The organism is Acinetobacter sp. 161(2023), from assembly GCF_037027805.1.
GTDB lineage: Bacteria > Pseudomonadota > Gammaproteobacteria > Pseudomonadales > Moraxellaceae > Acinetobacter.
The window spans coordinates 115,343-173,013 of record NZ_JAZEYD010000007.1; the positions used below are offsets into that span (position 1 = coordinate 115,343).

48 protein-coding genes and 1 pseudogene (2 of these 49 running past the window's edge) are annotated in these 57,671 nt (G+C 39.7%); 26 read left to right on the forward strand and 23 right to left on the reverse strand.

What is annotated here, in order from left to right; all coding sequences use genetic code 11:
* Both clpB and WA249_RS08560 read right to left on the reverse strand, forming a co-directional pair.
* Window positions 1–938 carry the beginning of an ATP-dependent chaperone ClpB gene (gene clpB, locus WA249_RS08555; protein WP_336167866.1) on the reverse strand. It extends 1,642 nt beyond the left edge of the window, so the window shows 938 of its 2,580 coding nt (coding positions 1–938); it begins with the start codon at window positions 936–938; its stop codon lies off the left edge, out of view.
* Window positions 939–1,273: 335 nt separating this feature from the next.
* Complete coding sequence (locus WA249_RS08560) at window positions 1,274–5,230, reverse strand: Dyp-type peroxidase (RefSeq protein ID WP_336167868.1); 3,957 nt, start codon at window positions 5,228–5,230, stop codon at window positions 1,274–1,276.
* A gap of 344 nt (window positions 5,231–5,574) precedes the next feature.
* Between WA249_RS08560 and WA249_RS08565 the strand changes: the two genes are divergently transcribed.
* Entirely contained in the window at window positions 5,575–6,384 is an 810-nt protein-coding gene (locus WA249_RS08565) for a peptidoglycan DD-metalloendopeptidase family protein (protein WP_336167870.1), read from the forward strand.
* Here the strand turns inward: WA249_RS08565 and WA249_RS08570 are convergent.
* The 3 genes and pseudogenes from WA249_RS08570 to WA249_RS08580 form a co-directional block, all read right to left on the reverse strand.
* Window positions 6,381–6,806, reverse strand: coding sequence for a GNAT family N-acetyltransferase (locus WA249_RS08570; RefSeq protein WP_336167872.1), 426 nt, complete (start codon window positions 6,804–6,806; stop codon window positions 6,381–6,383). The two genes, WA249_RS08565 and WA249_RS08570, sit on opposite strands and share 4 nt — an antisense overlap.
* A 95-nt stretch (window positions 6,807–6,901) precedes the next feature.
* Window positions 6,902–7,324, reverse strand: coding sequence for an OsmC family protein (locus tag WA249_RS08575; protein WP_005041936.1), 423 nt, complete (start codon window positions 7,322–7,324; stop codon window positions 6,902–6,904).
* A 135-nt stretch (window positions 7,325–7,459) separates the two neighbouring features.
* A pseudogene (locus WA249_RS08580) lies at window positions 7,460–7,528 on the reverse strand (hypothetical protein); the annotation flags it as partial.
* A gap of 235 nt (window positions 7,529–7,763) precedes the next feature.
* On the opposite strand from WA249_RS08580, the gene crp reads away from it, so the two are divergent.
* A complete protein-coding gene (gene crp / locus WA249_RS08585; RefSeq protein WP_336167875.1) occupies window positions 7,764–8,471 on the forward strand; it encodes a cAMP-activated global transcriptional regulator CRP in 708 nt (235 codons plus the stop codon).
* A gap of 159 nt (window positions 8,472–8,630) precedes the next feature.
* Entirely contained in the window at window positions 8,631–9,680 is a 1,050-nt protein-coding gene (locus WA249_RS08590) for an NADP(H)-dependent aldo-keto reductase (protein WP_336167877.1), read from the forward strand.
* A 54-nt stretch (window positions 9,681–9,734) separates the two neighbouring features.
* Here WA249_RS08590 and WA249_RS08595 read toward each other — a convergent pair whose 3' ends face one another.
* The 5 genes from WA249_RS08595 to gap form a co-directional block, all read right to left on the reverse strand.
* Window positions 9,735–10,514 carry a M48 family metallopeptidase gene (locus tag WA249_RS08595; RefSeq protein WP_336167879.1) on the reverse strand — a complete coding sequence of 260 codons (780 nt, stop codon included), beginning with the start codon at window positions 10,512–10,514 and terminating at the stop codon, window positions 9,735–9,737.
* A 117-nt stretch (window positions 10,515–10,631) separates the two neighbouring features.
* On the reverse strand, window positions 10,632–10,949 hold the full coding sequence (locus WA249_RS08600; protein ID WP_133746483.1) for a hypothetical protein: 318 nt from the start codon (window positions 10,947–10,949) through the stop codon (window positions 10,632–10,634).
* 121 nt (window positions 10,950–11,070) lie between these two features.
* Window positions 11,071–12,390 carry an adenylosuccinate synthase gene (locus WA249_RS08605; protein WP_336167883.1) on the reverse strand — a complete coding sequence of 440 codons (1,320 nt, stop codon included), beginning with the start codon at window positions 12,388–12,390 and terminating at the stop codon, window positions 11,071–11,073.
* Between the two features lie 62 nt (window positions 12,391–12,452).
* On the reverse strand, window positions 12,453–13,619 hold the full coding sequence (locus WA249_RS08610) for an ATP phosphoribosyltransferase regulatory subunit (RefSeq protein WP_336167885.1): 1,167 nt from the start codon (window positions 13,617–13,619) through the stop codon (window positions 12,453–12,455).
* A 316-nt stretch (window positions 13,620–13,935) separates the two neighbouring features.
* Window positions 13,936–14,955 carry a type I glyceraldehyde-3-phosphate dehydrogenase gene (gap, locus tag WA249_RS08615; RefSeq protein WP_336167887.1) on the reverse strand — a complete coding sequence of 340 codons (1,020 nt, stop codon included), beginning with the start codon at window positions 14,953–14,955 and terminating at the stop codon, window positions 13,936–13,938.
* A 273-nt stretch (window positions 14,956–15,228) separates the two neighbouring features.
* Between gap and alaS the strand changes: the two genes are divergently transcribed.
* The 3 genes from alaS to csrA all read left to right on the forward strand — a co-directional run bounded on the left by alaS (window position 15,229) and on the right by csrA (window position 19,711).
* Window positions 15,229–17,865, forward strand: coding sequence for an alanine--tRNA ligase (alaS, locus tag WA249_RS08620; RefSeq protein WP_336168058.1), 2,637 nt, complete (start codon window positions 15,229–15,231; stop codon window positions 17,863–17,865).
* A 65-nt stretch (window positions 17,866–17,930) separates the two neighbouring features.
* On the forward strand, window positions 17,931–19,211 hold the full coding sequence (locus WA249_RS08625) for an aspartate kinase (RefSeq protein WP_003652700.1): 1,281 nt from the start codon (window positions 17,931–17,933) through the stop codon (window positions 19,209–19,211).
* Between the two features lie 245 nt (window positions 19,212–19,456).
* A complete protein-coding gene (csrA, locus tag WA249_RS08630; RefSeq protein ID WP_336167889.1) occupies window positions 19,457–19,711 on the forward strand; it encodes a carbon storage regulator CsrA in 255 nt (84 codons plus the stop codon).
* A gap of 67 nt (window positions 19,712–19,778) precedes the next feature.
* On the opposite strand, the gene rnhB is transcribed toward csrA, so the two are convergent.
* The gene (gene rnhB / locus WA249_RS08635; protein WP_336167891.1) at window positions 19,779–20,345 is read right to left on the reverse strand and encodes a ribonuclease HII; all 567 of its coding nucleotides are present in this window, start codon (window positions 20,343–20,345) and stop codon (window positions 19,779–19,781) included.
* A 70-nt stretch (window positions 20,346–20,415) separates the two neighbouring features.
* The gene (locus WA249_RS08640; RefSeq protein ID WP_199964900.1) at window positions 20,416–20,805 is read right to left on the reverse strand and encodes a hypothetical protein; all 390 of its coding nucleotides are present in this window, start codon (window positions 20,803–20,805) and stop codon (window positions 20,416–20,418) included.
* 236 nt (window positions 20,806–21,041) lie between these two features.
* Here WA249_RS08640 and WA249_RS08645 point away from each other — a divergent pair, with 236 nt between their 5' ends.
* The gene (locus tag WA249_RS08645; protein ID WP_336167894.1) at window positions 21,042–21,599 is read left to right on the forward strand and encodes a cytochrome b; all 558 of its coding nucleotides are present in this window, start codon (window positions 21,042–21,044) and stop codon (window positions 21,597–21,599) included.
* Between the two features lie 43 nt (window positions 21,600–21,642).
* Here the strand turns inward: WA249_RS08645 and WA249_RS08650 are convergent, their stop codons facing one another.
* The 3 genes from WA249_RS08650 to WA249_RS08660 form a co-directional block, all read right to left on the reverse strand.
* Window positions 21,643–22,641, reverse strand: coding sequence for an adenosine deaminase (locus WA249_RS08650; RefSeq protein ID WP_336167896.1), 999 nt, complete (start codon window positions 22,639–22,641; stop codon window positions 21,643–21,645).
* 110 nt (window positions 22,642–22,751) lie between these two features.
* A complete protein-coding gene (locus tag WA249_RS08655) occupies window positions 22,752–24,071 on the reverse strand; it encodes an NCS2 family permease (protein ID WP_336167898.1) in 1,320 nt (439 codons plus the stop codon).
* 320 nt (window positions 24,072–24,391) lie between these two features.
* Window positions 24,392–24,619, reverse strand: a complete 228-nt coding sequence (locus WA249_RS08660; protein WP_336167900.1) for a hypothetical protein — start codon at window positions 24,617–24,619, stop codon at window positions 24,392–24,394.
* 572 nt (window positions 24,620–25,191) lie between these two features.
* On the opposite strand from WA249_RS08660, the gene WA249_RS08665 reads away from it, so the two are divergent.
* On the forward strand, window positions 25,192–25,914 hold the full coding sequence (locus tag WA249_RS08665; protein ID WP_336167902.1) for a pirin family protein: 723 nt from the start codon (window positions 25,192–25,194) through the stop codon (window positions 25,912–25,914).
* A 70-nt stretch (window positions 25,915–25,984) separates the two neighbouring features.
* On the opposite strand, the gene WA249_RS08670 is transcribed toward WA249_RS08665, so the two are convergent.
* On the reverse strand, window positions 25,985–26,605 hold the full coding sequence (locus WA249_RS08670) for a TetR/AcrR family transcriptional regulator (RefSeq protein ID WP_336167904.1): 621 nt from the start codon (window positions 26,603–26,605) through the stop codon (window positions 25,985–25,987).
* 522 nt (window positions 26,606–27,127) lie between these two features.
* On the opposite strand from WA249_RS08670, the gene WA249_RS08675 reads away from it, so the two are divergent.
* The 4 genes from WA249_RS08675 (at window position 27,128) to WA249_RS08690 (ending at window position 31,521) form a co-directional block, all read left to right on the forward strand.
* Entirely contained in the window at window positions 27,128–28,087 is a 960-nt protein-coding gene (locus tag WA249_RS08675) for a metal-dependent hydrolase (protein ID WP_336167905.1), read from the forward strand.
* A gap of 65 nt (window positions 28,088–28,152) precedes the next feature.
* Window positions 28,153–28,986 carry an SDR family NAD(P)-dependent oxidoreductase gene (locus tag WA249_RS08680; RefSeq protein WP_336167907.1) on the forward strand — a complete coding sequence of 278 codons (834 nt, stop codon included), beginning with the start codon at window positions 28,153–28,155 and terminating at the stop codon, window positions 28,984–28,986.
* Window positions 28,987–29,008: 22 nt separating this feature from the next.
* Complete coding sequence (locus tag WA249_RS08685) at window positions 29,009–30,532, forward strand: flavin-containing monooxygenase (protein ID WP_336167909.1); 1,524 nt, start codon at window positions 29,009–29,011, stop codon at window positions 30,530–30,532.
* Window positions 30,533–30,645: 113 nt separating this feature from the next.
* On the forward strand, window positions 30,646–31,521 hold the full coding sequence (locus tag WA249_RS08690) for a class I SAM-dependent methyltransferase (RefSeq protein ID WP_336167911.1): 876 nt from the start codon (window positions 30,646–30,648) through the stop codon (window positions 31,519–31,521).
* Window positions 31,522–31,532: 11 nt separating this feature from the next.
* On the opposite strand, the gene WA249_RS08695 is transcribed toward WA249_RS08690, so the two are convergent.
* Window positions 31,533–32,546: an AraC family transcriptional regulator gene (locus WA249_RS08695; protein WP_336167913.1), complete on the reverse strand. Its 1,014-nt coding sequence runs from the start codon at window positions 32,544–32,546 to the stop codon at window positions 31,533–31,535.
* 135 nt (window positions 32,547–32,681) lie between these two features.
* Here WA249_RS08695 and WA249_RS08700 point away from each other — a divergent pair, with 135 nt between their 5' ends.
* From WA249_RS08700 to WA249_RS08715, 4 genes are all read left to right on the forward strand, one after another.
* Window positions 32,682–34,169: a flavin-containing monooxygenase gene (locus tag WA249_RS08700; RefSeq protein WP_336167915.1), complete on the forward strand. Its 1,488-nt coding sequence runs from the start codon at window positions 32,682–32,684 to the stop codon at window positions 34,167–34,169.
* A 44-nt stretch (window positions 34,170–34,213) separates the two neighbouring features.
* Window positions 34,214–35,068: an SDR family NAD(P)-dependent oxidoreductase gene (locus WA249_RS08705; protein WP_336167917.1), complete on the forward strand. Its 855-nt coding sequence runs from the start codon at window positions 34,214–34,216 to the stop codon at window positions 35,066–35,068.
* A gap of 75 nt (window positions 35,069–35,143) precedes the next feature.
* Window positions 35,144–36,037, forward strand: a complete 894-nt coding sequence (locus WA249_RS08710) for an alpha/beta hydrolase (protein WP_336167919.1) — start codon at window positions 35,144–35,146, stop codon at window positions 36,035–36,037.
* Window positions 36,038–36,064: 27 nt separating this feature from the next.
* Window positions 36,065–37,735 carry a GMC family oxidoreductase gene (locus WA249_RS08715; protein ID WP_336167921.1) on the forward strand — a complete coding sequence of 557 codons (1,671 nt, stop codon included), beginning with the start codon at window positions 36,065–36,067 and terminating at the stop codon, window positions 37,733–37,735.
* A 65-nt stretch (window positions 37,736–37,800) separates the two neighbouring features.
* Here the strand turns inward: WA249_RS08715 and WA249_RS08720 are convergent, their stop codons facing one another.
* From WA249_RS08720 to WA249_RS08730, 3 genes are all read right to left on the reverse strand, one after another.
* Window positions 37,801–39,999 (reverse strand): OsmC domain/YcaO domain-containing protein, encoded by a 2,199-nt coding sequence (locus tag WA249_RS08720; RefSeq protein ID WP_336167923.1) that lies wholly within the window; start codon window positions 39,997–39,999, stop codon window positions 37,801–37,803.
* 252 nt (window positions 40,000–40,251) lie between these two features.
* Window positions 40,252–41,532, reverse strand: coding sequence for an OprD family outer membrane porin (locus WA249_RS08725; RefSeq protein WP_336167925.1), 1,281 nt, complete (start codon window positions 41,530–41,532; stop codon window positions 40,252–40,254).
* A 31-nt stretch (window positions 41,533–41,563) separates the two neighbouring features.
* Complete coding sequence (locus tag WA249_RS08730; protein ID WP_336167927.1) at window positions 41,564–42,910, reverse strand: MFS transporter; 1,347 nt, start codon at window positions 42,908–42,910, stop codon at window positions 41,564–41,566.
* 516 nt (window positions 42,911–43,426) lie between these two features.
* Between WA249_RS08730 and WA249_RS08735 the strand changes: the two genes are divergently transcribed.
* The gene (locus tag WA249_RS08735; protein ID WP_336167929.1) at window positions 43,427–44,503 is read left to right on the forward strand and encodes an aromatic ring-hydroxylating dioxygenase subunit alpha; all 1,077 of its coding nucleotides are present in this window, start codon (window positions 43,427–43,429) and stop codon (window positions 44,501–44,503) included.
* Window positions 44,504–44,515: 12 nt separating this feature from the next.
* A complete protein-coding gene (locus WA249_RS08740; protein WP_336167931.1) occupies window positions 44,516–45,460 on the forward strand; it encodes a PDR/VanB family oxidoreductase in 945 nt (314 codons plus the stop codon).
* A 43-nt stretch (window positions 45,461–45,503) separates the two neighbouring features.
* Here WA249_RS08740 and WA249_RS08745 read toward each other — a convergent pair whose 3' ends face one another.
* The 3 genes from WA249_RS08745 to mhpT all read right to left on the reverse strand — a co-directional run bounded on the left by WA249_RS08745 (window position 45,504) and on the right by mhpT (window position 48,076).
* Window positions 45,504–46,196 (reverse strand): GntR family transcriptional regulator, encoded by a 693-nt coding sequence (locus WA249_RS08745; RefSeq protein ID WP_336167933.1) that lies wholly within the window; start codon window positions 46,194–46,196, stop codon window positions 45,504–45,506.
* Window positions 46,197–46,317: 121 nt separating this feature from the next.
* Complete coding sequence (locus tag WA249_RS08750; RefSeq protein WP_336167935.1) at window positions 46,318–46,773, reverse strand: MarR family winged helix-turn-helix transcriptional regulator; 456 nt, start codon at window positions 46,771–46,773, stop codon at window positions 46,318–46,320.
* Window positions 46,774–46,843: 70 nt separating this feature from the next.
* Window positions 46,844–48,076: a 3-(3-hydroxy-phenyl)propionate transporter MhpT gene (mhpT, locus tag WA249_RS08755; RefSeq protein WP_336167937.1), complete on the reverse strand. Its 1,233-nt coding sequence runs from the start codon at window positions 48,074–48,076 to the stop codon at window positions 46,844–46,846.
* A 249-nt stretch (window positions 48,077–48,325) separates the two neighbouring features.
* Here mhpT and WA249_RS08760 point away from each other — a divergent pair, with 249 nt between their 5' ends.
* The 8 genes from WA249_RS08760 to WA249_RS08795 form a co-directional block, all read left to right on the forward strand.
* Window positions 48,326–49,165, forward strand: a complete 840-nt coding sequence (locus WA249_RS08760; RefSeq protein ID WP_336167939.1) for a p-hydroxycinnamoyl CoA hydratase/lyase — start codon at window positions 48,326–48,328, stop codon at window positions 49,163–49,165.
* A 37-nt stretch (window positions 49,166–49,202) separates the two neighbouring features.
* Window positions 49,203–50,654: an aldehyde dehydrogenase gene (locus WA249_RS08765; RefSeq protein WP_336167941.1), complete on the forward strand. Its 1,452-nt coding sequence runs from the start codon at window positions 49,203–49,205 to the stop codon at window positions 50,652–50,654.
* A gap of 82 nt (window positions 50,655–50,736) precedes the next feature.
* Entirely contained in the window at window positions 50,737–52,623 is a 1,887-nt protein-coding gene (locus WA249_RS08770; protein WP_336167943.1) for a feruloyl-CoA synthase, read from the forward strand.
* A gap of 75 nt (window positions 52,624–52,698) precedes the next feature.
* Window positions 52,699–53,838: an acyl-CoA dehydrogenase family protein gene (locus WA249_RS08775; RefSeq protein WP_336167945.1), complete on the forward strand. Its 1,140-nt coding sequence runs from the start codon at window positions 52,699–52,701 to the stop codon at window positions 53,836–53,838.
* Between the two features lie 81 nt (window positions 53,839–53,919).
* Entirely contained in the window at window positions 53,920–55,170 is a 1,251-nt protein-coding gene (locus WA249_RS08780) for an OprD family porin (RefSeq protein ID WP_336167947.1), read from the forward strand.
* 78 nt (window positions 55,171–55,248) lie between these two features.
* Window positions 55,249–55,638, forward strand: a complete 390-nt coding sequence (locus WA249_RS08785) for a PaaI family thioesterase (protein WP_336167949.1) — start codon at window positions 55,249–55,251, stop codon at window positions 55,636–55,638.
* Between the two features lie 32 nt (window positions 55,639–55,670).
* Window positions 55,671–57,422 carry a tannase/feruloyl esterase family alpha/beta hydrolase gene (locus tag WA249_RS08790; RefSeq protein WP_336167951.1) on the forward strand — a complete coding sequence of 584 codons (1,752 nt, stop codon included), beginning with the start codon at window positions 55,671–55,673 and terminating at the stop codon, window positions 57,420–57,422.
* Window positions 57,423–57,567: 145 nt separating this feature from the next.
* Window positions 57,568–57,671 carry the beginning of a DMT family transporter gene (locus WA249_RS08795; RefSeq protein ID WP_336167952.1) on the forward strand. It continues 793 nt past the right edge of the window, so the window shows 104 of its 897 coding nt (coding positions 1–104); it begins with the start codon at window positions 57,568–57,570; the stop codon falls past the right edge of the window.

Genomic DNA, 57,671 nt, shown 5'->3' on the forward strand with positions numbered 1-57,671 from the left:
AAAGTTGTTGCACCCACACAGCGCAACTCACCGCGCGCCAATGCAGGTTTTAACATATTACCCGCATCCATTGCGCCATCGCCTTTACCTGCGCCTACAAGCGTATGTAGCTCGTCAATAAACAGGATGATTTCGCCTTCGTGTTTTGCCAAATCTTTTAAAACAGCTTTTAAACGTTCTTCAAACTCACCACGATATTTAGCACCAGCCAGTAATGAGCCTAAATCTAATGATAAAACTCGTTTGCTTTTTAAGCCTTCTGGTACTTCACCATTGACAATACGCTGAGCCAAACCTTCAACAATAGCGGTTTTACCAACACCCGGTTCACCAATGAGTACAGGGTTGTTTTTTGTACGACGCGATAAAACCTGAATGGTACGGCGGATTTCGTCATCACGTCCAATCACCGGATCAAGTTTTCCCGCTAAAGCACGTTCAGTTAAATCAATCGTATATTTATTAAGTGAGTCACGTTGATCTTCGTGATTATTACTCATGACTTTGTCACTACCTCGAATATGTTCAATTACTTTACGTAAGCTGTCTGAAGTTACACCTACGGCACTTAAAATATTTTTAGTTTCGCCTGTTTCTGCTAAGCCTAATAGCACCCAGTCAGTTGACAAAAATTCATCACCCGCTTTTTGCGCATATCGATCTGCGAGATTAAGCGCTTTAACGGCCTCAGGGTTTAAATTGACATCTCCAGTCGGATTCGCAATGGTCGGAGCATCTTTTATAGCTTGCTCAAGCTTTTGTTTAAGTTCAGGTAACCGTGCACCTGCTTGTTGCAACAAACTAATATTTGATGGCTCTTCTAATAGGGTAGACAAAATATGAATACCTGCGATCGCGGTATGGTCTTTACCCATCGCTAAAGATTGAGCATCTGAAAGGGCTTGCTGCAAGCGGTTTGTAAATTTTTCAAAACGCATTCTTGTTATTCCTCACAACAAATTTGTACTTGTCTAATAGATGGGAACATTTTTTCGGATTTCAAATAAATTTATATATATTTTTCATAATGTTATTAAAATAACAATGAGTAAAACTCCATTATAATATGGGTTTATGAATGATCTATTTCAAGTATATTTTGTATAATTTTTAAGAGAGAACGAAAAAATGATATTTTCATCTGAATTTTTATAACAAGTAGCAATTTTAAAGCTGCAATATGTTTAATAGTTATCACTGTTAAATTTTAAAATATTTAAGGCAGCCCTTCGTCTGAAAGACTACCTTATTTCAAAATAACTAATTAATTATGCTATTGATGGAATGGACATTTAGCTTGCTCTGTTTTTTCTTTTGGAATATCTGGCGTAGAGATTGGGCGACGCTGATGCTGTTCCTGAATGATCGGGAACACAGATGTAAAGAAGTTTGACCAACCACCAGTACGTACCCGCAACAGATTATATTGCTCAGGTGATGTTACAGCTTGAGCAAATGTTTCTGGGTCAGCCACAGTTATTGTTAAAATATTAGATGAACTACCTTGGCTGAACTGTTTTAAAATACCAATCAAATCTTTAACACCAAAGTCTTCACCAATATTAAAGTCCGTAGGTGCTCCATCTGCCATTAAACTTGTACCAGCACCATCAAAGCCTTGTAAAGCACGACTGAACTCAACTGTTTGATGATCAATTGATAAATCTGCTGGACTTGGTGATGGACTTAGATCAGATGCGACAGTTGTACCGAGACGACGGCCATCAGCACTTGCACCATTCCAAGCTCCCATCTCCACATGATTTTCAAAAGTTCCTACGCCAGGTTGAATTTGAATACCAAAAGGATGCTCTTCTGAACCATAACGCTCAGCCAAACCTTTAAGGCTTTGTGCAAATTGGGGCCATGGATGAGTAAATGTCTTGACTGATATTTCAGCAATCATTTGAACAATCTCATCGCCTAATTTATCGACTTCAGAATTCCCTCGCCCATAACGTGGCTGTGCCAAAGCAATTTCACGTAAGCGCTTATAACGATCAGCTTGCGCAGCAATACGCGCGTGACCAGCTAAATTACTAATAAATGGCTCGGTCATTTTATATCCCCAGTCACAACACAAGCACTCTAACAACTCAGGCAATGTGGTTACTGCAGTTAAGGGATCAAATACCATTGCCTTAATAGCATAAAGTGAATTGATGGTATTACTCAGCGAGATATAGCACGGTCCATAAATACTATATTTAGCCCCACCACTATAAAAATCCTGTCCTTTAGCCAAACAGTCATCCATCAATACATTTAAAATTGGAGATGGGCAAATATCTGTATTGGCGCCATAACCTAGAATTTGACCATTGAAAGCTTTGCGATTGAGTAACTCAAAATGTTGCTCATAGAGCTCTAACAGTTCTTCAAAACTATCAATCTGATCGGCAGGTCTGCTATTTAATGAAACAGTTTGTCCAAACAGATAGCTTTGCCCAGCACTTGAAATTGTTCTACCTTGATTTAATGCACATTCCAACGGCTGTAATGTCGAGAACCCACCTAAAGAAAACCAGTTTTCGCCAGGGAACTGAGGTTCATAACAACCATCACAAGCGTAATTTTGTGCTGAACGAATATCGACTTTAGAGTTCCAAGTTGGCAAATTAGTGAGTGTATCTCCCCCTACACCATTTCCACTCTGATGAAGACTAGGAATGAGCTTTTCATCATTTAATAAAATCGGGTGAGCACCACCAGATAAAATTGCATGTGCAGCTTCTTCTAAAATATCTTCAGGAATATCTTTTCGGGTTCTTAAAGACAAACACGGGGCATTTAATGGTAAACGGCCTGATGCACGTATGAATAATCGTGTCACCTCATTGTAAGCAGGTTTGGTTTTAGAAAAGTCTTCTTCACCATCAACTTTTGTACCGCCAACTGTAATCTGCTGAATCCATTGCCCCAAAGATGCTCCTTGAGGATAAGGGCCAGAACTACCACCCATCGCAAGATTACCGAAAGGTTGATGGTCTTCCATGAAAATACGGTTTTGTTGTACTTTTTCATCTAGCTTGATATAGAAGGCATCGATAATTTCTTGCGCTTGTTCAGGCGTAGTTGAATGGTTATCCAAGAAAGGCTGCAACAGTTGATCCATGCGTCCAAATGCTGTTGGTTCACCATTCAAATGCAGACAGCTATGCAATGTAAAAATGAATTGAACTGCTTCAAGAAATGTCTCTGGTTTATCTTTCGACAACTTTTCCATTCGTCGACCAATCGCAGTTAAATTATCTTTTTCAAACTCTTGCCCTTTTTGCATCTGACCTGCGATTTTAAGTGCAAGCTTTGAGTAATTTAAAAAATATTCAGAAATACCAGTCAATGCCAATGCCGAAGCTTCATAGAAATCTTTTTTCTCTTGGGTTTGGGCATTGCTTGCATGTTTAGCAATTTCTAGTTGTAGACCAGCCAAACCTAAATCTAGTGCTTTTTTATAATTCGGAATAACATGTCCAACACCCGATGCTTCACTTAAGTTACGCAAAAAGCCCTGAAGACGTTCTTCCTCAGATAAATATTTCATCACATAGCGACCTTCACCCAAGGTCAGGTTTGGCATGGCTCCTACAATAATTTCATCAGGTAGAATACGATAGGTATCTGATCCATAAATGACCTTACCATCACATTCACGTCTGTTCGAATATGGAATCATTTCACCATTTTTTAATAATATTTTCCGTCCACGGAAACCATAATTTTCTGATGAGAATAATTGCAAACTTAATCGAATGGCCCAACCTTTGCGTAACATAATCGATAAACCCATAATACTTTCAGGCTTATCAGAAATATCGAAATGGTTAATGTAATAATCTATTCCGTGCTCAATTTCTTCTTGTTTCCGGTTAAAATACCAGTTGTCTTGCCACAAAGAAAATGTATTCTCAAGTAGACTTAAAATACGATTAGACGGTGGCTTAAAAAAATCACTATGGGGATTTAGCCCAGTCGCCATATTAAAAAGATAATTACTATGATTGTAGTACATCAAACCATTATCAGAACTCTTCGTATAATGTCGATCAAAACGCATCCAGTCCATACCTGGGAATAATTCCCAATCTATGTCGTCGTTGTCGTTGTCGTTGTCGTTCAAATAATTAAAATTATTTAGATATTCTGGAGCATTATCTAATACCAAGTCTTTTAAACTTGGAATATAAAAGATACCGCCTAAGTCTGAGTGAAGATTATTGAATAGACGGTCATTCATGAAACCTTTCAGGATATCTTGCTTGGAATCTTTCTTAGAGTCTTGTCTTGGTCCAATCTGGTTTGCCATCACTTCTTCTAAAATGGCAGCAGTTTTTGCAAAACCAGCAAAATAAATCCCTTCTTCATCTGCTTTAGTTACCGATTTTGGCACTCTAAAACTTGAATTTGACTCAGCACGACCAAACGGCAAACCCAAACGTAGAACTGGTGTAGTATTTCCATTTTCATCTTGCACACGAGAAGCTTTAATATGTGAACGGCTATCACGGTCTGGAATAATCGTGTCATCAGTTTTACGTCCAATCAAATCTTCGATTTGATCTTCTGACATCATATTGATTTGATCCCAGTTAATTAAAAACCGTTGGGATAAAACGTATGAACCACCAAAATGATCCATATCTTCTGCACCAATCAAAGTATGCTTTGCCAGTGAAATTGGATCAGATGGATTATTTAAATTTTCAGAAAAACGACAACCTAGAACCTTACCATTGCGACCAGTTTTAGATTGTGAAGCAGTAACTTGACTAAATATTTCCTTAATATCTAAAGCTAAAAAATGCTCAATATATTTCTGTAATACTGTACAAGCATCGGCATCATCACTTTTTACATGCAACCAAATGTCACCATCCGAATTTTTAAAACTCCCATTAGAATCAGAGAAAACTTCTGAGACATTTGGATTTTTTTCTTCTGGATAATGTAATTGCATTCCTTTTGGTCGCGACAAATTATCTTTTTTACAAATCTGATCCCAATTATCAAAAGATACACCAATCGACAAAGTTGTATTTCTACTGGAAAGTGCTGGATTATTATGGACCTCTTGACGCACAGCAATCATTAACTGACGAATTTTTTCACGTGTAATCTCTTTATTTAACCAAACTGTACTAAAAACTGCATGGGGTGAAGGATAAACCAACCCACGCTGCATATATTTCCATATTTCAGTAAAACGATCATCATAAGATATATTTAACATTATATTAAGTCCTTTAAAATATTTATATAATAATTAAGATTATGATTATTAACCCAACCAATAAATTATTATTAACAATAAAAAATCAAAATAACAAGATATTTAAAATCCAAATAAAATAGTAGGAATTAAAACCCAAAACAAGTCCAATATAAAATAAAATTTAGAAAAACTAAAAGAAGAAACAAATAAACCGAACAAAATAAAGAAAAGTATATAAATCCAACAATCAACTATTAAAATAAAATAACAAATAAACCATTTCATTAAAAAATTAAAATAACTTTTAATTAAAACTTATTGATATAATCTTCATTATTCTTTGCATAAAAACTAAGGTTGCCATGTTTATAAAAAAGCTCATCTCCACTTTACTTTTTACATCTATACCTTTTTATTGCTTTGCCGAGCTTCCACAAGACTCCCGAAGAGCTGGTGGGATTGCAGTTATTCCCTTGACTAGGGATATTACTCAGGTCACCTTTCAGCAAAAGCCTGTTTTAATTAGTCAGGAAGGTCAGCAGCGTTATGCTGTAGTGGGTATTCCGTTATCTACTCCACTCGGCAGTGTTCAGCTCGACACGAATAAAGCAGCTATTCAAATAGAAGTTAAGTCCTATCCTTATGCTGAACAACGGATTAAAGTCACTAACCAAGATTATGTGAACCCAAACCAAAGCCAGTTAGACCGCTACGCTCAAGAAGCTAAAGAACAAAATGATGTGTATAGCTCATTTACACAGAGCTCATGGCAAACCCTACCAGCATTTATACGTCCAACTTCGGGGAAATTTACTAACTCTTTTGGAAGAAAACGCTTTTTTAATGGTGAAGAACGCGCGCCCCACTCAGGTTTAGATATTCCTGCACCAGTAGGACAAAAGGTAGTTGCGCCCGCAGATGGAGTCGTTATCCAAACCGGATCTTATTTTTTTAATGGTCAAACTGTATTGATTGATCATGGGCAAGGCTTAATCAGCATGTTCTGCCATTTAAGCGCAATTAAAGTAGAGAAAGGCCAACATATCCGCCAAGGAGAAACTTTAGGTTTGGTGGGCAAAACCGGACGTGTGACAGGTCCGCACTTGCATTGGGGCATGAGCCTGAATAATGCACGGGTAGATCCTCAGTTATTCTTAGGTAAAACAGGCTAATTTAGTTTTTTTCGAAAATATTTTGGCGCATCCATATAGCCTTCTCGTAAGTAAAACTGGTGCGCCAATGTCCGCTGTTCACCCGAATGCAGTTCCATTCGATCACATCCCCGTTGTATTGCCAATTGCTCAGCCTTCTGCAAAAGCAAATGACCGATGCCTTTACTTCGTATATTTTCATCAACACACAAATAGCATACTTTGGCAAAATCGCCCTGCAAAGCAATTTGCGGAATAAAATAGAGAGATAAAAAGCCACAAATTTGATGCCCTTCTTCAGCAATCAAAATTTGTGAGTTAGGGTCATTATTTAGTATTTCAAATTTTTCTTGGATAAGAGCGAATGGCTGTGGATAGCCCATCTGTTTAAGTAAATCGCATATGGCCTGACTATCTTCCAATTTAGCAGTACGAATATTCACTTTCATCGCTCCTCTTATTTTTTAGTTATTTTTGATAATAAAAAAGCCAACTCTAATGTCAGCTTCTTTTATTTTCTATCTATCAAAAAAATACCTTATTCAGCTTCAATAATTTCGAAGTCGTGGGTAATTTCAACACCACCATCAGAAAGCATTTTACTCGCTGAGCAATATTTTTCGGCAGATAATTCAACCGCTTTTGCAACCTGTTTTTCTTTAACAGCTTTACCTGTTACCACAAAGTGTAAGTGGATTTTAGTAAAAACAGCTGGAATTGTGTCAGCACGCTCAGCTTTTAAATTACATACAACATTCGTCACATCTTGGCGTGATTTCTTTAAAATTGTCACAATATCAAACGAAGCACACCCACCAAGTCCCATTAATAGCAATTCCATAGGACGTGGACCACGGTTTTCACCACCATACTCAGGTGAGCCATCCATAATGACACTATGCCCACTATCCGATTTCGCTTCAAAAGCAACATTCTCTAGCCAATGTACACTTGTTTGCATTGCAACTACCTAAAAAAAATTATAAATTTAAGCAGGGTCTGTTGACATTTCATCTATGGATTGCGTTAGAGCTAAAAATTAATCCAAATAAGACGCAAAACCCAGACAATGGCAATCCTTTGTCCAGTTTTGTTATATAGTTTGTGAAATTTCAGCCATAATCTGAGTTACAATTTAAGCAGTGCAGACATAGCGCGAGACCATGTTATTTTGTACGTTCCGTTGTTAAGATCTATTTATTTAGAATGGCTAAATTTCATAGCTCTTGCTTGGTAACGTCTAAAAGAATTGTCTTATGTCGCAACCATCTGTGAAATGTCAACAGACCCTTGTTTTGTACACTAACATAAAATGAGTTGATAAGGAATTTCATCTCTTCTGTGTAATAGCTCATCTCGGGCTTGTGTGAATTGTTTACCCTATTCGGAACATATTAAGCATGACTTCAAATTTTTCACAACTCAGCACAGATGCTTTATCTCCGGGGCAACTACCTGAATCCGTTAAAGCATTGTTAAAACGTGCTCACATCAACAGATATCCAAAACGAACCACAATTGTTGATGCCGGAACAGAGTCAAAATCTTTATATTTAATTCTAAAAGGCTCAGTTTCAATTATTTTACGTGAAGATGATGAACGTGAAATTGTTGTTGCATATTTGAATCCGGGCGACTTCTTTGGGGAAATGGGGCTTTTCGAACCGAACCCTCAACGTACAGCTGAAGTTCGTACTCGTGATGTCTGTGAAATTGCAGAAATTTCTTATGACAACTTCCACGAACTTAGCAAACAATATCCAGACTTAAGTTATGCTGTTTTTGCACAACTTGTTCGTCGTCTAAAAAATACGACTCGTAAAATGACAGATCTTGCATTTATTGATGTGTCTGGACGTATTGCACGTTGTTTAATCGACTTATCTTCACAACCAGAAGCAATGATTTTGCCAAATGGTCGTCAAATTCGCATTACTCGTCAAGAAATTGGCCGTATTGTGGGATGTTCACGTGAGATGGTTGGCCGTGTACTCAAGACATTAGAAGATCAAGGGATGATCCAGACAGATGGTAAAGCTATTCTTATTTTTGATGTTTCATTAGAAGAAGCACCTGCTCCTGATGAAGACTATGATGATGAAGAATAATATTTATTAAATTTTTAATAAAAAGCAAACTTCGGTTTGCTTTTTTTATATGCAACAATGAGTTAATACACAAAACTTACAAACTATTCTAATTTTATGATTTAAGTTGAATACATATTCTCCGTTAGGCTAACTCAAAATTTCCAAGGATTCCGCTGTATGCAATTTAACCCACTTAGTCGCACAGGCCTCAAGCTTCCAGAAATTTGTTTAGGCACCATGACATTTGGTGAGCAAAACTCCCAGCAAGAAGCATTTGAACAACTCAATTATGCTTTGGCACACGGTTTATATTTTTGGGATACGGCAGAGATGTATTCAGTTCCGCCAAAACCTGAAACTTATGGTGCAACTGAAACCATTATTGGCAATTGGTTTGCCCAAAATGGTCAGCGTGATAAAGTCTTCCTGGCCTCTAAAATTGCCGGACCTGGCTTTGGAGGAACACACATCAGAGAAGGCCATACGCGCTTCAACAGCGATCATATTGCTAAAGCCCTAGATGACTCCCTAAAACGTCTCCAAACCGACTATATCGACCTTTACCAGCTCCATTGGCCTGAACGTCATACTAACTTTTTCGGTACGCTAGCTTATGGTAACCAGCAAGCCCAAAATGATTACGATACAACCCCTCTAGAAGAAACATTACTTGCTCTACAAGAAGAGATTAATCGAGGGCGCATTCGTTATATTGGCTTATCGAATGAAACGCCATGGGGCACTATGAAGTTTTTACATTTGGCTGAAAAGTTAGGTGTCAGCAAATTTGTAAGTGTTCAAAATCCATACAGTCTACTCAACCGTACTTATGAAATAGGTATGTCTGAAATTGCTAAATATGAAGATGTTGGCTTGCTCGCGTACTCTCCTCTTGCGTTTGGCTATCTCTCCGGCAAGTTTAGAAATGGTGCTCGTCCCGCTAATGCCCGTGTCACATTATTTCCACGCTTTAGCCGCTACAGTAACCCCCAAAGCGAATGGGCAACTGAGCAATATGCACAGCTAGCTGAAAAACATGGGCTAAGCTTAACTCAAATGGCATTAGCATTTATCAAACAACAATTCTTTGTGACCAGCACAATTATTGGTGCCACTAATCTAGACCAGCTTAAAGAAAATATTCAGGCATTTGAAATTGAACTACCAGCTGAAGTTTTACAAGGTATTGAGGCCATTCATATTCAACAGCCCAACCCTGCACCTTAAATAAAAAACGGATGCTTAAGCATCCGTTTTCTTTATCTATAAACAATTTATATGTTATTTACGGCCATTATAAATTGCCATTGCCGCAGGCAAGTTCTTACGCATATCGTCAATACGCTGAGAATTAGATGGGTGAGTAGACAAGAATGATGAACCACCGCCACCTTCAAGCTTGTTCATTTTTTCCCACAATGTAATCGCTGCATTTGGGTTATAGCCTGCACGTGCCATCAGCATTAAACCACCTTGGTCAGCACGACTTTCCAAGCTACGAGAATATGGTAAGCCTACACCTACTTGCGAACCTAACTGAGCCGCAGCAGTACCAAGTTGGCCGACATTATTACCCGCATAGCTTAGACCAATACCTAGAGCTAAATCAGTGAGAGCCTGAGCGCCGATTTTACTTTTTGCATGCTCTTCCAAGGCGTGAGTCATTTCATGCCCCATAACCGCTGCAATTTCCGCATCAGTCAGGTTCAATTTATTTACAATGCCTGTGTAGAACACCACTTTACCACCTGGTGCTACATAAGCATTAATGGTGTCTGATTTCAGTACTGCCAACTGCCAACTAAAAGGCTGACCAGTCTGGTTCATCTGGTTTGCATAAGGTCTTAAACGGTTAAAAACAGCATTAATACGGCTATAGGTACTTGAACTTGTATCCAAAGTTCCTTTACCACGCGCTTCCTGCACCATTTTACTAAAACCTTGAGCAGATTGAGCATTTAACGTCGCTGTATCTGCGCCTGCCATATCAGCTACGGTTGCACAGCCAGAAATGGTCATCACACTTGCTGCACACAAGCTTAAAAAGAGTTTTTTATTCATCAACATGGATCACCTAAATCGTTAAAAAAGCTGTTTATTCTTTTGCACTTATTATAAGAAATCCCGCTTATGCTTTGAATGTCTCATTTCTTCATGATCATAGTATTTATGTAACGATCAAGTAGATAAAGTCATCAAATAAATCCAGAAAATCAAACATATTACATTTAAGCCAAGATAGATATGACTTAAGGTCTTAACTTTCTCTTCAAGATTAGGACTTTCTCTTTTCCAGAGTAAATAACTATTTTGTATGAACACCACAGGAATTAACACACAAGCAAACAATACTGACAAGCTCATAAAAGCAGTCATAAAGAAATCTTCATGGTACTCTTGCCCATAAATGACCAACATCGCTAGTGTTGGAGAACCACCAATAGCAAATAAAAAAGAATAAAAAATTGTTTTTGAAATAGTTGGTTGCAGCTTCATCCTGAGCCCATCATTCCTTATCTATATCTAACGTTTTAATCTGAATCGAATAAAACAAAAACTGCACTTTAGTCGGGTATAAAAAAGCCCCCTTTCAGGAGGCCTTTTTAATCTTTGCTAATTAAGCAGAGAATGGATGACGTAAAACAATTGTTTCTGCGCGGTCTGGACCAGTTGAAACGATGTCAATCGGACATTCGATTAATTGTTCAATACGCTTCACATAAGCCAAAGCATTTGCTGGTAATTGTTCGATGCTAGTTAAACCTACAGTCGACTCGCTCCAACCTGGCATAGTTTCATAAATTGGTTTCAAGCATTCAAAAGAAACCGCATCAGAAGAACCTACACAGCCTGAATCTGTATTTTCATAGCCCACACAGATTTTCACTTCTTCTAAACCATCTAAAACATCAAGTTTAGTTAAGCAAATACCAGAAAGTGAGTTTACATCTACAGAACGGCGAAGGATTTCAGCATCAAACCAACCACAACGGCGTTGACGACCAGTAGAAGCACCAAATTCATGACCAACTGTACCAAGATGTTTACCCACTGGGTCACCAGCATCAGCTGCTGCATCGTAAACCAATTCAGTTGGGAATGGACCAGCACCTACACGTGTTGTATAAGCTTTAGTAATACCTAATACATAGTCAAGATGTAAAGGTCCCATACCTGAACCAGAGCTTACGCCACCAGCAGTTGTATTTGAACTTGTAACATATGGATAAGTACCGTGGTCAATATCTAGAAGTGAGCCTTGAGCTCCTTCAAACATTACAGCCTTACCGTCTTTACGATAGTCATGCAACACTTTAGTAACATCAACCACTAATGGAGCAAGAACTTCACGCCATTGGTTGCAAAGAGCCAATACATCTTCAAATTTAACAGCTTCTACACCGTAGAACTGAGTTAATTGGAAGTTATGTAACTCAAGCATTTCTTGAAGTTTTTCTTCTAATGCCGCGCCACCACGAACAAGATCAGCAACACGCACTGCACGGCGAGCTACTTTATCTTCGTAAGCAGGACCAATACCACGACCTGTAGTACCGATTTTAGCATTACCACGTTTCTTTTCACGTGCCTGATCAAGTGCAATGTGGTTAGGCAAAATGAGTGGACAGTTTGGAGAAATACGAAGGCGTTCTTTAACAGGAACTCCTTCCGCTTCCAAAATTCCCATTTCTTCAATTAACGCGGCTGGTGAAAGTACCACGCCATTACCAATTAAGCACAATACGTTTTCACGTAAAATACCAGATGGAATGAGGTGCAATACAGTTTTTTTACCACCTACGACAAGAGTATGACCTGCGTTATGTCCGCCTTGATAACGTACTACCGCAGCCGCCTGATCTGTGAGCAGGTCGACGATCTTACCTTTACCTTCGTCGCCCCATTGGGTACCAAGTACCACAACATTTTTGCCCATAATAGCCTCATTACATCATGCTGTTAAAATTGGAAACCACCAGTAAAAATTACCGTTGGCATTTAAATCTTTTCAATATTCCATTGACCATTTTGCGCCACGAGTTGATGGGTCGCGTATGGAATAGAACTTAAATCATCATTACCTAACAATTGAACGACACGTAAACCTTGAGCTCGTGCATTCGAAATTGCTGAGAGTAAATCCTGTTCTGAGCCTTTTGGAGCAACAACAGTTTCGATCTCTGCGAACTGATTTGCACCCAAGGCATATAAATCACAACTGAAACCAGTAGCAGGACGTGCGCGACCAAAGTGCTCACCAATACCATCGTAACGGCCACCTTGCGCTAACGGCGCAGCACGGTTCGGCGCATATACTGCGTACATTAAGCCAGTGTGATAGTGATAACTACGTAGCTCTACAACATCGATACCGATATTGAGATTTGGCCAACGACCTTTAATTTGCTCAAGCGTCGTTTTAAGTGCATCTAATGCTGACTTGAATTCCGCATCTTGCAAGATATTGGCACTTAAATTTGTCTGTAATGCTTCTAGATCACTAGAATAACGACCAAGCGCATAGAAATCAGAACCCATATTGAGGCTTTGAGTAAATTCTGCTAACTCTGGCAATGCTTTTCTTTGATAAAGATCAGACAGTTCATGTTCTTCATTTTTTGACAGTCCAGCATACTTTACTAGACTACGAAACAACCCTACATGGCCCAAATCTAAATGAGCGCCTTGTAAAGTATAGATGTTCTCAATCAATCCCAGCATGACATCGACCATTTCAACATCAGCTTCGATGCTATCGTGGCCATATAACTCTGCACCTAATTGCAAAGGTGCACGTGTAGCATTGAAATTTTGTGGTTTAGTATGTAATACAGTCCCTGAATAACAGTAACGTGCAATGCCTTCAACTGGTCTTACATGTGCATCAATACGAGCAACTTGTGGCGTCATATCAGCACGAACACCGAGTAAACGGCCTGAGAGCTGATCAATAACCTTAAAAGTTACTAAATCTAAGTCTTGATTTGATTCTGATAATGAAGACAACGATTCGATGTATTCGATAAATGGTGTATATACCAATTGATAACCTCGCACCGCGAGGAAATCTAAAGCTTCACGGCGAAGTTTTTCAATGACTTGTGCCTGTTCCGGCAATACATCTGCTACCCCGTCAGGCAGCAACCATGTCTCTGAAATGGTCATATTTCAAGCCTAAAATCTGATCAACGTGGAACGACCCCACATAAAAAAATCGGGAACACACCCGATTTCTCTTAGTGTAGCATGATACTTTCTGCCATGCACCTGACAATTTGCATAAATCTTTCTGAATAAACTCTAAAGTCAAAAAGAAGTTTTTATGAATTAGCAAGTGTATTCAATATCTTACTATCACTCACTTAAATTATAATCAAAAGTTCTTAGACCAAAGAAAGGGCCAATAACTGAACTATCACCTTGTTGCCAGTTAATCAGATTTAATTTTTAAATAGCTTTCTTAAATGATTTAAATTCACATTTAGAAAGAATCGCATAAATCCAATAATCGATTTGCATAGCCCCATTCATTATCATACCAAGCAAATACTTTAGCTTGATGCCCAACCACCATTGTCTGAGTTAAATCAACAATAAGCGAATAAGGAGAATGGTTAAAATCACTGGAAACTAATGGCTCATCTGTTACTGCCATAATTTCTGCATAGTCTGTTTGAGATGCTTTAATTAGCAATTCATTAATATGATGCACCGTAATTGGAGATTGTGCGATAAAAGTTAAGTCAATTGCAGCTACATTTATAGTAGGTACCCGAATTGAATAACCGTCTATACGGTCTTCCATTTTAGGCATAACACGTTTTAATGCACCGAGTGCACTAGACGTGGTCGGAATAATATTTTGCCCTGACGCTCTAGCACGACGTAAATCTCGATGCGCGTGATCGAGTACAGATTGGTCTGCTGTCACCGCATGGATTTCTGTCATAAGTGCGGTTTCAATACCAAAAGCATCATCAATGATTTTCACCAATGGAACTAAAGCCTGCGTAGTACATGAAACACTTGATATAATCTGATCTGTTACTTTGACTTCATGATGATTCACACCATAAACAATGGCTGCATCGACATGATCAAAAGGTGCTGCACCGATAATGACCCGCTTCGCCCCTGCTCGCAAATGACGCGTTGCATCTGCATGAGAGCGGAACAATCCAGTACACTCAAGCACGACATCAACTTTCAAACTAGCCCAAGGTAATAGTTCTGGTTCTTTTTGCTTTAAAACTTCAACTTTTAAAGTTCGTTGATTTGACTGAATATTCAAAAAAACTTTTTCATTTTCAATAAATATTTCAACATTTCCATTGAAGCGGCCATGTGTTGAGTCATATTTAAATAAATGCACTAATGTTTCTACATCTGCTATATCGTTAATCGCCACGATTTCAAATTGAAATTGTTTTGGATGCTCAAACCATGCACGTAAAACATTACGTCCAATTCGACCAAACCCATTAATGGCGATACGTTGCATGACCTATCCTTATCTACAAAACTACAGGCTAAAGAAGGCATATAGTAAAGCACGTCACAGCCAGTTGAATATAGATTTTTAGCCAAATCACAGTTTTGTAAGATATTCCTTTTAAAATCGTTGGTTCGGTGGGGTTTTTCCGCTACAATTTAGCGTTTTTAAAAAATAAGCCCCGTATCACATGCTAAGGTTTGGCATAAAACAAACGAGCATTGATGATACATTTAGCCAAATTCGAAAATATGGAGTGACTTGGTTGTGAGTACTCGTTTAATGACATCTGCTGAAATTCGTGAAGCATTTTTGCGCTACTTTGAGACGCAAGGGCATACACGTGTCGCGTCGAGTTCTCTTGTTCCTGCCAACGACCCAACTCTATTATTTACAAATGCTGGGATGAACCAGTTTAAAGACTGCTTTTTAGGTCTTGAAAAACGTGACTATGTACGTGCAACCTCATCACAAAAATGTGTACGTGCTGGTGGTAAACATAATGACTTAGACAACGTTGGTTATACTGCTCGTCACCATACATTCTTTGAAATGTTAGGTAATTTCTCATTTGGTGATTATTTCAAACGTGATGCACTTAAATTCGCTTGGGAATTTTTGACTAGCGATGAATGGCTAGCTCTCCCTAAAGACCGTTTATATGCGACCGTTTATCACACCGATGATGAAGCTTATGACATCTGGAATAAAGAAATTGGTTTAGCACCTGAACGTATTATCCGTATTGGTGATAATAAAGGCGAAAAATACGCATCTGATAACTTCTGGGCAATGGGCGATACAGGTCCATGTGGCCCATGTTCTGAAATTTTCTTTGACCACGGTGACCACATTTGGGGTGGTTTACCAGGCTCTCCAGAAGAAGATGGCGACCGTTTCATTGAAATCTGGAACAACGTTTTCATGCAGTTTAACCGCACGAACGATGGCGTACTTCACCCTCTCCCTGCTCCATCTGTTGATACAGGTATGGGCTTAGAGCGTATTTCTGCTGTATTGCAACATGTTAATTCAAACTATGATATTGACCTGTTCCAACATTTATTAAAAGCTGCTGCAAACATTATTGGTATTGAAGACGAAGGTCAGCCTTCTTTACGTGTAGTGGCAGACCATGCACGCTCATGCTGTTTCTTAATTGCTGATGGTGTTAACCCAAGCAATGAAGGTCGCGGTTATGTACTACGCCGTATTATCCGCCGCGCTGTGCGTCATGGTAATAAGCTTGGTGCAACTGGTACATTCTTCTACAAAATGTTGCAACCTTTAATCGAAGTTATGGGTGATGCTTATCCAGAACTTGTAGGACGCAAAGATGTAATCGAAGCAACTTTAGTTCGTGAAGAAGAACAGTTTGCTAAAACACTTGAGCAAGGTTTAAAACTACTTGAAGGTGAACTTGCCCAATTAAAAGACAAGACTATTCCTGGTGCGACAGTCTTCAAACTTTACGACACTTACGGCTTCCCAACAGACTTAACTGCTGATATTGCACGTGAACGTGACTTTATTATTGACGAAGCTGGTTTTGAAGTAGAAATGGCTGCACAGCGTCAACGTGCTCGTGATGCTGGTAAATTCGCTATTGACTATAACAGCATTGTACAAGTTGAAGGCGAAACCCAGTTTGACGGTTACATCAATACCACTGGTCAAGGCCAAATTGTAGCGATCTATAAAGATGGCGTACAAGTTGATGAAGTTTCTGAAGGTGATGAAGCACTTATCGTTTTAAACCAGACTCCTTTCTATGCAGAAAGTGGTGGTCAGATTGGTGACACAGGTATCTTCAAAAACGAAACTGGTATTTTTGAAGTTCAAGATACCAAAAAGTCAGGCGGTGCCTTTGTTCATCAAGGTATTGTGACCGTTGGTAATCTTAAAGCCGATCAAAACGTTGAAGCTATTGTTAAAGCAGACATTCGTGAGGCAACAGCTCGTAACCACTCAGCAACTCACCTATTACATGCTGCTCTACGTCAAATCTTAGGTTCACACGTACAACAAAAAGGTTCTTTAGTTGCAAGTGATATCTTACGTTTTGACTTTGCAAATGACCAACCTGTAACTTTTGAACAGTTACAACAAGTTGAGCGTTTGGTAAATGCAGAAATTATTGCAAATACCGCAGTAACAACTGAACTCCTCGACATCGAAGCGGCAAAAGCTAAAGGTGCCATGATGTTGTTCGGTGAAAAATACGGTAATGAAGTTCGTGTTCTCGCTATGGGTTCAGTGATTGATGAGAAAAACTTCTCAATCGAACTTTGTGGTGGTATTCACGTTAAGCGTACAGGTGATATTGGCTTATTTAAAATCACTTCTGAAGGCGGTGTAGCTGCTGGTGTACGTCGTATTGAAGCAGTTACGGGTACTAAAGCTTTAGATGTAGTACAAAAAACCGATTCAGATATCCAGCACATTAATGGCTTATTAAAAGCACAGAAAGACCAAACTGTAGAGCGTGTACAAGCCAATGTTGAATTGGTTTCTGCCTTACAAAAGCAGATTGAACAGCTCAATCAGAAATTGGCAAACTTCCAAGCGTCAGAATTGATTGATCAGGTACAAACGATTGCTGATCGTCAAACGCTTATTACCACTGTTCAAGGTGTAGATGCGAAATCACTTCGCAACTTGCACGACAGTGTTAAATCAAAATTAGAGAATGCAGTTATTGTATTAGCTGGCGTAGAGGGTGACAAAGTTAGCCTGCTTGCTTCAGTTGCATCACAATACACTGCAAATCTAAAAGCAGGTGACATCATCAAGCATCTAGCAACCGAGTTAGGTGGTAAAGGTGGTGGTAAACCTGACTTAGCACAAGGTGGCGCGCCACTTAACGAGAAGTTTGGACAAGTTATTGCTGCATTACCTGCATGGCTTGAACAAAAATAAGACTTCACTTTTTGTGTAACTGACCCTGAAAAGCCTCTCAGGGTCATGGCTTATATGGAAAAACTATGGCATTAATCGTTCAAAAATATGGCGGTACTTCTATGGGTACCCCCGAGCGCATTTTAAATGTTGCTCGTCGTGTTAAGCGTTGGCATGATCACGGTCACAAAGTTGTTGTGGTCGTATCTGCAATGAGTGGTGAAACAAACCGCTTACTTGCTCTCGCTAAAGCCATTACCGAAACACCTGACCCACGCGAGTTAGACCAAATGGTTTCAACCGGTGAACAGGTGACGATTTCCATGTTAGCTATGGCACTTAACTCGATTGGTGTGGAAGCTAAATCCTATACCGGACGTCAAGTCGGTATTAAAACTGACAGTGCATTTACCAAGGCGCGTATTGAGTCTATTGACACAGATGTCATGACTAATGACCTAGATGCAGGCCGTGTTATTGTCGTTGCCGGCTTCCAAGGCTTTGATGCTAACGGAAATATCACAACTCTAGGCCGTGGCGGTTCAGATACTTCTGGTGTTGCTCTTGCTGCTGCTTTAAAAGCAGATGAATGCCAAATTTACACAGATGTAGATGGCGTTTATACCACAGACCCTCGTGTTGCTCCTAAAGCCAAAAAAATCGACCGTATTTCTTTTGAAGAAATGCTAGAAATGGCTTCATTAGGTTCAAAAGTTTTACAAATTCGCTCAGTAGAATTTGCCGGAAAATATCAAGTTCCTTTGCGTGTATTATCAAGTTTTGATAATGATAACGACGGCGTGTTTGACGATGAATTTAAAGAAAATGTAGGTACACTCATTACGACTGAGGCGGAAGATAATATGGAACAGCCAATTATTGCAGGTATTGCTTTTAACCGTGACGAAGCAAAATTAACGATTTTAGGTGTACCTGATGAACCAGGTATTGCTTCTAAAATTTTATCACCAGTAAGTGATGCCAATATCGAAGTCGATATGATAGTGCAAAATGTTGAAGAAGACGGCACAACAGATTTCACTTTCACTGTAAACCGTGTTGATTTAGCGAAAGCTGAAAAGATCTTAAACGAAACTGCCAAAAATATTGGTGCACGTGAAGTTTCAACACGTGATGACATCGTTAAAGTGTCTATCGTAGGTGTAGGTATGCGTTCACATGCGGGTGTAGCGAGCAAAATGTTCACTGCCCTTGCTGACGAAGGCATTAATATCCTGATGATTTCAACATCTGAGATTAAAGTTTCTGTCATTATTGATGAGAAATATCTTGAACTTGCGGTTCGTTGTCTACATACCGCTTTTGGTTTAGATCGTGAACATGGTGAAAGCAGCGCCCGCGCTTAATTTTACCAAACGGTCAATAATTCATTAAAAAATGTTTACTTGTCCGACAATAATCAAATAAAACACAGAGCCGCTATAGTTTTTTTTATAGCGGCTCTGTTATATTAAACGGAAAGTTTTTTGGCAGTGATTATCAAAATATGACTTTGTTCTCATATTTCTGTTAGAATCTGACTGAAAACTGAGGTTGAGCTTTTATTTGGGTACCAATATTGCAGTTTTAAGCGTTTAGCAAGGAGATAAACATGCTGATTCTGACCCGCCGTGTCGGGGAAACATTAATGATTGGGGATCAAGTCAGTGTTACTGTGCTTGGCGTCAAAGGAAACCAGGTTCGTATTGGTGTGAATGCACCAAAAGAGGTTTCTGTTCATCGCGAAGAAATTTATCAACGTATTCAACATGAACGTGCAATGCATGAACACCTTCAACATATTGATCAAGATTATCAAGCTTCTTTTGAAGATGATAATTATGCACAGAAAAACTTCAATCGTTAATATGAAGTTATTCTCTCCCTAATTAAAGCGACTTTATAGTCGCTTTAAATTTTTTAGGACGTTGTATTTATAGGCCTAAAGCACGTTTAACAGGTGCATAACTACGGCGATGCTGATCAATTACACCATGCGCTGCAATGGCTTCAAAATGCGCTTTGGTTGGATATCCTTTATGTTTGGCAAAACCAAATAATGGATACTGTTGATCTAATTCCTGCATTTGTCGATCACGTGTAACCTTTGCCAGAATACTCGCAGCACTGATTTCAGGATGACTCGCATCTCCCCCAACAATCGCTTCACAAGGAATAATGATTCCTTTTGGAATTTGATTACCATCTACAATCACTTTTTGTGGTTGAGTTTTCAAACCATCAACTGCGCGCTGCATAGCCAAAAAAGTCGCTTGTAAAATATTTAATTCATCAATTTCATTGTGCGTAGCCTCTGCAATTGACCAAGCTAAGGCTTTTTCTTGTATTTCAATAAACAACTTTTCACGTTTCTTTTCAGTTAATTTTTTAGAATCATTTAATCCCACAATTGGATTATTGGGATCTAAAATAACAGCCGCTGCCACAACGGAACCTACTAATGGCCCACGTCCCGCCTCATCTACACCAGCAATAAACATTTACTCTTCACCTTTAAACAAAAGAGGCTGATCAATAGTAATCAGCCTTCTTTAATACAAAAATCATTAATTACTTTTGTAAAGCTTCTGCCACGCACGCATTTACAGTATTAGAAACTACTTGGTTTACAATTGTAGCACGCGCATTTACATCAAATGCAGCCGCAGCTAATTCTACTGCTGTCACACTATTTGGTGCTTTTTCGCTCACGCAACCACAAACATTAGTTTGAATGCTGTCACGTTGCTCAGCAGTCATAAGCTTTGTTGCTGTCTTCCAAGCCGAAACATTATTAATCTCTGTAATACATTTCGCATTTACAGCAACTTTTAATGCAGCAACACCCAACTGTTGAGTTGTGGTTTGTGCAGAATTAGCGCCTGTACCCATACCTGTAGTCGTTGCACACGCTGTTAAAGCTAAAACAACTGGTGCTAGAGCGAGCATCAATTTTTTCATCATTTTTTCCTTTGATTGAACCTTGGCAGCGCGTATTGTGCCTAAACTCGACTTTAGAAGAAACAAATAATTTGATGCATTTATGCAATCTATTTTTCGCTAAAAAACTCAGTTATCAAATGCATTTCTCCTTAACCGTTCTGTTTTTGGCACGCTCTGTTACATTTAAAACATTTCTCAAAATCAGTGCTTTCTCATAAAATTGAAAATCAAAACGACAAAAAAATAGGTTTTTTATGCCTGCTGTTTCATCTCAGTATTACACCCGTACCGCACAAATCCTGCATTGGGTGATGGCAATCATTTTCATCGCAGCATGGGCTATTGGCTTCTATAGTGGAAATTTTTTAAGTTATGACGTTGATGGTAGCTTTAAAGGCGATGTCATTACGCTGCATAAGAATATTGCAACAACCATTATCTTTTTGGTAATTATCCGGATTTTATGGCGCTATACGCATCCAGCTCCAAAATTACCTGACACTATGTCTCCGATGATGAAAACTCTGGCACATATTGGTCATCTATTCCTTTATGTGATTTTGGTGGCTTTACCTGTCACTGGTTGTTTATTTAGCTGGAGCGCTGGTCATCCTGCCCCTGTTTTATATTTATTTGAAATTCCGCGTTTAGTACAAGATAACCCAGAGCTTTTAGCTATTGTTAAACCTTTACATATTTATATTTCTTGGTTTGCAGGCTTTCTTATTGTTGGACATGTACTTGCTGCTTTAAAACATCACTTTGTTGATAAAGACAATATTTTAAATAGTATGACCAAACAACCTAAGTAATTACACATATAAAAAAACCGCCTATCTCAGGCGGTTTTTTTATTTAGATTTTCTGGATTTCTGCAATCCACTTTTGTTTCTCTTCATCTGAAATGAAGGAAGCTTCAAAAGAGTTCACTGCTAGCTGTTTCAATTCATCATTACTTAGATCTAGTGCCTGCTGAATTGCAAAGAAGTTATCATTCATATATCCACCGAAATATGAAGGGTCATCTGAGTTAACAGTCACGTGTACGCCTTTTTGCAATAGACGACGGATATTATGGTCTTTCATATCCTGAACAACGCATAGCTTTAAGTTACTTAACGGACAAACTGTTAAAGGCATTTTTCCGTTAATTAAACGCGTCATTAATTGTTCGTCTTCTTCAGAACGCACACCATGGTCAATACGGTTTACTTTGAGTAGATCTAAAGCTTCCCATACATATTCAGGTGGACCTTCTTCACCAGCATGAGCAACGATCAAGAAACCTTCTTCATGTGCTTTAGCAAAAACACGTTCAAATTTAGCTGGCGGATGCCCTACTTCACTTGAATCAAGCCCTACAGCAATAATGTCTTGTTTAAATGGCAAAGCCTGTTCAAGTGTTTCAAATGCAGCTTCTTCACTTAAATGACGTAAGAAACACATAATCAGTTGAGAGCTGATACCAAACTTAGCTTTAGCATCTGCACAAGCACGCTTTAAACCGCTAATCACTGTTGAGAACGCAACACCACGGTCAGTGTGGGTTTGCGGGTCAAAGAACATTTCTGTATGAACAACATGATCTTCGACACATTTCTCAAAATAAGCCCATGCTAAATCATAAAAGTCTTGTTCATGTACAAGAACATTCGCACCAGCATAGTAAATATCTAAGAATGATTGAAGATTATGAAAGTTATAAGCTTGCTTTACTTCTTCAACAGATTTGTAAGGAATCTGAATCTGATTGCGCTGGGCAATTGCAAACATTAATTCAGGTTCAAAAGTCCCTTCAATATGCACATGCAATTCGGCTTTTGGTAAAGCGCGAATCAGCTCGACTTGATTCATATTAACTCCACATCTAAAGAAAAAAGGGTGTATTAAGCACACCCTTTAATAATTTCCTTCTTATATAACTGGCACTAAAGTAGTTCTAGAAGAAAACTATAAAAATTGTATTAACCGCCAAAGACGATAAATTTAAAAACCCAAAGCGCAGCAATAATCCATACCATGTACGGTACAGTTTTAGCCTTACCTGTGAATAATTTAACTAATGCATAGCTGATAAAGCCCATTGCAATACCATCTGCAATTGAATAAGCAAATGGCATAAATACAATAGTTAAAAATGCTGGAACAGCTTCTGTAATATCATCCCAATCAATATGAGTGATCCCTTGGATCATCAACACACCAATGAACAATAAAGCTGGCGCGGTTGCAAAACCTGGTACAGATTGAGCAAGAGGTGCTAAAAATAAACAGCAAATAAATAATAATGCAACAACTACTGCAGTTAAACCAGTACGCCCACCCGCTGCTACGCCTGAAGCCGATTCAATATATGGAGTAGTTGAAGAGGTACCTAATGCAGCACCGGCAACAATTGCAGTAGAATCTGCAAATAGTGCTTTTTTCAAACGTGGTAATTTACCATCTTGTAAAAGACCTGCACGATGCGAAACGCCAACCAAAGTACCTGTACTATCGAACAAATCGACAATAAAGAATACGAAGATGACGCCGATCATGCTGGCAGTAAATAAACCTTTAAAATCCATTTGCATGAAAGTCGGTGCAATTGAAGGAATTTGGCCCACTACACCCTTAAATTCGTTTAGACCTAAAGCGGTAGCAATTGCTGTAACCACCAAAATACTAATAATGATTGCGCCACGAACTTTCAAATGATGCAAAACCACAATCAGTAGAAAGCCAAATAAAGCGAGCAATACAGTAGGTTGTTTAATATTGCCTAAACCAACTAAAGTAGCTTGGTTAGCCACAATAATTCCAGCATTCTTTAGTGCGACAAGTGCAAGGAATAAGCCAATACCACCACCTATTGCAAATTTAAGCGACATTGGAATTGCATTGACAATCGCTTCACGAATTTTAAAGAAGCTAATTGCAAGGAAGACAAGACCTGAAACAAAAACAGCAGCTAAGGCTGTTTGCCATGGCACGCCCATACCCATACAAACTGAATAAGTAAAATAAGCATTTAAACCCATACCAGGGGCCAGTGCGATTGGATAATTAGCAATGATCCCCATTACTAAACAACCGATTGCTGCTGCCAAACAGGTCGCAACAAATACGGCGCCATGATCCATGCCGGTTTCAGATAAAATGAGTGGATTGACAATAATGATGTAACACATCGTTAGAAATGTAGTTACACCCGCAAGAACTTCAGTTCGGAAAGTGGTTTTATTATCGCTTAACTTAAATAAACGCTCTAACCAGCCTGCCGAAGAATTGGGCGCCGCCATAAGTAGCCTCTATGCAAAATCTGAACTATGGAATATTTACATCTATGTAGATAACTGAACAATATTGTTTTTCTGTTCAGACCTATAAACAAAAATCTCAAATAAAAGAAGCAACAAATATGCCACTCATCTGATGTCTGTTTTCATACATAGGAAATAGCCACAGCCCTCTTGAAACACAAAAAAGCTGCATAACCCCTATGCAGCTTTTTTACTATACGTTCAATAAGTTTAACAGATTCAACAGAAACATGATCAAAATTTATGAAAAGATATGACCAATGACAAAGTAAAATTTAGAAATTTATCAGTCAATTTTGTTAAAAAATAATTTTTTTCTCACTGATATATTCTTGCATATTATAGGAAGCTAAATTGCTGTGATGAGCATGATTTGGATTACGTTCGATACTTTGTAAGTTTTTTTCTGCTTCTTGAATGATCTGCATTAGCTGTTGATGTCTTTTATTTTGAGTATCTAAATAAGCCCAATACCCTAATACAAAGACAATACTTACACACAACACTATTAATACTTTATTGATCATTATTATTATCTCTATGTTTTTAATGTTAACGATCTTAACAAAAAATTATAGCTTTGTGAATATTTTCACATTTATTTACAATAATACACTATTCTTCAAATTATTGAAAATAAAGGTGATTTTAAATTTATCATTACAATTATTGATAAATACAAAACTTTTCCATTGAAAAGTAACTTTATTTCAAAACAGTTTATGTTTAGTTATTTTTAATATTAGCTTTTCAAGTATTTTCATTATTAAGTTCATTTAAATCTGTAGTGTAGACTAATGTGTATATAGCTTGAAATTTCTCTCAATTTTCTACCGATTAAATAAGATAAAAATATCCATTTTTCTATCAACTATTTTATTTAAAATTATTTGGTGATCTCGCTCTTTTTCATATTTCATCTTTAGCTTTAAAAGTAAAATTTCAATTTTAACTAAAAGAGCACTTTTTCTTAGTTAACATCTAATGTTCATTTAATCGTTCTATAAATCGTACTAAGCTTTCCATTTTCAGTGCTTTATTACGATAAACGCTACGATAAACTACGCTCAGATAGAAAATTAAATCAGGAGAATACATCATGTTTGATATGCGTTTATCTCACGAGCGTGGTGCAGCACATCATGGTTGGTTACAATCAAAACATAGCTTTTCATTTGCTAACTATTGGGACCCTAAACAAGTTGGTTTTTCTGATCTACTTGTAATTAATGATGATAACGTTGCCCCATCTAAAGGCTTTGGCACTCACCCTCACAATAATATGGAAATTATTTCCTATGTACTTGAAGGTGCATTAGAGCATAAAGACTCGATGGGTACAGGTTCTGTGATTGTGCCGGGTGACATTCAGCTCATGAGTGCAGGTCGTGGCGTTGCTCATAGTGAATTTAATCATTCAGCTCAAGAAGGCGTTCATTTCTTGCAAATTTGGGTTGTTCCAAATGAAGTGAATACAGATCCGGGCTATCAACAAGTTCATATTGATGAAGCAGACAAACGCGGTAAATTGCATTTGATTATCTCACCAAAAGGTGGCGAGAAAACTTTGTCGATCAAACAAGACATTAATATTTACTCAGGTCTTTTTGATGGTGAAGAAACTGCTGAATTTGTGATTTCTGAGGGTCGATATGTTTACCTACACGTTGCCAAAGGTCGCGTTGATGTAAATGGTAAAACCTTTAACACTGGCGATGCTGCACGTATTCGTGAAGGCGGAAGCTTATCGTTTACCAATGGTGATAACGCCGAAATTTTGATTTTCGATATGCGCCCTGAAGAAGTTCCAACCATGCCATAATGCAACGAAGCCCCCACATAAAACTTTATGTGGGGGCTTTTTATAGAGTTGATAGGAATTCTAATTGTGATCAATGCTCTTCTGAGCGTGCCATCTCTGTATTGATATAACTCATGATCATGGTCGTTAACCCCTGTACCATTTCATCAAAACTGATATAAGGGTTTGGCAAAATAAGATGCCGCGCCACATTAAAAATCCCACTATTAATGCAGATGTACGTAATCACAGCTACGTTGTTAATTTTTAAATATTTAGGATTATGCATCATATATTTCATGATGACTTCCACTAAAGCCTGCTCAATTTTTGGAATGTATTTATCGTACTGTAACTCGCCTGCATAACGTAAAACAGTTAAATAACGGTCATTATTTTTCTTTAATAAATCACTAAAAGTATAAAAAATCATTTCAATGACAGGTTCTAACTCCAACTGTAAAATAGTTGGCGTAAGTTCCGTAATCATGTCCAAAATTTCTCGAACAAAATAGTGATTCATCGCATCATAAATTTCTTCTTTATTTTTAAAATATTCATATAAAGATCCGACACTCACTCCTGCAATTTCTGCAATATGGCGTGTGGTGGTGCCACTTGGTCCATGAAGCGCCACTGCAATAAAACCCGCTTCAATAATAGTATCGACAGTAACTTTGGCTCGAGTTTGACGAGGTTTACGCGTGGTCATACGATCTAACCAATAATCCGAACATAAAGTCAGATTAGCATGTAATCAGACTCAGAAGAAATATAAAAACAAAATCCGAATAGTTGTCAAACTTGATCAAAAAAAGCCTTCAAAATAGATGCGATTAAAGATATCGAAACATTCTTATATTTACTCTAATGATCTCAATAAAAATAAATTATTTATTATTTTTCAATAATATGTACAAACTTTTATTAAATTTTTTCTTATGCAAAAAATTGATAAATTACTTTTATATATTTAAAAATTTACCCGAATTGAATCCGAACATAAAGTCAGATTAATATGAAAAAATTAAAGAAGAGTCACTAAATAGTTTGTCTATCTTTACTCTTCTTTCCGTTATTCAGCCAAATAATCAAACAAATAACGGAGCAACAACACCGTAGTCAATGCAGAGAATCATCTGCTTTTGAAAATGGAATTTTACAGTGCTTTGTTGATCATTGAGTTTATTGATTTTCATCAAAATGCACCATTACTTTGCCTCAGGGTGTCGCCATGATCTCGACCGCAGTTAAAAAATCATTCAACAAACTTAAATTTCAGCGTGAAATTGAGTTACCGGATTTTTCTAGCAAAAGCTCAATTCCAATCCGACATTTAAATATTGGTTTTGATGGAAAGGAAATTGATGTCAGATTCTATATGGACAATCAATTTGCTACTTTGTTTTTTGCCACACTTTCGGTGTTTTTAACCTATGGTGAAGATCTGGTTATTGAAACCGCTCGCCATCACCGCGAATTTATTAAAGACCCAGTTTTAAAACAACGTGTTACCTCACTGATTGGCCAAGAAGCAATTCATTCTAAATTGCACAATGAATATAACGATGCCCTTCAAGAGGCTGAATATCCTGTTGCGCTATATCGCTTTCTTGGTTCGAACTTCTTTAAATATGTATTTTTGAAATTTCCACAACCACTAAAATTGTCAATGATGGCAGGTATTGAGCATTTTACTGCGGTACTTGCTGAATACATGATGAAGCATGAAAAGAATTTCTATTATTCAGATGATGCAAAAAGCCGTGCATTGTGGATGTGGCATATGCTTGAAGAATCTGAGCATAAAGACATTGCCTACGATGTTTATCAAATCTTAAATGGCAGCTATCCACTGCGCGCATCTGGTTTCTTCCTTGCGCTATTTACGATTTTAGGCTTAATCCCTGCGTCAACGTTATTTGTTCCTGTGTTAAGAAAACCGCAAGAGATGCTGACCTTAAAATTCTGGAAAGATGCTCGTCGTGGTGTTGGCTTAATTTTTGGTCCAAAAGATGGTGTTTTTGGCAGTACGATTGGTCAAATTCTTGACTATTTACGCCCAGACTTTCATCCAAATGATCATGATACGACTGAATATCTTGAGTATTACAAACAGAAATTACTGAACGAAGGCGGCGCGATTGCACCTTACTTTGTTAAAGAATTTACCCCACCAGTACGCATGTCTTAATCGTCCTGTATTTCCAGCTATCGAACAGATAGCTGGTATCTCTTCAAGCTATTTATGGATGAATCATGATTTTATTTGGCAAAAAGAAAGTTAAACCAAGCCAAAAAGCTTATGCCGTAGTGACGGGTGCAGGCAGTGGGATTGGTCGAAGTTTTGCACTTGAACTTGCAAAACGTGGTGGCAACGTAGTGTGTGCAGATATTAATCTGGAAGCTGCTGAAGAAACAGTAAAACTTCTTGAACAAGAAGGCGCCAAAGCTTTTGCTATGCGTTGTGATGTGAGTAATGCTGAACAGGTTAATCATCTAGCTGAAACTGCTGAAATCTTACTTGAACACCCTGTAACTCTTGTCATTAATAATGCTGGTGTGGGTTTGGGTGGCAAGTTTGACGAGCTAAGCCTAGAAGACTGGAACTGGGTCATGAATATTAACCTTTGGGGTGTTATTCACGGTTGTCATGCATTTGTTCCAAAGTTTAAAAAGTTAGGTTATGGCGCAATTATTAATGTTGCTTCTGCTGCGTCGTATACAGCTGCACCAGAAATGACCGCCTACAACGTGACTAAAGCGGGTGTACGTGCGCTTTCAGAAACGCTTTCTGCCGAACTACACAAGTTCAATATTAAAGTGAATGTACTCTGCCCGACGCTGGTTCCTACCAATATCATCAAAAATGGTCGAATTCCCGGACGCTATTCAAAGCTAGCAGACCATGCGCTGATGAACTATGCCTTCACGACAAGTGATGATGTCGCAAGATTAACCCTTAATCGCCTTGATCAAGATGAGCTTTATACCATTCCTCAAATTGATGCGAAGTTATTCTGGCTCATGAAACGTGCATCTCCAAGCTTGTATAACAAGTTCCTTGGCACATCGTACAAATTATTTAAATAAGAAATTTATAGGTAGTACACATATGACTGCTCAAATGAAAACAAATGCTTCAGCAAAAAAAGCTGTCAAATCACCAAACCATATTTTCGATACTTTTATTGTAGGTGCTGGTATTTCAGGTATTGCCGCTGCTATTCGCCTAGATCAAGTGGGTTATACCAATTATAAAATTATTGAAAAAGCTGGCCGTGTTGGTGGAACATGGCGTGAAAACACCTATCCAGGTTGTGGTTGCGATGTACCATCTGCTCTTTATTCTTACTCGTTTGCACCAAGTGCAAAATGGAGCCATTTATTTGCGCGCCAACCAGAAATCTTAAGTTATCTGGAAGATGTAAGTAACGAGTTTAAAGTTACATCTAAAATCGAGTTTAATAGCGAACTGCTGAATGCAGCATGGGACGACTCACGTCATGTGTGGGTACTTGATACCAGTACTGGTCAATATTTATCTAAAACCGTTATTTTTGCCACAGGTCCAATTACCGAAGCTCAAATTCCACGTCTTGAAGGCTTAGACACATTTAAAGGCGAGATGTTCCATTCAGCTAAATGGAACCATGACTATGATTTGACAGGTAAACGTATTGCCGTGATTGGTACTGGTGCATCTGCCATTCAGTTTGTGCCACAAATTCAACCAAAAGCGAAAGAGCTTTTTGTATTTCAACGTACAGCACCTTGGGTACTACCGAAACCAGATACAGACTTGGGCGAATTTAGTAAATCAGTGATTGCTAAATATCCGTCTATTCAGGCGAGCTGGCGTAAAAGTGTAGCGTTAACGCTGAATGCAATTAACTTTGGTTTACGTAATCCACTTGCCCTAAAACCAGTCAATGTATTGGGTAAGCAATTACTTAAATTGCAAATTAATGACCCTGTACTACGTAAAAACGTAACGCCAAACTTTGATATTGGTTGTAAACGTATTTTATTCGCTAACAATTATTATCCAGCACTACAAGCACCGAACACGTCTCTTATTCCCCATGGTTTAGTGAAAGTTGAAGGCAATACAGTGGTTGCTGCTAATGGTGAACGCCACGAAGTTGATGTGATTATTTGGGGTACAGGTTTTGAAGTATCTCACCCACCCATTGGTAAACGCGTCTACAATGAAAAAGGCCAATGTTTACAAGATATATGGAAAAGTAGTTCTCCAGAGGCTTACTTAGGGACCAACATTGAAAATGTACCAAATGCATTTTTAGTTTTAGGGCCTAACGTACTGGTTTATGACTCTTTCATTGGTTTGGCAGAAGCACAGCTCGACTATATCGTTGATGGCTTATTGAAAATTAAAAACCAAGGAATTAGCAAATTAAATGTTAAATCTGATGTGATTAAAAAGCATAATGATTTAGTGCAAAAGCACTTACAAACAACGGTATTTAATAGCGGCGGCTGTAAGAGTTACTACCTTGATGCCAACGGGCGTAACTTTGCTGCATGGCCTTGGTCATTGAAAAAACTTAAACAACGTTTGAAAAAAGTAGATTTGAAAGATTATGAAGTGACGTATCAAACGACAAAGACTCACTAATTTGTAATTTCGATCAAATCCGTTGAAAGAAAGAGGCAGTGTATTTTAGGTTTTCATAAAATACACTGCCTTCTTCGTTGAATATCTTCAAGAAATAAAAAAACAGGATAAAGATGAAAGAAGGTCAATCAAGTCGTACCGCCGAAGCTGCTGCTGCATTACGGGCCAATCATTTTCAAAATACGAAGAACCCTGTATTTTCAGACCCATATGCTTTTGAACTAACCAGTAAAGGCTGGAAAAAACTTCTCTCTAGCCCACTGATTGTTAAAGTCATGAATTCTTCGGTTTTAAACCGCACTTTAGGTTTACTTACTGGGCAAGTGGTCGGACGCTCTCGTTATGCCGAAGATTTACTTGATCAGGCAGTTCAACAAGACACTCAACAATATGTATTAGTGGGTGCTGGCCTAGACTCTTTTGCACTACGTGAATCACACCATTACCCTACTTTGAAAATTTTTGAAGTCGATCATCCTGATACTCAAGCAGCCAAACAAGCAAAGCTCAAAAAGTTAGGAAATATTCCTGCTACCGTTGAGTTTGTCGCAATTAATTTTGAGAAAGAGTCTATTTCGGAAGCTCTGACCAGAAGTATCTATGATTCATCAGCTCCTGCATTTTTTTCGTGGTTAGGCACAACTCACTATTTAACCCCGCAAACGACCTTGCAAACTTTAAAAAGTATTGCCGAATTTGCTGCAAACGGTAGTGAAGTGGTACTCGACTATTCGACCGATTTTCAGGAATTAAATGGTATTGAGCGACTTGGAAGTATGGGCGTTGCACAATTTACCCATTTGCTGAAAGAGCCTTTACTAGGTCAATTTAAACCAATAGATTTACATCATGCAGTGGAGCAGATGGGATTTGAAGTAGTCGAAGATCTTTCAGGTGAAGCCATTACTGAACGTTATTTTAATGCACGAATTGATGAAATTCGCCACACCTCAGCAACACGGTTATTGCATTTACGTTTAAATAAATAAAGATACTTTGATCATTGGTTATTTAACCGCATGGCATGAGGTGTTTTCCCATGCCATCTTTTATAGGCATGAATAAAACTGGCAGGCTCGGCATAGCCTAACCACTCGGCAATCTGTTCAACCGAAGCTTTTGGTAATGCCAAATATTGCTCAGCTAAGACCTGCCTAACCTCTTCACGAATCTGAATGAAGGTCATTCCTTCAGATGCCAAATGACGGCGTAAAGTACGGACATTTAAATGCAAACGTTCAGCCACAATTTCCATAGAAGGCATTTCACCTCGCACAGTCATCAATTGCTGTTGTACTAAATTAATAAATTTCTTTTGGGTTTGACGCTTATCTAAAATTTGTCGACATTGTTCTTCTGCCGTATGTAGCACCAGCTCATTTGCCATTTGCAGCTTTTGATTAATTTTCTGTGCATCAAGCAGAACAAAACTTTTACTAGAACCAAATTCAGGCATGACCCCAAATAATTTTTCATAAGCTTCTAAATGATCTGTAGGTTCAAAAGAAAAAGCCAAATATTGGCAAAAGTTATCTTGTACGAGGTCGCGTTGCACCGTAATAAGAGCGGCGGCATCACGTTCAATAATAAATTGCCTAACCAAAGATGGAATTCCTTCCTCTTCAATCTCGACACGTGTTCCTGCATCAGTATCTGAAACTAAAAAACGGGTAAACGCAAAAGTAAGTGAAAAATAAGTGAGAGCTAAATCTAGTGCTTCACGAATGCTGGCACTACTCATCAGTGCCATACCTAATGGCCCAAATGTTGTGAAATGATAGCGTGTACCTACTTCTAAACCCAACACTGGTCGGTCTGGGAACTGCGCAACCAGATTATGAATGAGCTGTAATTCCTGTTGTCCTGACACCACCATATTCGGGTCAAGCAACTGTTGTTGACTCAATCCTGTTCCATCTAATATGGTCTGATAAGAAGCACCTGCTTCTACTGCAAAATCAGCCATGAGTCGGACACTATGTATGCTGCGTTCAAATGCCCAAGCGTACGTCACTGTACTTTCCAAAATGTCCTCGAATCACAATATTTTGTCCTCATCCATCCTCTAAATCAAGTTAATAAACGTCTATTCTGCATACAGGAAATTGCGATTCTTTCGCCCACTGTTTTTAAGGATTTAGAGCAGCCTATGTTTAATTCGTCGACTAATTCAAATAAAAATGTACGCATCGCCATCATTGGCACTGGCTTTGGTGGTCTAGGACTTGCCATTCGTCTCAAACAAGCAGGTTTTGAACAATTTACCCTATTTGAAAAAGCTGCCGATGTCGGCGGTGTTTGGCGTGACAACACGTATCCGGGCGCTGCATGCGATGTGCCTTCTCATCTTTATTCTTTTTCTTTTGAACAAGAACTTGGTTGGAAAAATCGCTACGGAAGCTCTCAAGAGATTTATCAATATTTACGTCACTGTGCCGATAAATATGACATTCGCCCACATGTTCAATTTAATACTGAAATAGCCAGTGCCAAATTTGACGCACTGCAAGGTGTATGGCACATTCAAAGTACTTCTGGTGAACAGTTCGAAGCTGAATTCTTAATAGGCGCTGTAGGCCAACTCAACCGCCCTGCTTATCCAAAACTCAAAGGCATTGAAAACTTTAAAGGTAAAGCATTTCACTCAGCGCGTTGGGATCATGATTATGACTTAACTGACAAACGTGTTGCTGTGATTGGTACAGGTGCAAGCGCAATTCAGTTCGTACCTGAAATTGCAAAACAAGTAGCACATCTAGACGTTTATCAACGCTCGGCACCGTATGTTATTCCAAAACCAGATCGCGTTTACCAACCTTTAGAGAAAAAGGCTTTCCGTAAACTTCCGATTTTGCAAAGTCTAGATCGTGCTTTGCAATATGGACACCATGAAATTCGCCTACTGGCTTTTACAACCTCACTTAACGAAATGCCTTTGGTGGAATATTTATTCCAACGCCACATTCGTAAAGTCGTTAAAGATGGGAAGTTACGCCACCGTTTAATGCCTGACTATCCAATTGGTTGTAAACGTATTTTAATCTCTAACCATTGGTATGAAACACTGACTCAACCTCATGTCGATGTGATTAATACGGGCATTCGAGAAATTACTGAAAATGGCATTTTAGATACGGAAGGAAATCTACGTGAAGTCGATACCATTATTTATGGGACGGGCTTTGCCGCAACGGAATTTATGGCGCCAATGCAGATTACAGGTCTTGATGGTCGTACCTTAAAAGACACATGGAAAGATGGTGCAGAGGCTTATCTCGGCTTAACTGTGAGCGGCTTTCCAAACTTCTTTATGCTTTATGGTCCAAACACCAATCTTGGGCACAACTCAATTGTGTATATGATTGAAAGCCAAGTGAATTATATTTTAGATGCCATTCAAACAACCCTACAAAACCAACTTTTGTTCACCAATGTTCGTGCAGAAGTTCAACATGAGTTTAATCAAAGCATTCAAGAAAAAATGAAAAAAACTGTCTGGGCACAAGGTTGTACCAGTTGGTATCAAACTGCGGATGGTAAAAATACCAATAACTGGCCGGGTTTTACCCTTGAATATCGACAACGTACTCGTCGATTCGATGTTGAAAACTACACTCAGGTTTCAGCTATTTCTTAAACAAGCTTCACCATAGGAAATGAGAAAAATAAACGGAGAATTTTATGAAGTCTTTTAAAAATAAAGTCGCAGCTGTGACAGGTGCTGGCTCTGGTATTGGACAAGCACTTGCCATTGCACTCGCAAAACAAGGTTGCCATCTGGCACTTTCCGATATTAGTGAAGCGGGATTAGCTAAAACAGTCGAGCTGTTAACGCCTTATTCAGTCAAAGTAACCACCAAAAAAGTCGATGTGGCTAAACGTGATGAGGTTGCAACTTGGGCAAAGGCAGTTGTAAATGAGCATGGCCAAGTTAACCTGATTTTTAACAATGCTGGTGTCGCAATAGGTAGTACGGCTGAAGGTGTGAGCTACGAAGACCTTGAATGGCTCATTGGTATTAATTTTTGGGGCGTGGTTTATGGCACCAAAGAATTTTTGCCTTACTTAAAGCAAAGTGGTGATGGGCATATTATTAATATTTCCAGTATGTTTGGCTTAACAGCTCAACCGACCCAAAGTGCTTATAACGCCAGTAAATTTGCCGTTCGTGGCTTTACCGAGTCTCTACGCCAAGAACTCGATATGCAAAACGCTGGGGTTAGTGCGACCTGTGTGCATCCAGGTGGAATTCGTACCAATATTGCCAAAGCTGCTCGTATGAATAACAGCATCCAGTCTTTAGGAATGGACCCACTAAAAAGTCAGGATGCTTTCGATAAATTACTTCGCACTCCAGCCAATGATGCAGCTCAACAAATATTAGAGGCTGTTCGTAAAGACCGCCGTCGCTTACTGATTGGAGCCGATGCAAAAGTCGTTGATGTAATTCAGCGTATTCTTCCACAGGGTTACCAAAAGATTTTTGCAACTGCAACCGCATTGCAAACTCGCCTACTCAACAAATCAGCAAAATAAAAATAGTGGTCAGCATACTCTTAATTTTAAGAGATGCTGGCCGATAAATAACAAGCTCTAGTATGAGTTCTTATTATGAAGCAGCTTCTTGCATGGACTATCCGTACCACGTTACGTCCAGCTTTATCCCCCAAAATACCACTAAAACTACAGCGTTTTTGTAGCGATGCAGCCAGTGCTATTGTGCTTGGGCCACGTGGTTATAAAACAAAAAAGCAAACAATTGCTCAAGTGCCAACAGTTCATATTCAGCCCAAAACGATTAAGTCAGGGCTGGGTATCTTGTATTTACATGGCGGTGGCTATGTTGTTGGTAGTTCAAAAAGTCACACTAAGCTTGCGGCTCAAATTGGACATGCAGCTCAAGCACAAGTCTGGTTACCTGAATATCGCCTCGCTCCAGAGCACTCAAACCCTGCTGCTATTGAAGATGTCATTGCAGTTTATCAAGCTCTACTTGTCCAAGGACAAGACCCGAAAAAACTCGTGTTTGTCGGAGATTCTGCGGGTGGCGGGCTCAGTTTAAGTACTGCAATTGCGATACGGGACGCAGGGTTACCGTTACCAGCGGCGTTAGTTTTACTTTCACCTTGGGTTGACTTAAGCCTCTCTGGAAGCACGATGAAAACTCATGCAGCTCAAGATGCAATGCTGTCAGAAGACTGGTTAGCTTGGTGTGCAAAAAACTATTGCGGACAAAAATCGGGAACCGATTCAATCTGTTCCCCACTCTATGCCGACTTAACTGGATTACCACCTGTTTTAATTCATGTCGGTACAGAAGAAGTCTTATTAGACGATGCAAAACGCCTTGCTGAACAAACTGAAAAATATGGTATTCCGACGAATTTGAAGGTTTATGACCGAGTCGGACATGTTTTTCAGTTTCACGCAGGTATACTAAATGAATCTAATGACTCGATTGAGCGCATTGGGCAATTCATTGATAAACATACACAGTCAATATAAAAATATCGCCAGAGAGGAGTCCTCGGCATGACAACAAACAATTATGACTATGATTACCTTATTATTGGTTCAGGCTTTGGTGGTAGTGTTTCTGCCTGCCGTCTAACCGAAAAGGGCTACTCTGTTGCTGTAATGGAAATGGGGCGACGCTGGGAAGCTAAAGATTTTGCTAAAAATAACTGGAATACCCGTCGCTGGATTTGGCGCCCGGGCATGAAACTTTTCGGTTATTTCAACATGCGTTTTTTTCGCCATGTCACCATTATTTGCGGTAATGCTGTAGGTGGCGGCTCAATCACCTATGCCAATACCCTACTTGTTCCACCTGAACATATTTGGGATGAAGGCACGTGGGCAGATGCCGCGGACTGGAAAAATGAAATGCCACAGCACTATGCTGAAGCAGAACGCATGCTTGGGGTGACGGATAATAAAATTTTCGGTCCTGCCGACCACATGCTCAAAAAAATGGGCGACGCAGTTGGTGTTGGACATACATTTAAACCGACTCGTGTTGCAACGTTTTTTCCACCCGAAGGTGAACAAGGTGGCAAGACCTACCCTGACCCGTACTTTAACGGCGAAGGTCCAGACCGCGGAACCTGTACCGCATGTGGCGGCTGTATGACAGGTTGCAAACACAACGCAAAAAACACCTTAGATAAAAACTATTTGTACTTTGCCGAGAAAAATGGTGCCAAGGTTTACGAAGAAACCAAAGTTGTTGACGTTAAACCACTCAATGGTAAAGCCGATGGCAGTGATGGCTATGAAGTTACGACTGAATGTTCAAGCTCATGGTTTAACAAACAGCGTCGTACATGGCGTGTTCGAAATGTGATTTTCTCGGCATCGTCTTTAGGTACGCAAGAAATGCTGTTCCGTTTAAAACAGTCTGGTTCTCTGCCAAATATTTCTGATGATTTGGGCAATCGGGTTCGTACTAATGCTGAGTCAATTTTAGGCGTTCGCTTTTTTGGTAAAGATGTCGACATGAGTAAAGGTGTTGCCATTGGTTCAAGTATTTACCTTGACCATGACACTCACATTGAAGCGACTCGTTACCAAACTGGTTCAGATGCCATGGGCCTCATGTGTACTTACATGGCTAAAGGCAAACCGGGTTGGACGCGTATTTTCTTTTGGTTATGGGCTTTTCTGAGCCATCCATTTATTTTCCTTCGCATGAGTAACCCTGTCAGTTTTGCACGTCAGACTTTGATTTTCTTGGTGATGCAAACCGCTGATGCTTCAATTAACATGCGCTTGAAACGTAATTGGTTCTGGCCTTTTGGTAAGGTGTTATCGAGCGAAGGTAAAAAGCTACCTGTGTATATTCCGCAGGCCAATGCTTTTACCGAAAAAGTTGCCAAAATGTTTAATGGTCACCCAATGACGACTATTACCGAAATTTTGTTTAACGTACCTTTTACAGCCCACTGTATGGGTGGTTGTGCGATTTCTTCAAGTCCAGAGCGTGGCGTGGTAGATGGACAAAACCGTGTCTTTAACTATAAAAACTTATACGTTGTGGATGGTTCAATGTTAGGTGCCAATTTGGGCGTCAACCCAAGTCTTACCATTACAGCTCTAGCAGAACGTGCAATGTCGTATATTCCAGCTAAGCATACTTTGGATAAGCAACAAGACCATAGAGCAGATACAGAAAACGCAGAGATCACGAAAGCATCGGCTTAAGATAGAAATTTGTTTTATAAAAAAAGCCTATTTAAAAATAGGCTTTTTTTATTTCGCTTTTTAAATTACATCGCTACGGCTTTAGCACGAGCTGCATGCAATTTTTTATAGCTCTCGATCAGACGTAAATGGCGATCAAGTCCTTCTAATTTCATGCTTGTTGGTGTTAAACCATAGAAGCGAACACTACCATCGACAGAACCTAGTACCGCATCCATTCGTGTATCACCAAACATACGACGGAAATTAGTCAGGTAGTCTTCAAGCTCTAGTTCTTCATCTAACATCACTTCAAGCACCACATTCATGCACTGATAGAACAAGCCACGCTCAACAGTGTTGGTGTTATATTGCAAGTAAGTTTCGACAAGCTCTTTTGCTTCTTCAAATTGTTGTAAAGCAACATAAATCAGCAATTTCAACTCTAAAATTGTGAGCTGTCCCCAAACTGTATTGTCATCAAATTCAATACCAATGAGTGTAGTGATTTCAGTGTAATCATCTAGTTCACATTCTTCTAAACGTTCAACCAATGCCTCAAGCTGTGCGTTATCTAAACGATGCAGATTTAGAATATCTTCACGGAATGAAAGTGCCTTATTGGTATTGTCCCAAATCAAATCTTCAACCAGATAAATTTCTGAATAATCTGGTACTAAAATACGGCAAGCTGTCGCACCTAAGTGCTCATAGACTGCCATATATACTTCTTTGCCCATCTCTTCGAGAATGCCGAACAATGTTGCAGCTTCTTCTGCATTCGACTCTTCGCCTTGACCTGAGAAATCCCATTCAACAAAGTCATAGTCAGATTTAGAACTAAAGAAACGCCAAGAGACCAAACCGCTTGAGTCAATAAAGTGCTCGACAAAGTTGTTTGGTTCAGTCACGGCGTTACTTTGGAAAGTCGGTTGAGGTAAATCATTTAAGCCTTCAAAACTACGGCCTTGAAGCAATTCAGTTAGACTGCGTTCCAACGCAACTTCAAAACTTGGATGTGCACCGAAAGATGCAAACACCCCACCCGTACGCGGGTTCATTAAAGTCACACACATTACAGGGAACTGGCCACCTAACGATGCATCTTTAACGAGAACAGGAAAGCCTTGCTCTTCTAAACCTTTAATACCAGCAACAATACTTGGGTATTTTGCTAATACTTCTTCAGGTACATCTGGAAGTGTAATTTCACCTTCCAAAATTTCACGTTTTACAGCACGTTCAAAAATTTCTGACAAGCATTGAACTTGGGCTTCCGCCAAAGTATTACCTGCACTCATACCATTACTTAAGTACAAGTTTTCAATTAAATTTGATGGAAAATATACAACTTCATCGTCAGACTGGCGCACAAAAGGTAGCGAGCAAATACCACGCTCTACGTTGCCTGAATTGGTGTCATATAAATGCGTACCAAGCAATTCATCATCTGGGTTGTAAATCTCAAGACAGTATTCGTCTAAGATTTCTTTAGGCAATTCACCATTCGGACCCGGTTTAAACCATTTTTCATCTGGATAATGCACAAATTCAGCATTGGCAATCTCTTCACCCCAGAACTGGTCGTTATAGAAGAAGTTACAGTTTAAACGCTCAATAAACTCGCCTAATGCAGACGCTAAAGCACTTTCTTTAGTTGCACCTTTACCGTTGGTAAAACACATCGGAGACTGTGCATCACGAATGTGTAGTGACCATACATTCGGGACAATATTACGCCAAGATGCGATTTCAATCTTCATGCCCAAATTTGCCAAAATGGCAGACATATTGGCAATGGTTTCTTCTAATGGCAGGTCTTTACCTTGAATAAAAGTATGGCTTTCTGAAGTTAAGCTTGGCAATAACAATGCTTGTGCATCTGCATCGATGCTTTCCACTTCTTCGATAATAAACTCAGGGCCAGTTTGAATCACTTTTTTAACAGTACAACGGTCAATCGAACGTAAAATCCCTTGGCGATCTTTCTCTGAAATATCGGCTGGTAATTCAATTTGAATTTTAAATGTTTGCTTATAGCGGTTTTCAGGATCAACAATATTATTTTGCGATAAACGAATGTTATCGGTTGGGATATCTCGAGCGGCACAATACACTTTTACAAAGTACGCTGCACACAATGCTGATGATGCTAAAAAATAGTCAAATGGGCCCGGTGCCGAACCGTCACCCTTGTAGCGAATTGGTTGATCGGCAATTACCGTAAAGTCATCGAACTTAGCTTCCTGTCGAAGATTGTCGAGATAATTAACCTTGATTTCCATGCTGGCACCTAAATATTTTTATGTGTCAGCACAGACACATAAAATTCTAAATATTGAAAAATAAGCCGAATCACAGCGAAGAAATTGACTTAAAAAAATGAGAGATTAAAGCCATGTGTTTAATGAACGACTCAATTGGCTTTAATAAGATTGGCGGTATTATAGAGGGATTTTGTGCAGTTGATAACTAAAGTTAAAACATTGCTGCTCACAATGTTTTAACTCGTCTTTAATTTACTTAAATATTGAACGTTAAAACTTAAAGGTGTAATCGACATTTAAACGTGTTTCATTTGCCGAATGGAATGTCATATTGGTAGGCATATCGTTGCGATAGTGAGAAAAACGAGCTCGCACCCCCAAACCTTTTAACTTACCTTCAGGAATTTTATAGCCTAAATCAAATTCCATCGACTCTTCTTTAAAACGTTGATCGCCATATTGCAACAAATCAATGTCTTGACCTTTTGCATAACGAGTCATAAAGCGTAGTCCATTTAATGAAACATCACCTAATCGGGCATTTTTAAAATCATATTCGTAACGAATCGAATAGACTTTTTCGTCTTTATTTGAATAGTCCGAACTCATAAAATCAAGCACGACTGGACTTTCAGTTCCTGACAAAAATGGCAGACCAGTTGAACCAAACGACTGCATGTAGCCCAAAGAAACCGTATGATTTTGATAGTTCAAACCAAATAAGCCACTAATATGTCGGTTATCGACCTCTCCTATTTTTTTACTTCCAGTTTCTTCACTATTAAAAAAACGTACATCGCTTAAAAAATTAAGCTGATCGTTTAAAGGTTGTTTTCCGTTAAAGCCTAAAAACTGTTGCTGGTAAATGTCTTTGAGTTCGGCATGGTAAGCACGCAAACGGTAATCCTTTAACTGATAGCTTCCACCCAATGTATAAAAAGAATCGGTAGTTGCCGCTTTGTCAAAACGATGGTTGATATTGTCTGTTCCAACATCGGTATAACGAATTGAATCGCGCTGGCGCACTTCATCGACATAAAAGCCTTCGAGTTGAAGATTTGGAATTTCATTTGAAACAAAGCGGATACCGCGATAAGTCTGTGGGAACAAACGTGCTGGCGATGAAAAAATGGTCGGCAACTGTGGAACTAAGTCCCCCACAAAAAGCTCATTTTTTCTAAATTTAGCCTTCCCCGTAATGCCAATTTTTCCATAATAATCATCACGCGAGTTATCGGTATTCACTGGTAATAAGCCACTACGTGCATAGTCATCAGCACGGCTTCCCATCAGGTTAAAACCTGCCATAGCTAGCACATCAACACCAAACTCAACTGTCCCTTCGGTATAACCAGATTGTCCTTTAAGAATTAAACCCTGCGCCCAATCTCTAGCTGCTGTATAGGGATATGGGTCTTTTTTATAGTCTCGGTCAAAGTAAAAATTACGTAGTGTTAGCTCAGCTTTACTGTCTGAAATAAACTCGGCATGCACAACTTGACTAAATAACGGGCACAAGCATACCCCCACCCACAATGGTGTCTTTTTCATTTTTTATCCCAACTATTTAATTTTTAATGGTTTAAGGTGCTGTTTTAAGCGAGTAGTTTTGCTCTTTTTTGTTTCGGTAAAAAGCACTGCCCAAGCTTAAAATCAGGAAAATAGCTAAAATAAAGACCACACCGTAATAAGCATAAAGTGTTGCAGGTGCGATACCTTTATCCAGAAAAACACCTGCAATCGTTGGCGATAAAATTGCCCCAATACGGCCAAAACCAATGGCATAACCCACGCCACGACTGCGAATTTCGGCATCGTAGATTGTTGGTGAAATAGAATATAGACCTGCCACACAGCCATTAATGAGTGTGCCGAGTAATAACCCCACCATGAGTGCGACACTCACTTGAGCAGACACTGCGATGAATAGGAAAACACATGCCGAGGTTAGCCCTAAAAACAAACTTAAGGCATAAAAGATTTTCATGCGTGAAGCGAGTAAACCAATAATCGCTGCCCCGAAAATACCGCCAATACTAATTAAAATGCCGGTACTTACGCCTTGGTGTGGCGACATCCCCATTGAAATAAGAATTTTTGGTGTCCAGCTCATCACGAAGTAAAAGCCAAACATCACTAAAAAGAATGCAAACCACAAACAAAGTGTTTGAAATCCAAGTTGTCCAGCAAATAACTTGCCCAGTTCACTACCATTTTGCGTGCTGATTTTTTCATAACGCGGCATAACGGGTAATGTGTTTAGCCCCATACGATTTACAGTTGCATTAACTCGTTCCAATGCCTGTTTTGGTCGTTTTGCTAGTAAGTAATCTAAAGATTCAGGTAATAACCATGCACTGATCAGCAGCATTACAATAGTGGTAACCCCACCTGCTAAAAAGATTGAACGCCAACCTAAATGCTCAATCAATGCGAGTGATAGTACCCCGCCCAGTGTCGCGCCAATTCCATAACCGGTAGACATTAAACTCACTGCAAGACTGCGCCAGCGAGCATTGGCATATTCACTTGCTAACACATTACTGCTGGCAAGAATCCCGCCCACCCCAATTCCGGTAATAAACCGCAGTGCTGCCAACATGCCGTGGCTTTGTACAAAAGCACAGCCCAACATGCTAAGACCTGCAATGATAAGACAAACTAAAATGAGTAAACGACGACCAATTTTATCGGCTAAAGGTGCTAGGAAAATTGAACCCGCAGCCATTCCGAAAAGGCCTGAGCTGAGCAACAAGCCAATTTGCGCCCCTGAAAGCGACCATTCTGCCGACACTGATGGCGCAGTAAATGCCATGACCATCACATCAAAGCCATCAATAATATTGAGACAAATACAGATCAAAATTACGAACCATTGGTAGCGGCTCATGTTGTTTTGATTGATCTCACTTAGAACGTCTCTTTCCATTTGTGTATCTCCCTTGGATAAGACACACACACGACATTGCTATTTGAGCGATTGGGTGGTTATGCATATCCGTATCCATAATGACCTAGAGGAATATTTTTTTTTGAGCATCCTGCTCTTTTTCTATACTGAATATTTGGATCCAAAAAATCAACAATATTTTTAAAATTTAATTAACAAAAAATCAAGTCATTGAAAAATATATTTATAATTTATTTTATCTTTAGGATATAAAAAATATGGATCCATAAAATATTTATCCATTTTTAAATTTGTACTATCAAGAGCTATTCATATCCAGTATGAGACTGAAGAATTATGGATCCAAATAAAAGCGAATAAAAATTTCAACCATGAAACTTAAAAGAAATACAAAAAGCCTTCAATAACATTAAAAAACATATATAACAACCAACTCTAAAGATCAATATTTTTAAAAAAATATACTGCTTATCAATTGACCATTATTTTTATTTATTATAAATTGGATCCAATAAGTGATAAGGAGTCGTCACAATGTTTATTAAAAATGCTTGGTATGTTGCCTGCCGCCCAGAAGAAATCCAAGACAAACCATTAGGTCGCACCATCTGTGGTGAAAAAATTGTTTTTTATCGTGGTAAAGAAAACCAAGTTGCAGCCGTTGAAGATTTTTGTCCGCATCGTGGTGCCCCCCTTTCACTAGGTTATGTCGAAGATGGAAACCTCGTGTGTGGCTATCATGGACTAGTGATGGGCTGTGATGGAAAGACCGTTTCTATGCCAGCTCAACGTGTAAATGGTTTCCCTTGCAACAAAGCATATGCAGTTGTTGAGAAATTCGGCTTTATTTGGATATGGCCAGGCGAAAAAGCTTTAGCAGATGAATCAAAACTCCCAACTTTAGAATGGGCTGATCACCCTGAATGGAGCTATGGCGGAGGCCTATTTTACATTCAGTGTGACTATCGCCTCATGGTCGATAACCTTATGGATTTAACCCACGAGACTTATGTTCACTCAAGCAGTATTGGTCAAAAAGAGATCGATGAATCATTACCAGTGACAAAAGTAGATGGCGACCACGTCATTACCGAACGTTACATGGAAAATGTGATTGCGCCTCCATTTTGGCAAATGGCATTGCGTGGTAATCACTTGGCAGATGATGTACCTGTTGACCGTTGGCAACGTTGCCACTTCTTTGCCCCAAGTAATGTGCATATTGAAGTCGGTGTGGCACATGCCGGACATGGCGGTTATGACGCACCAAAAGACAAAAAAGTTTCGTCAATTGTCGTGGACTTTATTACTCCAGAAACTGAAACCTCACATTGGTATTTCTGGGGAATGGCACGCAACTTCCAGCCAAACAATGCTGAACTCACCGATCAAATTCGTGAAGGCCAAGGCAAAATCTTTACTGAAGATTTAGAAATGCTGGAGCAACAGCAGCAAAATATTTTGAACAATCCACATCGCAAGTTACTGATGCTTAACATCGACGCAGGCGGTGTACAGTCCCGTAAGGTGATTGAGCGACTACTTGCCGAAGAAAATAAAACGCCTCCTGAAACATCCGCACAAAAGTTTCCAAACATTCGGATTATTTAAAGGAGCATGAACATGGACGTTATTATTCAAAAAATTCACCAGCTCACCCCGACCATTCGTGCCTTTGAACTGATTGCAGCAAATGGTACAGAGCTACCGAATTTTGAAGCAGGTGCTCATATTGATGTGCATCTTAAAAACGGTCCAACTCGTCAATATTCACTTTCAAACTGTTGCAGTGAAAAGCATCGTTATGTAATTGGTGTTTTACATGATGCCAATTCACGCGGTGGTTCACGTTGTATCCATACTGAATATCGTGAAGGTGATCATTTAAAGATTGGTGAACCACGTAATTTATTTGAGATTCATCCTCAAACAAAGCAGGCTGTTTTATTTGCTGGCGGTATTGGTATTACTCCTATTTTATCGATGGCGTATCGGCTTAAATCGGCCAATATTCCTTTCAAATTACACTACTTTGTTCGTAGTCATGAAATGATTGCCTTCTATGGCAATTTAACCAAGCATTTTGGTGATCAAATCCATTTCCACATTCAAGATCAGCCAGACACCGAATGTAATATGGCAGAGGCTTTAGGTGAGAGTTCACCAGATAGACACTTATATGTATGCGGTCCGACAGGTTTTATGCAGTTTGTCATGAGTTCTGCCGAGCAAGCGAATTGGCACAACGAGCAATTACATCAAGAGCACTTTGTCGCTAAAAAAGCAGATACTTCAAACAACGAAGCATTTACTATTGAAGTTAAAGGTACGGGCCGCCGAATTGAAGTATTGCCAGAACAGACCGCAACTGAAGCATTAATTGCAAATGGGTTTGATATTCCTGTTTCGTGTGAACAAGGTATTTGCGGTACGTGTATTACCCGCGTTGTAGAGGGTACACCAGATCATCGGGATCTATTTATGACCGATGAGGAACATGCTTTGAACGACCAATTTACGCCCTGCTGTTCTCGTGCAAAAACTAAAAATCTTGTGATTGAGCTTTAAGACCCAAGTTCCTTTATTCAAAAATAAAGGAACTTATTTCACCTTAAGCACTTAAAACATTTTTGAGCGTTTCACCCAAAATCACGACACTACTGTGCTCACGCATTAAAGTTTCAGCACGTCCTGCCTGACGATGTGTCAACGCATCGAAAATCGAACAATGTTGTAAATGTGCATAGTGCAAACGGCGATATTCTGACAAAGCTTGATTCTGGTCATAGGTAATGGCTTGAGCAGAAGCCATTGGTAACTGATTGTTTTTCGCTAAAGCTTGTATGAGCGCAACGTTTTGCGCACCTTCAATAATGGTGTCATGAAAAATGATATTAAAATGGTGATAACGTTCTAGTTCAGCATCGCCAAACTCGTCTTTATCATTAAATAGTTTTTCAGTTTCTTGGATGCAATGTTGCAGCGTCTTTTTCTGTTCTTCTGTTAGACCTTGTTCTGCTAACGTTTTCGCAGCCAACCCTTCAAGTACACCTCGCACTTCGAGTGCATCATGAACCAATTGTTCTGAAATTTCACGAACCGTATAACCACGGGTTGGGTTTTTAATAAGGAGGCCTTCTTGTTCGAGCAACCGAAATGCAATACGAACAGGCTGTCTCGAAACTCCAAGTAACTCCGCGGTAGGAATCTCGGCAATTCTGGCACCGCCCTCAAGTTCCCCTGAAATAATCATTTTTCTTAATTTAAGTAAAACTTGTTGTCCTGAAGACATTTGCTGCCACACATCACCAAAAACGTCACTTCGATGCTAGCAAGTTCATTTGCAAAATGAAATAAATTTTCTGTGTGAATCAGTGCTTAAGCATTTCTGTTGAGTTTAAAAATTAGATTACAAACGACATTGCTTAAAGGCCTTTAAGATTATTCACCATAATATCGAGATTATTACGGATTAAATAAGCCAAGTTAATATCAATACCTTCAAGCATTTTTTCTTCAACCTTTAAAACCACTTCATTACATTTATTTAGCTTATCAACACCGCTTTCAGTCAGCGTAATTAAAATACGGCGTCCATGTGTTGGGTCAGGTTTTTTCTCAATCCAGCCATTAACCAGTAAATCTTGCAAAATTTTATTGGCTGATTGCGGCTTAATAAAAGACCGCTCAGCAAGCTTGGCATTGGATACATTACTTTTTGAAGCTAAAACAGAAAGCGCAGTAAATTGCGGCAAGGTAATCTCAAGCTCTTTTAAATGTTCTGTTAAATGTTTACTAATAATTCGGTCAACACGAGCAATCATGTAACTTAACTTAGGCTCATCTTCTACTTTTTTTTGAACTGAATTCGAACGTACCATAACCTTTCAATCATCATAAGAAAATCTGTAGTGAAAGTATGAGGCTCTAACCCCATACTTTCGTTAAAACTTAGCGAGCACCTGAGCTTTGTACTAAATGTACAGGCTGTTTAGGTTTTTTGACAAGAAGTAATGCAGAGATCGCTGCAATTAAAATCACTGGAATGCTTGAACCGATCACAATGGTCGAGCTTTGTCCAAGCGAGAGTAAAAAACCAGCCATTAAAGGTCCAGCAAAAGAACCAATACGCCCAATTGCAACCGCTGCACCTACTCCAGTTCCACGCATTTCGGTTGGGTAATACATGGCAGCCAAACCGTATAATGCCGATTGTCCACCCACAATAAATAAACCACAGCCTACTGCCGAAAGCGCCAGTAATGCAACGGTTGGAGAAATTGCCAAGCAGCAAAGCGAGAATAAAATGCCAAGATAAATCAGCTTAATCACAAAACTCATGCGTATTTTATCAAGCAATACACCCATTAAGATTGAACCTAAAATTCCGCCAACGTTGTAGCCCATCTGCACATAGTTTGCCTGTAATTTCGATAAGCCTTGCGCGCCCATGAGCAATGGCAACCAGTTCAACAAGAAGTACAACACGACTAAGGTACAGAAGAAACTCACCCAAAGCTGAATCGTTGACATACGACGTTCTTTGGCAAATAGAACTTCAAAGAATGGGGTCGTTTTTTGTGCCTGAACTTTCCGTTGTAGATAATCATTGGACTCAGGTAAAAAGCGCATAATCAGTGGAATGAGTAAAATAGGCGCTATACCACCAATATAGAAAATATGACGCCACTCTGCATCACCCGCCAACGACATAGCAACGACAGAAGTGAGTAATCCACCAAATGGAATGCCGCTATACATGATACTTACCGCTTTGCCCTTGTGCTGATCAGGTACGGCTTCAGAGGCAAGTGTAATCATCATCGGAAGTGCCCCACCCATTCCTAAACCGGTACAAAAACGGATGAGTAACAGCAAACTGAAGTTAGCAGCATAGGCTGTTAGCAAAGACATCATTCCAAAAAGTAAAATACTAAAAATCAGAATTTTCTTACGCCCAACAATATCTGCAAATCTACCGCCTAATATCGCACCTGGTAGTGTTCCTAAAATTGCAGCACTAAATGCCCACGCCATCTGGCCATTGTCCAACATAAACTCAGTCCGCATTCGTGGGGCGGCTACCCCCATTGACTGAAGATCAAAACCTTCAAAAATTGCTATCGCAAAGCATAATAGCAACGTGATTTTTGCCCTTGCAGACTGTCCTAATATCTTTTCCATTGTGTTATCCCTTATTGACTAGTCGTTCCATTTAGCCCTTTGTGTATTATTGTTTAAACACACCAAAAATATCAGTTAAACTTACTAAAAAATCAACATATTTTTATATAAAATAATCAATAAAATTAATTAATATTTAAAATACAATGGATTATAAAATATTTGAGAAATTTTATAAAAAAGACTTGAATGTAAGTTTAACTGATATTAAATTAAATCCCAGAACAGCTAAAAAATCATTCAAGGAGTATGAAGATGAGTTATGAAAACCGCTGGGAAACCGTAGATGTTAAAGTTGAAGATGGAATTGCATGGGTTACACTAAACCGCCCAGAAAAGAAAAATGCCATGAGTCCTACACTCAATCGTGAAATGATTGATGTGCTTGAAGCGATAGAACTTGATCAAAATGCACGTGTGCTCGTGTTGACCGGTGCGGGTGATTCTTGGACAGCAGGCATGGACTTAAAGGAATATTTCCGTGAAGTTGATACTCAGCCAGAAATTTATCAAGAACGTATTCGCCGCGACTCATGCCGTTGGCAGTGGCAACTTCTTCGCATGTATTCAAAACCAACGATTGCAATGGTCAACGGTTGGTGTTTTGGAGGCGGTTTCTCACCTTTAGTGGCTTGTGATCTTGCGATTGCAGCAGATGAAGCAACATTTGGTTTATCTGAAATTAACTGGGGTATTCCACCGGGCAACCTTGTAAGCAAGGCAATGGCGGATACTGTTGGTCACCGTGCAGCTTTGTACTACATCATGACAGGCAAAACCTTTACTGGTAAAGAAGCCGAAAACATGGGCCTTGTGAACAAAAGCGTACCGCTTGAACAGTTAAAAGCAGAAGTGGCTGAACTTGCAAATTGCTTACTTGAGAAAAACCCTGTGGTTCTTCGTACAGCTAAAAATGGCTTTAAGCGTTGCCGTGAACTGACTTGGGATCAAAACGAAGACTACTTATATGCCAAACTTGATCAATGTATCCACCGCGATACAGAAAATGGTCGCCAAGAAGGTTTGAAACAATTTTTAGATGAAAAATCAATTAAACCGGGTTTACAGAGCTACAAACGTACTGGTTAACTTTTGATTCTCTAATGGCAATGTAAGGACACAACCCATGCAAAATGTACAGTTACTTATTCACGGTCAATCTGTTGATGCATCAAATCAGGCAACTTTTGAGCGTATTAGCCCCATTGATGGATCAGTGGCAACTAAAGCCGCTGCTGCAACTTTGGAAGATGTTGATCGTGCAATAGACTCGGCACAACAAGCTTTTAAAGTATGGTCGAAACTCTCGCCTACCGAACGTCGCTTACGTTTGTTAAAAGCAGCCGATTTAATGGACCAAAAGACTGAGCAATTCATTGAAACTGGAATGCAAGAAACGGGTTCAACTGCAACATGGTATGGGTTTAACGTTCACCTTGCTGCCAACATGTTACGTGAGGCAGCAGCAATGACCACACAAATTGACGGAAGCCTCATTCCGTCAGATGTGCCGGGCAATCTTGCGATGGGTGTGCGAGTTCCTTGTGGTGTGATTGTAGGAATTTCACCTTGGAATGCCCCTGTCATTTTGGCAACACGTGCGCTTGCTATGCCTTTGGCTTGTGGTAACACGGTAGTGTTAAAAGCATCGGAAGCCTGTCCAGCAACACATCGTCTCATTGGTGAAGTGTTATACGAAGCAGGTCTTGGCGAAGGTGTGGTGAATGTGATTACTCATGCAGCCGAAGATGCACCACAAATTGTTGAACGTTTAGTGTCTCATCCAGCTGTAAAACGCATTAATTTTACGGGTTCAACCAAAGTCGGAAAAATTATTGCCGAGACTGCTGCTAAATATTTAAAACCTGTTTTACTTGAATTGGGTGGTAAAGCCCCTGTCGTGGTTTTAAATGAAGCCGACATTAATGAAGCTGTAAATGCTGTGGCTTTCGGGGCGTTTTTCAATCAGGGTCAAATTTGTATGTCGACCGAACGTGTTTTGGTTCAAGACAAAATTGCCGACCAATTTATTGAAAAACTGATTGAGAAAACCCGCTCTATTCGGGCAGGTAATCCAACTTCAAAAGACAATGCACTCGGTGTTTTAGAAAGTCGCCGCGCTGTAAATCGCATTCAGCATTTGCTTGAAGATGCCCAAAACAAAGGTGCCGACTTACCTTTAGGCATTCATATTGAAGACACCACCATGCAACCGACGCTGGTGCTCAATATTAAACCTGACATGCTGCTTTACCGTGAAGAATCATTTGGACCTGTATGCACTGTTCAACGTTTTTCAAGCCTTGAAGAAGGCATAGCACTGGCAAATGACAGCGAGTTCGGTCTTTCTTCGGCAGTGTTTAGCCAGAATATTTCACAAGCATTGGAAGTCGCTCAACAAATTGATTCAGGTATTTGTCACATTAACGGTGCAACCGTACATGACGAAGCTCAAATGCCATTTGGTGGAACAAAATCGAGTGGTTACGGACGTTTTGGTAGTAAAGTCTCTGTTGCCGAATTTACCGAACTACGCTGGATCACCATTCAGACCCAATCACGTCATTACCCGATTTAGTCAGGCTAATACGAACACAGACATATTAAATAAAAATTGCATGATGCAAAAAAATAAAGCGCAGTGATGCGCTTTCCATGGAGTGAAAGAAATGCAAATGAATGCCACTCAATCACAAGACCGCGAACGGTTCGTAAAATTAGGGCAACATGATATTCATTATCACCATAAAGATGACACGCTCTATATCAGCCCAAAAGAGCAATTAAAACTGTATCCACAAAAACTGACAGATCGGTTAATTCATTTTGCACAAACAAAACCTGACCATATTTTTGCAGCAAAACGTAATGCTCAAGGTGAATGGGTCAAACTGAGTTATGCAGAAGTTTTACAACGTGCATGGCACATTGCTCAGGCTTTACATGAACGTAAGTTAAGCCAAGAACGACCTCTGGTCATTTTAAGTGGTAATGATCTCGAACATTTAACACTCTCTATGGGTGCCATGCTGGCGGGTGTGCCTTTCTCTGCTATTTCCCCTGCCTACTCTCTGATTTCTCAAGACTTTGGCAAACTTAAACATGTGTTTGAAGTGCTTACACCCGGCTTAGTCTACGCTAGTGATGGTCAGGCTTTTGCCAAAGCGATTCAGGCTTGTATTACATCCGACATTGAAGTGGTGACCAACAAGGGTCTTGTGGGCAATCAGATCTGCACATCTTTTCAATCGCTTTTAGATACGCCTGTTTCAAATGTTCAAGAGTTTTACCAAACCCTTGATGAAAACCAAATTGCCAAATTCCTATTTACGTCAGGTTCAACCAAATTACCTAAAGCTGTACCGACCACGCATTTAATGCTGTGTGTTAATCAGCAAATGTTGTTGCAGACTTTCCCTGAGTTTGAAGAAACGCCACCTGTCCTACTCGACTGGCTGTCTTGGCACCACACCTTTGGCGGCAGTCACAATGTCGGTATTGCGCTCTATAACGGCGGTACCATTTACATTGATGACGGCAAACCCGTTGCAGGAAAATTTGATGAAACCATTCGTAATCTGAAAGAAATTTCTCCAACAGTTTATTTAAATGTGCCAAAAGGTTGGGAAGAACTCACCGAAGCGTTAGAAAAAGATGAAGAATTAAGAGACCGCTTTTTTGCCAAAGTTAAAATTCTATTCTTTGCAGGTGCAGCGCTTTCCGAAGCGGGCTGGAACAGACTCGATAAAATTGCTCAGCAACATTGCGGAGAAAAAATTCGCATCATGAGCGGATTGGGCATGACTGAAACTGCACCATCTTGTGCTTTTACAACAGGTCCACGCGTGATGGCTGGCTTTATTGGTTACCCTGCTCCGGGATGCGAAATTAAGCTAGTACCATGTGGTGACAAACTAGAATTTTGTGTTCGTGGCAAACACGTCATGAAAGGCTATTGGCGTTTAAAGGCAGACCAGCAAAGCACTGTATTTGATGATGAAGGCTTTTTCCATACTGGCGATGCTGTTCGTTTAGTCGATGTGAATGATCCAACTAAAGGTCTGATGTATGACGGACGAATTGCCGAAGACTTTAAACTCAATACAGGTACTTTTGTGAATGTGGGCACACTACGCAACAAAGTACTCATTCAAGGTAATTTACTGGTTCAAGATGTCTGCATTACAGGTTCAAACCTAAATGCGGTTGGCTTTTTGATTTTTCCAAAACTAGATGCTTGTGCTCAACAAGCTGGTCTTAAGCTGGGCGAACATTCTCCAGCAGAGATATTGCAGCACCCTAAAGTCCAGCAATGGTTCCGCCAATTTTTAACGACGTTTAATAAAGATGCGACTGGCAGTTCAAATACAGTCTCAATGCTTTATTTAATGGCAGAGCCGCCTCAACTCGATGCAGGCGAAGTGACCGATAAAGGAAACCTCAATCAAGGCAATATTACCAAGCGTCGTGCTGCTTTCATTGATGAGCTTTATCAAAAGCAGAATGATAACCCGCTGATTATTCGGGTGCCCACCTTAAAGCAATAAGCAATTGAAATAAAAAAGGAAGCTCAAACTTCGGTTTGAGCCTTAGCCTCACTTTTGCCTAAAAAAAGGTTCAACATGCCACACGATACAGAATTTGAACTATTTCGGGACAGCTACCGCAGATTCTTAAAAGAACAGGTTGCTCCGTATTATGAACAGTGGGAACACGATGGCCTGATTCCACGTGATCTATGGCTTCGTCTTGGGGAAAATGGCTTTTTGTGCGTCGATGTACCTGAGGAATATGGCGGGTACGGCGCTCCTGTGCACTACTCACTCATGTTGGTTCAAGAAACTGCTCAAGCTGGTTTTGCATCTTTGGCAGTTGCCATTGGCGGGCAAAATGAGTTGGTCTCTCCTTACCTGCAAAATATTGGAACTGAAGAGCAAAAACGTTATTGGCTACCGAAAATGGTGACAGGTGAAGTCGTCACTGCCATCGCCATGACCGAAGCGAATGCTGGTTCAGACTTACAGGCAATACGCACTCAAGCCATTTTAGAAAATGACCACTACCGTATTAATGGTTCAAAAACTTTTATTTCAAATGGTTTACATGCCGACCTGATCGTTCTGGTTGCGAAAACTGATCCGCAAGCTAAAGCAAAAGGTATTTCGATTTTCTTAGTCGATGCCGCTTTAGATGGGGTTAAAAAAGGCCGTTCATTACAAAAAATCGGACTCCATGCCCAAGATACAGCCGAACTATTTTTTGATGATGTTTGTGTACCTGCAACTCAGCGTTTGGGTGAAGAAGGACAAGGTTTTGCTTATTTAATGCAAGAGTTACCGCGTGAGCGTTTAAGCATTTCCATGATGGCTTTGGGGTCAATTTTAGGTGCCATCGAACTGACTAAAGACTATGTACTGGAGCGTAAAGCTTTCGGACAAGCGTTAAGTCAAATGCAGAACACACGCTTTGTGCTCGCAAATGCCCAAATCAAAGCGAAAGCTGCCCATGCTTTTGTAGCCCAATGTGCAGCGCTGTATCAACAACACCAGTTAAGTGTCACTCAAGTTGCCGCACTGAAATGCTTTATCACCGATGTTCAATGTGAAGTGATTGATCAGTTACTTCAACTTTTTGGCGGCTACGGTTACATGCAGGAATACCCGATTTCACGCTTTTTTGTGGATGCACGGGTACAAAAAATTTATGGGGGAACCAATGAAATTATGAAAGAAATCGTAGCCCGAGAACTGCTCGGAAAATAATTCGATTTAAAAACCAGACAAGGCAGACAGAACAACCATGCCTTGTTGAAAACAAAAAATGATATTTCAGGAAGAAATGCTATGTCGAAATTATGGATGTACTCTACCCTTATGCTCTCAGGCTCAGTCTGGGCTGGCAATTTTATTGACAACAGCTCAGTAGAACTCACCACGCGAAATTTCTACTTTGATCGAGACTATCAAGTTCCATCGACTTACCCAGCAGCGAGAGACTGGACACAAGGGTTTATTCTCAAAGCCAATTCAGGCTATACCGAAGGAACCGTTGGTTTTGGGCTAGATGTACTGGCAACAGCAGGTTTTAAACTAGATGCAAGCGCCAAATATGCAGGTACAGGAAACTTACCTAGAGACACGCGTACCAATGAACCGGCTGACTCTTATGGAGAAATTGGCGTCACAGCAAAAGCTAAAATGAGCCAGACTGAGCTACGCATTGGTACGCTCATGCCAATGAACCCTGTTTTAGTGGCTTCACCTGCTCGTTTGCTTCCTCAAACCTATCGAGGGATTTCACTCACCAGTAAAGATATTAAAGACTTCGACTTACAAGCTGCCTATATCGATAAGGTAAATCAAAGAGATTCGACCAACTATGAAAGAATTAAAATTTCAGGCGTAAATGGTCGATACAAAAGTGCTGAGACGAGCGGCCTCTATTATTTAGGTGGGAATTATCAGTTTAATCCTGCACTTAAGCTCACCGCTTTTTACATGGATGTTAATGATCTTTATGACCAAACCATGGTTGGAGCCATACATCAACACAAAATTAATGACACGACCAATCTGAGTTCGCAATTACGCTACTACCGTAGCCGTGATGATGGACAAGCAAAAGCTGGCTTAGTCGATAATGATCTTTATCATGCGCATTTCGAACTTAAACACCAAAACCATAAATTTATTTTTGGCACCTTCCAACATCACGGCGATACCGCTTTCCCGTATTTGACTGGAGGTGAAACCGGACTTCTCATTGATACGTGGCCGGGCGAGTTTCTAAACGCAAAAGAGAAAGCCTATAGCTTCCGCTATGAATATGACTTTAAAGATTATGTACCGGGGTTACGTTTCATGACCCGTTACACCACAGGCCACAATATTTATGCACCTAACTTAGGTGGAACCAATCTAAAAGAGCGAGAAACAGACTTTGATTTAGGTTACACGGTTCAAACTGGCTGGTTAAAAAATTTAGGACTGCGCGCGCGCTATGCCATTTATGATAACAACATGCTCGCTACAGCCAACATCAAACCTGTAAACGAAACCCGTATCAACATCGACTACACATGGAAATTTAAATAATTCAAAACGAGGGGTTCTGTCACCCATAGAACCTCTTTTTATTTCGGGAAATAAGTAATTCAGCATGGACCCTTCATTATGGATCAAAAAACTTTAGAACACTTACCGCCCATCCATCACCATTTGGGTGGACACAATATCCATTGGAATGACAAAAATACTGAACTCACGATCTATTACACGGCTCTAGAAAGCTTTACCAATCCACGCGGCACCGTTGAAGGTGGCATGATCTGCGCCATGCTTGACGACGTGATGGGGCTTTTTGCATTTCTCGCCAATGGCCGTAAACCAGCTACAACCATCAACTTAACGATGGATTTTTTAAGGCCCTGTGCAGTGGGCGAAGTCATTACAAAATGCCGATTCATTAAACAAGGCAAAACCGTACTGAATCTCGAAAGTGAAGCTTGGCAAAACAACAAAATGATTGCACGAAGCACAGCTAATTTTTTGGTTTTAGATTAATTACATCCATTGATTCAATAAGGATATGAATAATGAATTACACCAACAATAAACGAATTTTGACCTACTCTGCTTTAGTACTTGCCATGCTTGGCGCTTTGGGAGGCTGTGGAAGCGATAACAATGACATATCTACACCCTCAACAACGAAACCACCTCAATTGTCGCCTGCTGTAGGCGCAAAACTAACTGGAAGCTGTTCGGATCTGACTAGTTTTCATTATGACAATACAGTCATTAGCTCAGCAACTCTTCAAGAAACAGGCACATTGACTGTAGCCAACAAACCGATTGGTGCTCATTGTTTGGTCAAAGGCTATATGGATCAACGTGTAAGCCCTGTTGATGGACAAACCTATCAAATTGGTTTTGAAATGCGCTTACCAATAGACTGGAATGGCCGTTTTCTCTATCAAGGCAATGGTGGAACCGATGGTAATTTAATTCCTGCAACGGGTCAGGTCGGCAGCGGCGGCCCACTCACCAATGCTCTACATGATGGTTTTGCTGTTATTTCTTCCGATGCTGGACATAATGCCTCACAAAATCCAATGTTTGGTTTAGACCCTCAAGCTAGAATCAACTACGGCTACGGAGCCATTACCAAACTCACGCCTATGGCAAAAAATCTAATTAAAACAGCGTATGGGAAATTGCCAGATCGCTCCTATGCAGGAGGTACATCTAACGGCGGGCGTCATGCCATGATTGCCGCAACCCGTTTGGGCGACCAATATGACGGAATTTTAGCAAGTACACCGGGTTTTCATTTACCTCGTGCAGCAGCAGCTCAACTCTACACAGCACAACAACTTCGTCGTGTCGCAACAGATGAAAATGACCTAAGCACTGCTCTTACCCTTTCAGAGCGTAAAGTATTAGCAAAAGCGATTTTAGATCGATGCGATGCTTTAGACGGTGTTGCAGATGGCTTGGTTCAAGATGTTGAGGCTTGCCGTACTGCTTTTGATATTCACAAAGATGTACCCGTTTGCTCAAGTACAAGGGATGGTACTTGTTTAAGTACCGAACAAATTGATGTACTAGCCAATATTTACCGTGGCCCCGTAAATTCTGCCGGACAAGCACTCTATGCAACCCAGCCTTTCGACCCAGGTTTAGTAGGCAGTAACTGGGCAAGCTGGAAGTTTGAATCTTCGGTGGGAACAGCGCGTGACCCTGTTGCTGTCGGCATTCTTTTTCAGGTTCCACCTGCCCCAACTGTAACTCAAAATTCTAGACAATTTGCCTTTAACTATAATTTTGATACCGATTATTCAAAATTATCGGCAACCAATGATGTGTACACCGAAAGTTCAATGTCATTCATGATGCCACCCGATGAATTGAATCTAGATAAACTCCGTAATCACGGTGGAAAAATGATTGTGGTACAAGGCACAGCAGACGGCGTTTTCTCTGTAGATGACACCCAAAATTGGTACGATCAACTACTCCAACACTATAAAAATGATGCGAAAGGTACAGCGCCTGAATTTGCACGTTTCTTTAGAGTTCCGGGCATGAACCATACCCGTGATGGCATTTCGACCGATCAATTTGATGCACTGACTGCTTTAGTCAATTGGGTTGAATATGGGCAAGCACCTGACAAAATCATTGCGACGGCACGCGGCGCAGGTAACCTAGGTGGTCAAATCAATACTGAACTTCCGCAAGACTGGGCACCAGACCGCACCCGCCCACTTTGTCCTTACCCACTGATTGCCCGTTACAATGGTCAAGGTGATAGCGAAAAAGCTGAAAACTTTAGCTGTAAATAACACTCTATAAAATAAAAAAGAGAGCTGACCTAGGCTCTCTTTTTTATTTTGCTAAGCATCACTGTTGAATCATTATCAAATGATATTTCATCCAATGCCTGCATCACTGCTAAGATAACACCGAAAACCAAAAACTCATTTCGATATGCAAAATCAGACTGCTCCAAACCTCCCCTCAAATCAACTTGGAAAAGCACTGCTTTGTCTTATGACATCAGCATTATTATTTTCCATTATGGGAGTGTGCAT

What these genes read in the sequence shown, in the direction of transcription:
- WA249_RS08650 (WP_336167896.1), bottom strand. Translation starts at nt 22,641, where the DNA reads ATGAATCAAGTCGAGCTGATTCGCGCTTTACCAAAAGCCGAATTGCAT.
- WA249_RS08735 (WP_336167929.1), top strand. Translation starts at nt 43,427, where the DNA reads ATGTTTATTAAAAATGCTTGGTATGTTGCCTGCCGCCCAGAAGAAATC.
- WA249_RS08595 (WP_336167879.1), bottom strand. Translation starts at nt 10,514, where the DNA reads ATGAATAAAAAACTCTTTTTAAGCTTGTGTGCAGCAAGTGTGATGACC.
- mhpT (WP_336167937.1), bottom strand. Translation starts at nt 48,076, where the DNA reads ATGGAAAAGATATTAGGACAGTCTGCAAGGGCAAAAATCACGTTGCTA.
- WA249_RS08760 (WP_336167939.1), top strand. Translation starts at nt 48,326, where the DNA reads ATGAAGATGAGTTATGAAAACCGCTGGGAAACCGTAGATGTTAAAGTT.
- WA249_RS08645 (WP_336167894.1), top strand. Translation starts at nt 21,042, where the DNA reads ATGCCTGCTGTTTCATCTCAGTATTACACCCGTACCGCACAAATCCTG.
- WA249_RS08775 (WP_336167945.1), top strand. Translation starts at nt 52,699, where the DNA reads ATGCCACACGATACAGAATTTGAACTATTTCGGGACAGCTACCGCAGA.
- alaS (WP_336168058.1), top strand. Translation starts at nt 15,229, where the DNA reads ATGACATCTGCTGAAATTCGTGAAGCATTTTTGCGCTACTTTGAGACG.
- WA249_RS08785 (WP_336167949.1), top strand. Translation starts at nt 55,249, where the DNA reads ATGGATCAAAAAACTTTAGAACACTTACCGCCCATCCATCACCATTTG.
- WA249_RS08715 (WP_336167921.1), top strand. Translation starts at nt 36,065, where the DNA reads ATGACAACAAACAATTATGACTATGATTACCTTATTATTGGTTCAGGC.
- WA249_RS08790 (WP_336167951.1), top strand. Translation starts at nt 55,671, where the DNA reads ATGAATTACACCAACAATAAACGAATTTTGACCTACTCTGCTTTAGTA.
- WA249_RS08660 (WP_336167900.1), bottom strand. Translation starts at nt 24,619, where the DNA reads ATGATCAATAAAGTATTAATAGTGTTGTGTGTAAGTATTGTCTTTGTA.
- rnhB (WP_336167891.1), bottom strand. Translation starts at nt 20,345, where the DNA reads ATGTTTATTGCTGGTGTAGATGAGGCGGGACGTGGGCCATTAGTAGGT.
- WA249_RS08610 (WP_336167885.1), bottom strand. Translation starts at nt 13,619, where the DNA reads ATGACCATTTCAGAGACATGGTTGCTGCCTGACGGGGTAGCAGATGTA.
- WA249_RS08700 (WP_336167915.1), top strand. Translation starts at nt 32,682, where the DNA reads ATGTTTAATTCGTCGACTAATTCAAATAAAAATGTACGCATCGCCATC.
- WA249_RS08705 (WP_336167917.1), top strand. Translation starts at nt 34,214, where the DNA reads ATGAAGTCTTTTAAAAATAAAGTCGCAGCTGTGACAGGTGCTGGCTCT.
- WA249_RS08655 (WP_336167898.1), bottom strand. Translation starts at nt 24,071, where the DNA reads ATGGCGGCGCCCAATTCTTCGGCAGGCTGGTTAGAGCGTTTATTTAAG.
- WA249_RS08780 (WP_336167947.1), top strand. Translation starts at nt 53,920, where the DNA reads ATGTCGAAATTATGGATGTACTCTACCCTTATGCTCTCAGGCTCAGTC.
- WA249_RS08730 (WP_336167927.1), bottom strand. Translation starts at nt 42,910, where the DNA reads ATGGAAAGAGACGTTCTAAGTGAGATCAATCAAAACAACATGAGCCGC.
- WA249_RS08680 (WP_336167907.1), top strand. Translation starts at nt 28,153, where the DNA reads ATGATTTTATTTGGCAAAAAGAAAGTTAAACCAAGCCAAAAAGCTTAT.
- WA249_RS08750 (WP_336167935.1), bottom strand. Translation starts at nt 46,773, where the DNA reads ATGGTACGTTCGAATTCAGTTCAAAAAAAAGTAGAAGATGAGCCTAAG.
- crp (WP_336167875.1), top strand. Translation starts at nt 7,764, where the DNA reads ATGACTTCAAATTTTTCACAACTCAGCACAGATGCTTTATCTCCGGGG.
- WA249_RS08740 (WP_336167931.1), top strand. Translation starts at nt 44,516, where the DNA reads ATGGACGTTATTATTCAAAAAATTCACCAGCTCACCCCGACCATTCGT.
- WA249_RS08725 (WP_336167925.1), bottom strand. Translation starts at nt 41,532, where the DNA reads ATGAAAAAGACACCATTGTGGGTGGGGGTATGCTTGTGCCCGTTATTT.
- WA249_RS08575 (WP_005041936.1), bottom strand. Translation starts at nt 7,324, where the DNA reads ATGCAAACAAGTGTACATTGGCTAGAGAATGTTGCTTTTGAAGCGAAA.
- WA249_RS08670 (WP_336167904.1), bottom strand. Translation starts at nt 26,605, where the DNA reads ATGACCACGCGTAAACCTCGTCAAACTCGAGCCAAAGTTACTGTCGAT.
- WA249_RS08675 (WP_336167905.1), top strand. Translation starts at nt 27,128, where the DNA reads ATGATCTCGACCGCAGTTAAAAAATCATTCAACAAACTTAAATTTCAG.
- WA249_RS08765 (WP_336167941.1), top strand. Translation starts at nt 49,203, where the DNA reads ATGCAAAATGTACAGTTACTTATTCACGGTCAATCTGTTGATGCATCA.
- WA249_RS08665 (WP_336167902.1), top strand. Translation starts at nt 25,192, where the DNA reads ATGTTTGATATGCGTTTATCTCACGAGCGTGGTGCAGCACATCATGGT.
- WA249_RS08690 (WP_336167911.1), top strand. Translation starts at nt 30,646, where the DNA reads ATGAAAGAAGGTCAATCAAGTCGTACCGCCGAAGCTGCTGCTGCATTA.
- WA249_RS08625 (WP_003652700.1), top strand. Translation starts at nt 17,931, where the DNA reads ATGGCATTAATCGTTCAAAAATATGGCGGTACTTCTATGGGTACCCCC.
- csrA (WP_336167889.1), top strand. Translation starts at nt 19,457, where the DNA reads ATGCTGATTCTGACCCGCCGTGTCGGGGAAACATTAATGATTGGGGAT.
- WA249_RS08710 (WP_336167919.1), top strand. Translation starts at nt 35,144, where the DNA reads ATGAAGCAGCTTCTTGCATGGACTATCCGTACCACGTTACGTCCAGCT.
- WA249_RS08565 (WP_336167870.1), top strand. Translation starts at nt 5,575, where the DNA reads ATGTTTATAAAAAAGCTCATCTCCACTTTACTTTTTACATCTATACCT.
- WA249_RS08640 (WP_199964900.1), bottom strand. Translation starts at nt 20,805, where the DNA reads ATGAAAAAATTGATGCTCGCTCTAGCACCAGTTGTTTTAGCTTTAACA.
- WA249_RS08600 (WP_133746483.1), bottom strand. Translation starts at nt 10,949, where the DNA reads ATGAAGCTGCAACCAACTATTTCAAAAACAATTTTTTATTCTTTTTTA.
- WA249_RS08720 (WP_336167923.1), bottom strand. Translation starts at nt 39,999, where the DNA reads ATGGAAATCAAGGTTAATTATCTCGACAATCTTCGACAGGAAGCTAAG.
- WA249_RS08685 (WP_336167909.1), top strand. Translation starts at nt 29,009, where the DNA reads ATGACTGCTCAAATGAAAACAAATGCTTCAGCAAAAAAAGCTGTCAAA.
- gap (WP_336167887.1), bottom strand. Translation starts at nt 14,955, where the DNA reads ATGCAACGTATCGCCATTAATGGGTTTGGTCGAATTGGACGTAATGTT.
- WA249_RS08590 (WP_336167877.1), top strand. Translation starts at nt 8,631, where the DNA reads ATGCAATTTAACCCACTTAGTCGCACAGGCCTCAAGCTTCCAGAAATT.
- WA249_RS08605 (WP_336167883.1), bottom strand. Translation starts at nt 12,390, where the DNA reads ATGGGCAAAAATGTTGTGGTACTTGGTACCCAATGGGGCGACGAAGGT.
- WA249_RS08560 (WP_336167868.1), bottom strand. Translation starts at nt 5,230, where the DNA reads ATGTTAAATATATCTTATGATGATCGTTTTACTGAAATATGGAAATAT.